This window comes from Aureimonas phyllosphaerae (assembly GCF_900113065.1).
Lineage (GTDB): Bacteria > Pseudomonadota > Alphaproteobacteria > Rhizobiales > Rhizobiaceae > Aureimonas > Aureimonas phyllosphaerae.
Map to the genome: position 1 here is coordinate 1 of NZ_FOOA01000022.1, position 54,841 is coordinate 54,841.

The window sequence follows — 54,841 nt, forward strand, 5'->3', positions numbered from 1 at the left end:
GCCGGCCGGGCGGCGTGACCGATGCGGCCGTGCACGAGGTCGTGGATGAAGCCGAGCTTGCCGATGACGGTCGGCGACAGGACGAACGGGTAGAGGTCCTGCAGGCCCATCGCACGGTTCATCGAGTTCAGCGCCTGGCTGACGGCGAGCCAGCCGTCATTGATCTGCTCGATCGTGGTCGCCTCGTCGTAGACCTTGAAGTCGAGGTCGGTCGTGAGGATGCCGTCGCGGTCGAGCCGCGGATGGATCGTCATGCCCCAGGACCCCGCAACCTCCAGCGAATCCACGATGTGGAGATAGTGCGCCCAGGTCTCGGCGAAGTCCTCCCACGGATGCACCGCGGCGTAGGACGATACGTATTCCTCCTGCCAGTTCGGCTTCGGCCCGTTGGCATAGTGCGTCTTCAACGCCTCGCCGTAGTCCTGGCGGTCGTCGCCGAAGATCGCTCGGCATTCGTCGAGCGCGCCGCCGTCGCGCACCAGGATGTCCCAGTACCAGTGGCCGACCTCGTGTCGGAAATGGCCGAGCAGCGTGCGGTAGGGCTCGCCCATCGCGGTGCGGCGCTTCTCGCGCTCGGCGTCGTCGGCCTCGGCGAGCGCCACGGTGATCACGCCGTCCGCATGCCCCGTCATCACCTTCTCGCCGCTCGCCGGATCGTCGGCCAGGAACTTGAACCCGAGGCCTTCGGGATGTTCGGCCTGCGTGTAGAGCGGCAGGCGCAGGCGCAGGAGCGTGTAGAACAGGCGGTGCTTGGCCGCTTCCATCTTCGCCCAGAGCACCTGGTTGTCGGGATTCGAAAGATCCGGCACCATGAGGTTGTGCCGGTCGGCGAGGCAGTAGAGCTCGGAGCTGTCGGCCGGTACCAGCCAGTTGCAGACACCGTACTGGTAGTTGTCGCAGTAGCGCCAGTGCGACCCGTCGCTGCCGCGGCCGACCGACACGAAGTCGGTGCCGGCGGGCTCCAGCGCCAGGACGCGATTGGTGCGCGCCTCGTAGCCCAGGGCATGGCCGCAGCGCTCGCAGCGAACGTTGTTGAAGAAGACGACCTGATCGCAGGACGGGCATGAGAACAGCTTCATCGGGGATCCCTCGCGCCCCCGCCGGCCGGTCGGCGGGTGTGGCGCGGTAACACGGGCGTGCCCAAACGGTTCCCGTGACCGGAAGTGCCTCAAACCTATCGAGAATTACCGCCGCAGCACTGCGGCTTCGTAAGTCCGTGCACCCCCTTCAAGGCGTCCCTGACCTTACTGCCTGACGCGGCCGAACGATGACCGCCATACACAGGTCGCCCTCACCCTTCAACGGTATGGATCTGGAACGCTGTTCGGACCGCCCGCGAGACGGCAATTGGCAACATCGTCATGTGAGTTTCGCCCGGGTAAACCTCATAGGACACGCGAGCACGAGGGAGTGCGGAAAGGCGCTCCGCCATCTCCCGCGAGAGATCGAGCGTGCGGGCCGTCAGCGCATTGGCGAGACGCTTCTCGGTGTCCTCGCGTCCATACTGGAAAGGCGCCAGGGCTCCCCCCTCGTACTCGCCCGCAGAGAGATGAAGCACGAGATCGCGGTCTCGCGGCAAGGCCGTGAAGCGCCGCTCGCTGTCGAGGAGGCCCGCGTCTTCCCAGTAGATGGTGGGACTGGCTGCGACGAAGCGCGAGAACGCTTCCGATCCCGAAAACAGGGTGTGCAGGGCGAAGAGCCCTCCGAAGGAATGACCAAACAGAGTGCGTCGTGTCGGATCGATCGGCGCGACGCCGTCCAGGAAGGGAAGCGCCTCGCCCTCGAGGAACTGGAGAAACCGGTGCGCGCCTCCGGTGAGAACCTCCGCCCCGCCTTCGACGAACGGCGGGTAGGAGCGTCCCGGAGGCGGCGACAGGTCGAAGGAGCGGCGCAACGGGTCGTAGGCGTCCCCCGTCGGATAGCCGATCGCTGCGATAACGCCCGGTCCAACATTGGTGCTCGCGGGGTAGCTCGACTGGACGCGCAGCGCGTCGACCGCCGTTGCGATCATCGCGTTCCCGTCGGTGATGACGAGAAGTGGCCATCCGCCAGGCGGCGGTTCGTCGAGCGGGACGTAAATGAAGACGCGCCAAACCTCTCCATCCCGCTCGCTCTTCAGATCCACGAAACGGGTTTGGGCCAGTCCGGCTGGGTGAAGCATAGGTTGGAGGCCGTCCAAAACCCGTGTCCTTTCTGCTTCAGTCGCATGCCATGTGGTGGCACAAGCGGTTGGGAAGCCACTGAATCGTGGATCATGCAAGGGACTTTGTTGACTCCGTTTGTCAACATTACCTACCCCTGAACGGCGGTCGCCCTCCTGAACCGCCGGATCCTCGCTCATGTCCTCCAGCCCATTCGCTTCCGCTTGCCATCGTGGCCTACTCGGTGCTTCGCTTCTGTCGGTCGGCATTGGCATGCCGGCGCACGCTCAGGACACCATCACTCTGGATACCGTCGTTGTGGAAGGCTCGGGTGGAACGGGCGGCGAAACGGCCGGTTCGAGCGGTGAAGGGGGGCTTCGCACGGACGGCTATGTCGGCACCGAGGCCCGCGTGGGCACCAAGACCGACACGGATCTGCGCAAGGTGCCCCAAAGCGTCGCCGTCGTGTCCAAGAAGGAACTGGAGGATCGCAAGGCCCAGACGCTGGTCGAGGCCGCACGCTACACGGCGGGCGTCCGGGCTGGCGCGTTCGGCTACGACCCCGGTTTCGACACGTTGTACATCCGCGGTTTCAACGTCGCCGACACGGGCTACTACAGGGATGGCCTGCGCAGCCTCGGCGGCGTGTTCTCGGTGTACCGCAACGAGCCCTATGGCCTCGAAGGCGTAACGATCCTGAAAGGACCGAGTTCGGTGCTATACGGCTCGTCCGCGCCTGGCGGCCTCATCAACCTCGTTTCGAAGCGGCCGACCGATGCGCCGTTCCGCGAGATCGAGACGCAGATCGGCTCGCACAATCGGGCCCAGGTGGCCTTCGACGCATCCGGTCCGCTCGCAGGCAACGACAACGTCCTGTACCGCATCACCGGGCTCAAGCGCTCCGCCGACACCGAACTCGTCGGCTCGCGGGACGACCGCGACATGATCGCTCCGGCACTGACCCTTCGGTCCGACGACCGCAACACGCAGATCACGGTCCTTGGCGAGTTCGTCGACGTCACCACGGGCGGCGCCCGCGGCTATGTCTCGTTGACCGATCCCTTGACGGGCTTCGCCGTGCCGAGCGGCCTCCAGCAGGGCGACCCGAACCTGCGTCCCTTCGACAACCAGCAGGGTCGCATCGGCTACGAGGCCAGACACCGCTTCAACGAGACCGTCGAAATGCGCCAGAACCTGCGCTACCAGCGGGGCCAGGTGGACACGAGCTACGTCTCGACGGGTGGCCTTAGTCCCGACGGCCGTCAGGTCCTGCGATCCACGGGGCAGATCGTCGACGAGGGCGATGGCTTCGCGGTCGACAACCAGGTGCAGGTCAACCTGGACACCGGACCGCTGGCGCATACGATCCTGGGCGGCCTCGACTATGCCCAAGCCGACACGCGCCTTGCCTTTCGGTTCGGTACCGCGCCAAGCCTCGACGCCGCTAACGTGATCTACGGCTCGCTGCCCGTTCCCGGTCCGACCGGCCCCTTCTTCTCCGACACGGACTCGAGCCTGGAACAGACCGGGATCTATCTCCAGGACCAGATCGAGTACCAGAAGTTCGTACTGACGCTTGGCGGCCGTTATGATTGGCTCGACACCGACAGCCGGAGTAATCTCTCGCCCTTCACCGTGACCGAGCAGAGCGACGAGAACTTCTCGGGTCGGGTCGGGCTGTCCTACCTCTTCGATAACGGTCTGACGCCGTACGTCAGCTACTCGACGTCCTTCGCTCCGACCTCCGGGCTGTCGGCGGCAGGTTTGCCCTTCGATCCGACCGAAGGCGAACAGACCGAGGTCGGCTTGAAGTACGCGCCTGCGGGACTGCCTCTCACGGTCGACGCCGCGCTGTTCCGCATCCGGCAGTCTGGGCTACTTGGCCAGGACTCGAACAACATCAACTTCCAGGTTCAGTCCGGTGAGGTCGAGTCGGAAGGCTTCGAGGTGCAGGCGACGGCATCGATCGTGGACGGCCTCAACCTCGTCGCTTCCTACACCTATCTCGATCTGACGTTCCTTGAAGGAGACAACGAGGGCAACATCGTGACCGGCATTCCCCGTCACCAGTTCTCGCTCTGGGGGAACTACGAAGCGGTATCGGGTCCGCTTGACGGGCTGGGGCTTGGGCTGGGCGCGCGCTTTCTCGGCGTCACGGAGGGCAACGACGCCAACACGCAGCCGGAGAACAAGTCACGCATCCTGATCGACGCGTCGGCGTCCTACGACTTCGGAGCCGCGGACCAGCGGCTCGAAGGGGTGCGCGCCCAGGTCAACGTCAACAACCTGTTCGACAAGCGCGACGCCCTTTGCAACAACGGCTGCTTCTATCGGGAACAAGGCCGTCAGGTCATCGGCTCGCTACGCTACCGCTTCTGATCTTGAAAACTGGGTGGGCAAAGCGCCCACCCGCCCCAGGACGGTAGGCGCAACACCCGGTTTGCGGTCTGTCGCGCGGCATTCCCAATGCGACGCGACATGGCGAGATAACCGGGCCTCGAAGCGTATATGTCGGCGCCTACCGTGAACCGTTCCATAGGCAGCTTCCGATGCTTCCATGTAATGCCCGCCAAAATCACCGCGAATCGAAAGAAGACTTACCCAAGGCAGCTTTCCCATTCTAAATTAGGGCGGTAGACGGAGGCCAGCTATCTCCAACCATGGAACATGGCTGCATGTCGCCCAGCTTACCGCGTGAGCGCATCATCCTCTATGCCTCGCTTACGGCGCTCACCGCCATCAGCGTCGATGCGCTTCTGCCAGGCCTTCGTGATATCGCTGGGGAGCTTGCACCGGCTCCGCCCTTATCCACGCAACACATCGTCACGCTGTTTATCCTCGGGATGGTGTTCGGCGAATTGCTACTCGGCCCCATCTCGGATGCGATCGGGCGTAAGCGCGCATTGGTCGCCGGGCTCGGCGTCTACGCAATCGGGACGCTGGTAGCTCTGTTCGCGTCCTCGCTCGAAGGGGTGATCCTCGGGCGCATCTTGCAAGGCATCGGCGTGGCGGGTCCGAAGATCTCGACCCGTGCTATGATCCGCGACCAGTTCGAGGGCGAGGCTATGGCTCGCGTCATGTCCTTTCTGTTCTCGCTGTTCATCCTCGTACTCATGGTTGCGCCTGCCCTTGGCCAAGCCGTGATCGCGCTGGCGGGATGGCGAGGCATGTTCACGCTCTACCTTGGGCTGGCCCTGGTGCTGGGAGCCTGGCTCATCCTGCGCCAGCCGGAGACGCTCCCGCCCGAACGGCGCATCCCGTTCCGCCCCCCGTATCCTTCTCCGAAACGGCGCCCGCATCCTTGCCAACCGGCGGGTCGCGCTTCTGATCGTGGCGACCGGCTTCGTGTTCGGGGCGCAGCTCCTCTATCTCAGCATCGCCGCCGACCTCTTCGCCGACGCCTACGGGGTCCGCGAGACCTTCCCGTTCTACTTCGCCATGCTCGCCGTCGGGATCGGGCTCGCCTCTTACCTGAACGGTCGGCTTGTCGGGCGCTTCGGTATCGACGCCATGGCGCGGGGCGGCTTTATCGGCCTGACGCTGGCTGGCCTATTCATGCTGGCTACCTCGATCGCCTCCGACGGCCGACCGCCGCTCGCGCTCCTCTCCTGTCAGGCTTCGCCGCCTTCTTCGCGAGCGGCATCCTGTTCGGCAACCTCAACGCTATGGCGATGCGCTCGCTGGGACAACTCGCAGGCTTGGGCGCGTCCCTGATCGCGTCGGGATCGAGTTTGGTCGCGACGCTCTTCGCGATCGGACTCGGCACCCTCTACGACGGGACGGTGATGGTTCTAGCGGGAGGCATCTTGCTTGCGGGTGCGGCCTCGCTCCTGTTGGGGGAGTTGTCAGCGCGTGGAAGCGACAGACCTGTCATGGCTGTCCGGTAATCGTCCGGCCGTCATTCAACGGCATCTTCAGGGCTTCGCTCGCCCCAAAACGGACCGTCGCCTTTCCACCCAGGCGAGCCGATCGACGCTGAGAAAACGGTCGCTTGGAAGCGGTCCATCCGCTATCGAACCCCGATCGCCATTTGTTCGCAGTAACATCATCCCAGAGAGCAGACGTTCAGCTTGCTTCTTCAGATTGCAAAATGGGAACTCAGGCCTTCTGAAGGATCGGTCATGGGTGCGATGTGCGAACCCGAAAGGGCGAATGCGCGAAACTGGATCGTCCTGCGTCTGAACAGCCTTCACACGACGTGGCCGAGATAGAGGGCAAGACCGGCGAAGGCGAGCGTGCTGACGAGTAGAGCCGCGCCGGCGACGCTACGTGCCCTTGCCGGCAGACGTTTCAGCCTTGGGGCTAGCGGCTCGCCGCCAATGCGCCCCGTGAGCAACAAGATCGCCGCCAGGAGCATGACCGCACACGCGGTCCAGTAGGCGCGATAAAGGCTGACGCTCGGTTCACCGCTCACACCGGCTGACAAAGGCCATCCCGGATACCGCCCGTAGCGATAGAGGGGATCGGTGAGCCCCAGCCGATCCAGCGTCAGCGAAGCGATGAGGAACAGGACCAACCACCCCCATCCGGCGACCTTGCTCGGGGACAGGGCCTGAAGAAAGACTGCCAGAACGGCGACCAGCGACCATTCGAACGTCGAAGGCAGCATCCAGATCCAGAACAACGGCAGGACGTTTCGCGGAGCGCCACCATCGGCCAGCAGCGCGACGGCCCCCAACGCTCCGCCCGCAGCGGAGAGCGCCGCAAGAACCGCAAGAAGGGCCAGGAGCTTCGGCAGGACGATCGCCGCGGCCGGGATCGGTGCCGTGCCGATGAGGTCGTCGACGCCCTGCTCGCGCTCCCGCCACATGAGTTCTCCTGCAAAGAACAGGATGATCGTGGTCGGCAGGAGACGGAACGCCTGTAAGAGCGTCGCCGTCACCGTGGCCACGTCGAGCGGCTCGGGGGACTGAGAGCCGATCGCCAGAAGTGCCGCGCCGGCATTCACCCCGCCCAGCGTCAGAAGGATCGCCAGAACCGGGGAAAGAACAATCGCCTGGATCTCCCAGCGCGTTCGCGCCGCGAACTGCGCGGCCGCCGTTCGCCAACCGATCGGCGCGGGTCCTTGCTGAGGTATTGCGGCAGGCAGCTCCAGTCGATGCGTCGCCGTCGCAGCTCTGTTTGCGGCACGAGGATGGGGCGCGGGGTGGAAGCGCGAGGACAATCGCCGCCGGGTGACTGCAAGGCTGAGCACGAGGAGCCCGACGCCGACGCCGAGCCAGAGCAACCGGTTGTCGAGAAGCGCACCGTCGATGGCGGGGATGCCGCCGGGCGTATTGGCGACCGCTGCCGTCTGCGCATAGGCGAGGAAGCCGAACGGTTCCATCATCGGGCCGATGAGCTGCGTGCCACCGCTCACGCCCAGACCGTAGAGGACGAGCAGCGCCAAGGCTCCCATGAGCGCGCCCGTCATCGAGCGTGTGGCCGTCGTCAGGCCGAAGGACACCGCCGAGACGAGAAAGAGGTTCGGGACGGCCATCAAGAAGAAGGCGAACGCATAGGCGTCCGGACGCGGAGGGCCGAAGGTCGCTGGATCGAGGCCGGGGACGACGTTCGCCAGGAGAATGGCAGCCGGCACGCTCGCGAAGCAGACGAGGACCGACAGGAACGCCCCCGCAAACCGACCAATGAGATACGACGTGATCCCAATCGGGGCCGACCGGATGATGGGGGCGAAGCCTGTCTGCTCGTCACGCAGGACGGCGTCCGCGACGAAGGCGGCGGCCGTGAACATGTAGAAGAGCGTCCAGACGAGATGGGTCTGAACGATCACCGAGGCGCTGTTGCGCAGGATCTCGTCTCCCATGCCGACGCGCAGCTCGTCGACGATCATGGCACCAAAGACCATCACCGTGGAGATGGCGAAGACGACGCGGAAGACGTGGGAGCGGAACTGCTGGCGCAACTCGAAGCCGGCGACGACGAGGATGTCCGAGTTCATCGCGCCCATCAGGTCCGGCTCTGACTGGATGCGCCGGCCCCGGACTGCTTCAAGGTCGCAAAGAAGAAGTCTTCGAGATCGGGGGCGGCCGATCGGAAGCTTGGTCCGGGGCTTTTGGCACCATGGACGCGCACGATGATTTGCCCTGCCGAACGTCGCCTGGAGATGATGTTCAGGGAAGCGTATAGGCCCTCCAGGTCTTCCGGCTCGACACGGCTGGTCCAGATTTGTCCCTCGAGCCGCGAGATCAGATCGTCCGGCACGCCTTCGCTGACGACGCGGCCGCCGGCCAGGACCGCCATGCGGGGGCAGAGATCGGAGACGTCCGCCACGATGTGCGTCGACAGGATCACCACGGCTTCGTCGCCGATGCCGGCCAGAAGGTCCAGGCACCGGCTCCGCTCTTCCGGATCGAGACCGGCCGTCGGCTCGTCGACGATCACCAGACGCGGGCGACCGATCAACGCCTGAGCGATGCCGAACCTGCGGCGCATGCCCCCGGAAAGGGTCGACAGCGCTTTGCCGCGGGCGTCCCACAGGCGCACGGCCTCCAGAAGGTCCGAGACGAGTTCCCGTCTTTCGTTGCGGTGCCGGAAGCCTTTCAAGGCGGCGAGGTGGTCGAGCATGTCGAAAGTCGAGACCCCCGGATAAAAGCCGAGGTCCTGAGGCAGGTATCCGAGCAACCTTCGGATGCGATCGGGCTCGCGCACGACATCGATGCCGTCGAACCGGATGGTCCCTTCGTCGGGTGCCTGCAGCGTAGCGGCGACGCGCATCAGCGTCGACTTGCCGGCGCCATTCGGTCCAAGGAGACCGAAAAGCCCCTTCTCGATACGCAGCGTCACGCCCTCAAGGGCGCGCGTCCCATCGGCGTAGACATGGCCCAGGCCATCGATCTCTAGCATCGCACGAACTGCACCAGACGACCCTTCCCGCCATTTACCACATCGCGACAACGGCTAGAGCTACCGCCCAAACGAGAGAGAACCTTGCAGGTCGCGGCGCTCGAGCAAAGTTCGGTGGCTGAGCCGCCGACCTTCGTCTGAGCCGCCGACCTTCGTCTGAGCCGCCGACCTTCGTCTGAGCCGTTATATAGGCCAGCCCAAAGCGGGGTCACGTCTGGCTTCGAGCGTCTAAAAACAGTCCGTCCAATATGGGCCGATAGCGGTAAGTCTGCTTTTGGGCCAAGAGGCCTCCAGTCAGACATCGACTGAAGTGAGAAGCCCCCGACATCGGTTGATGACGGGGTCAATGCCCTCCTTACTAATTGCGCTTCTCGGCAATGGCGGACTGTGCACGGTCGATGACGTCTTGGCCGATTTCGGCGGCGTGACGCTCGTAAACGGGGCGCACCATCTCGCGCATGCGCTCCTGCTCGGCGGGGTCGAGGACGGTCAGTTCCATGCCCTCCTCCTTCAGCTTCTCAACCGACGCTGCCGACTGCTCGCGCGAAACCGAACGCTGGACGTCGCGGCCCACCTTGGCGCAGTCGGTGAGCGCGGCCTGTTCTTCCGCCGAGAGCTGGTCGAAGAGCTGCTTGGAGTAGAGCACTAGGAATGGCGTGTAGGCGTGCTTCGTCTCGGTGATGTACTCCTGCACCTCGTACATGCGGGACGTCTCGATGTTGACGTAGGGGTTCTCGTGACCGTCGATCGCGCGCGTCTCCAGCGCGGTGAAGACCTCGGGACCGGGCATCGGCACGGCATTGGCGCCGATGGTCTTGAAAGTGTCGAGGAAGATGTTGTTCTGCATCACGCGGATTTTCATGCCGCTCAGATCTTCGAGCTTGGCGACCGGCTTGCGCGAATTTGTGAGGTGGCGGAAGCCGTTCTCCCAATAGGCCAGATTGACGATGCCGGCCGCCGGCAACAGCGACGAGAGATAGTTCCCGAACTCGCCGTCGAGGACAGCATCGGCTTCGGCCTCGTCGTTGAAGAGGAAGGGCAGGTCGAGGACGCCGAGCGCCGGCACGATCCCGACCAGGGGCGAGCTGGAAGTGATGACCATTTCCAGCGTGCCCGAGCGCACAGCTTGCGTCGCCTGCAGGTCGCCGCCCAGCGTGCCGCCCCAGAAGGCCTGCAGCTTCATCGCACCGCCTGACTTTTCCGCAGCGCAGGCTGCCATCGCCTTCACGCCGGCCGAGGCTGGGTGCTCCTCCTGCACGCCGTTCGAGACGCGGATGGTGCGATCCTGGAACTGGGCGAGGGCCGGCCCGGCGGCCAGAAGCGCGGCAGCCGATGCGAGAAGTGCGGTCTTGAACATGGTTTCCTCCCGTGGGTCCTTGAAGAAGAGGCCGGTGGACCGTCCGGCCGTATGTCTCGTCGAAGCGCCCGTCAGAAGAGCGGGAACATGGCCTGGATCATCTCGCCGAAGCTCGAGCGCCCGCGCAGCCACTGGAGGGGCGCGATCACCCATTGCGGCAGGAGGACGAGCAGAAAGAGCACCGCCGTCTGGGCGACGAAGAACGGCGCGACGCCGCGGATCACCCGCCCCATGGACACACGGGCAACGCCCGACACCACGTTGAGCACGATGCCCACCGGCGGCGTGATGAGGCCGATCGCGTTGTTCATGATGAAGAGGACGCCGAAATAGACCTCGTTGATGCCGGCCGCCCGCACGAGCGGCATCAGGATCGGCGTCAGGATGAGGACGGTCGGCGCGAAGTCGAGCGCCGTTCCGACCAGCACCACCAGCGCCATCATGATGACGAGGAGGAGCGTCGGGTTGTCCTTCAGCCCTTCGAGAAGGGTGCCCATCTCGGCGGGGATGTTGGCCTGCGTGATCAGCCATGCCGAAATCAGGGCGGCCGCGACGAGGAACATCACGACGGCTGTGGTCTTGGCCGCCATCAGGAAGACGCCGTAGAGCTGCGAGGGCTTCAGCTCGCGGTAGATCACCATGCCGCAGAAGAGCGCGTAGGCCGCGGCGAAGACGGCCGCTTCCGTCGGCGTCGCCCAGCCGAACTTGATGCAGCCGAGGATGATGGCGGGCATGACGAGGGCGAAGAAGCCGTCGCGGAACGCCTTGACGCGCTCGACGCCCGTGGCGCGCGGCATCGTCGCCACCTTGTCGTGACGGGCGACGATCGCCCAAGCGATCACAAGCGACAGTCCCATCAGGATGCCGGGGAATATGCCGGCGAGGAAGAGCTGCGTGATCGACACGTTGGCCGCGACGCCGAAGATGATGTAGCCGCCCGACGGGGGAATGACCGGGGCGATGATGCCGCCCGAGGCGATCAGACCGGCCGAGCGCGGCATGTCGTAGTTCGCCTTGCGCATCATCGGGATGAGGATGGAGGCAAGGGCCGCCGTGTCGGCGGCTGCCGAGCCGGAGATCGAGGCGAGGATCAGCGCCGCCAGGATCACGACATAGCCGAGGCCGCCGGGGAAGTGCCCGACCAGCGAGATGGCGAAGTTGATGATGCGCCGCGACAGGCCGCCCGCGTTCATCAGCTCGCCCGCCAGGAGGAAGAAGGGCAGCGCCAGGAGCTGGTAGTTGTCGGCGCCCTCGATCAGCTTGAGGGCGACGATCTGGGAATCGAAGATGCCCATGTAGAGCATCAGGGCGAGGCCGCAGAGAACCAGCGAGAACGCAACCGGCACGCCGATCGCCATGGCGCCGCAGAGCGACAGGAGGAAGACCGCGACGGTCATTCGGCGCGTCCCTTCGGCGTTTCGGCGAGGTCGTCCTCGAACTCGCCGGCGAACTTTCGGACTTCCGCCTCGGATATGCGTCCGGTGGCGATCCGCAGCGCCTGCGCGGCGGCGACAAGGCCCATGCCGACGCTCGCCACGAACCCGACGCCGTAGACCCAGATCATCGAGATGCCGGTGATCGGCGCGTAGTTGCCACTGTGGATGGGCGTCTGCCGCCAGGTGCCCCAGAAGAAGACGGCGCAGCAGACGACGATCAGGACGTTGGTCGCCAGCATCAGGATCTTGCGGCCGCCCGGACCGAAGCGCGCGACGAAGGTTTCGACGCCCATATGCGCGCCATCCCTTGCGACGACCACCGCACCCACGAAGGTCAGCCACACGAAGAAGATGCGCGACACCTCCTCCGACACGGTGATGCCGCCGCCGAACAGGACCACGCCGTAGTCGGACAGCTTCCGCAGCACGGCGTTGCCGAAGACCATGACCACCATGCCGGCCAGGCAGGCGACCATCAGCCCCTCGAACAGCTTGAACAAAACGTCGATGGCTTTGTGCAACCGCGCCTCCCCGGTCTGCCGTGCCGCGAAATCAGACGCATTTCCGACACGACTCTCCCAAACCGTCCACAATCGAAATCATATAGCACACAATCCGTCAAACATTATGTGCGTTCTTGATCCGTGGTCGGGACCGTGCCAAAACCTCTGGGGTGGTTGGGAGAGCGGCGGTGGATACGATCGGGCGGAGCGGGCGGGACGGCGCAGGGGACGGCGAGGGGCAGACCTCGTCGGAACGGCTGCACGACCTGATCCGCGAGGACATCGTCGAGGGCCGCCTGGAGCCGGGATCCCGCCTGAAGACGGCCGAGCTCGCCGCGCGCTACGGCACCAGCGTCAATCCGGTCCGGGAGGCGCTCCACCACCTCCAGGGCGAGGGCATCGTCGTGATCGAGCCGAACCGGGGCGCCCGCGTGCGCACGATCGGCGCGGACTACGCGCGCAACGTCTACGACATCCGCGCCCTTCTGGAACCCTATCTCACGCGCTGGTTCGTCTCCACCGCGACCGCCGAGCAGATCGCGACGCTGGAGGAGCTCCAGACGCGGATGGAGAATCCGGACAATTCCTACGAGGAGCACCGGGCGCTCAACGACCGCTTCCACTCCACGATGTTCCGCGGCCATTACAATCACGAGGCCGTGACCCTCGAAGTGCGCCAGCGCAAGGTTCTCGACCTGATGAACCGGCGCTTCGACATCGCGCCCGCACGGCGGCGTAAGGTCCATGTGGAGCACCGCGCGATCATCGAGGCAGTTCGCGGTGGAGACGCCGAGGAAGCGGCCCGGGTCGCCGAGGAGCATGTCCGCGGCGCCTCGCAGTATCTTGTGGACCGGTTGCGCTCGGCCGGCATGACGAGCTGACATGGCCCACCGACCGTACGCCGCGCCACCCTTCCCTGCATAGGATCGTCCCGCGTGAAGATCACCGACATTCGCTGCTATCCCGTCTGGGTTGGGCTCCGGAACCAGCTTCTGGTCAAGGTCGAGACCGACGCAGGGATCGATGGCTGGGGAGAATCCGGCCTGTCCTCGCGCGAGCGCGCCGTTATGGGCGCTATCGATCATTTCCGCGAGTTTCTGATCGGACGCGATCCGTCGCGGATCGGCGCCCTCTGGCAGGAGATGTACCGCTCGCAGTATTTCGAGGGGGGACGGGTGCTGACGGCCGCCCTTTCGGCGCTGGACATCGCCTTCCACGACATCGCCGGCAAGGCGCTCGGCGTTCCCGTCCACGAGCTTCTGGGCGGACGCCAGCGCGACGTCGTGCCGGCCTTCGCGACGGTTCCTTCCGAGCCCGGCCCCCGCATGATCGAAGACGCGCTGCGCCTCCAGTCGCTCGGCTGGGACTGCATCCGCTTCGTGCCCGCCGGACAGCATGCCGACGACCGGATGGATCCGCGCGCCTCGATCGGCCCGACCGCCGAGTGGCTGGTGGAGGCGCGCGAGGCGCTGGGGTCGGCCGCGGTGCTCGGGATCGACTACCACCACCGCCTCAGCGTCGCGGAGGCCGCCACGTTCTGCCAGCGACTTCCCAGCGGCACGCTCGACTTCATCGAGGAACCGATAAGGGCCGAGACACCGGACGCCTATGCGACCCTGCGCACGATGACGGAGATCCCCTTCGCGATCGGCGAGGAATTCTCGTCGAAGTGGCAGTTCCTGCCCTATGTCGAAGGCGATCTCGCGCAGTTCAACCGGCTCGACATCTGCAATGTCGGCGGCTTCACCGAGGCGATGAAGATCGCCGGCTGGAGCGAGGCGCATTACGTGGACCTGATGCCGCACAACCCGCTCGGGCCGATCTGCACGGCGGCGAGCGTGCATCTGGCGGCCGCGGTTCCGAACTTCTCCTGGCTCGAATGCCGGTCCTCCCCCGTGGAGCAGCTCGGCTTCGACGCGCGCGAGATCTTCCCTGTCCAGGTCGAGCTCGCCGGCGCGGCCTACCCCGTGCCGGACAGGCCGGGCCTCGGCGTCGAGGTGAACGAGGATCTCCTGCGCGACCAGGCCTTCCGCTTTAGCGAGCCCCCGCATCTGCGCCGTTCCGACGGCGGTTTCACGAACTGGTAGTCGGCACCGCCTGAAAGGAAGAGCGATGAAGATCACGGCTGTCCGGACGTTTCCGGTCTGGATCGGCGACCGCAACCAGCTTCTGGTGAAGGTCGAGACCGACGCGGGGATCAGCGGCTGGGGCGAATCCGGCCTGTCGTCGCGCGAGCTCGCCGTCGCGGCGGCGATCCGGCACTACGCCGAGTTCCTAGTCGGCCAGGACGCGCGCCGCATCGGACGCCTCTGGCAGGAGATGTACCGCTCCCAGTATTTCGAGGGCGGCCGGGTCCTGACCGCCGCGATCTCCGCGATCGACATCGCGCTCCATGACATCAAAGGCAAGGCGCTGGGCGTTCCCGTCCACAAGCTGCTGGGCGGGCGACAGCGCGACCTCGTCCCCACCTTCGGCTGCGTGCGGGCCGACGACCCCGATGCGCTGATCGCCGCCTCGCGCCGGGCGATCGATGCGGGCTGGGAAGCGCTGCGCCTCGGTTGGCGATCGGACGAACGCTCGCCCTACGAGCCGCGCGAGCACATCGCCGAGATCGCCGACTGGCTAATCTCGGCACGTTGGGAGCTCGGTGACCGGGTCGTGCTCGGCGTCGACTACCATCACCGGCTGAGCGTCGCGGAAGCCGCGTCCTTCTGCCAGCGGCTGCCGGACGGAACGCTGGACTTCCTGGAGGAGCCGATACGGGACGAGACGCCCCAGGCCTACGCCGCCCTGCGGCGCATGACGCGCGTTCCCTTCGCGATCGGCGAGGAGTTCTCGTCGAAGTGGCAATTCATGCCCTATGTCGAGGGCGGTTTCATGCAGTATGCGCGCCTCGACATCTGCAATGTCGGCGGCTTCACCGAGGCGATGAAGGTCGCCGGCTGGTGCGAGGCGCACTACATCGACGTCATGCCGCACAACCCGCTCGGACCGATCTGCACGGCCGCGACGGTGCATCTGTGCGCCGCCATACCCAACATGTCCTATCTGGAGTGCTGGGAGACACCGGGCGAGGACAACAGTGCACGCCAGGACTCACCGGTGTTCAGATCCCGCCTCCGCCTGCAAGGTGCGAGTTTCCCGGTTCCGGACGCACCGGGGCTCGGTATCGAGATCGACGAAGAAGCACTGGCCGATGCAGAGCCGTTCCGGTTTTCCGAAATGCCACATCTCGTCAGAAAGGATGGCTCGGTCACAAACTGGTAGATCAGGGCCGAAAGCGGACCGGCAGCTTTGCGATTGGTTTTTCAGAAAGCCGACATTGGGCAAAAGCTGCCAATCGGCTGTTCTAACCCCGTCTTGTGGCCAACGAAGCGACTCCACGGGTGATCGGCAATGCCATTTCGCTGAAATTGCCGTATGATCAGCGGATGTCGAGCGCTTTAAGAATTGCTCAGGGGAAATTCGGCCGCGTCGCCCTGTTGGACATGGATCGTCCGCTTGTGCGGCATGCTCATCCTCATTGCCATGTTCTTTTGAAGGTGGAGGGTGCGGATACGCAGTTCTCGGTGCGCGACGACCTCGTTCCTCTCACCTACGACAGCGCCGTCCTCGTCAATGCATGGGAACCACATGCCTATGCGCACGACGCTCGTCGCCCGCCGACGATTATCCTCGCGCTTTATATCGAGCCCCGGTGGCTCGCCGAATTTAGACCCAACTGGACCGCAAGCGGACGCCCCGGCTTCTTCGCGCAGGCCGCAGGCGCCATCACCCCGCGCATCCGCGTTCTCGCCGACGATATGGCGCGCGCGATGGTCGCGGAGCCGGGAAACCGAAGCCTGCACGAGACGTTGCTGTCGGCGCTGATGGTTTCCGTGATCGAGCGCTTCACGCCCTGGCGCGAGACGGCCGTATCGCTGCGGGATCTGGCGAGGGGGCCGAGCATCGACCGGCGGATCCGGACGGTCGCGGCCCAGATCAAGTCAGACCCGGGCGCGGTCCGGCAGATCGACGATCTGATCTCCGGCTCGGGCGTGTCGCGGGCGCAGTTCTTTCGGCTGTTCGAGACATCCTTCGGTGTTTCACCCCGCGTCTATCTGAACGCCGCCCGATTGGAGCGAGCCGTGCAGGCCGTTTCCGACAGCGAGGCGAACCTCTCCGCGATTTCCGAGAGTCTCGGCTTTTCCGTTCCTGCGCATTTCTCCCGCTTCTTCCATGACCATGCTGGTTCGTCACCTTCGGGTTTTCGCGCCGTGACGCGAATGCCCGTCTGATTTTGAGACTCCTCGGTAAGCCGTGAGACCGGACGGGATCGTGCGTCCGGAAGGCTCTCCCTAACCTTCTGTCCATGGCGCTCCCGACGGGTCGGCGCCTTGGGAGGATTCACATATGACCGCCATTCCGCCAACGGGCGGCTGGACGGGGCGTTCTGTGCCGCGCGTCGAGGACGCGGCGCTGTTGACGGGCCGCGGCCGCTACATGGACGATCTGCCGATCACGCCGGGAACGCTGCACGCCGCGATCCTTCGTTCGCCTCATGCCCATGCCAAGATCCTGAGCATCGATGCCTCCAAGGCGCTTGCTCTGCCCGGCGTTGCCGTTGTCCTGACGTCCGACGAAGTGCGACGCCTGTCGCGCGCGATGACCGTTGGCGTGAAGGCCGATGTCGAGGCCTGGCCGATTGCCGTGGACCGGGTACGCTACGTCGGCGAGCCGGTCGCCGTGATCGTCGCCGCTGATCGCTACATCGCCGAAGACGCCGCCGATCTCGTGGAGGTCGAGTACGAGGTCCTGGCCGCGGTCGTCGATCCCGGTGCGGCGGCCGAGCTGGACGCGCCAAGGCTGCATCCCTCCTTGAGCGGCAACGTCATCAACGAGCGCCGGTTTTCCTACGGCGAGCCGGACGAGGCCTTCGAAGGCGCCGCCCACCGCGTGGCGGTCACCGTCCGCTATCCCCGCAATTCGGGCACGCCGATCGAGACCTATGGCGTCGTCGCGTCCTACGATCCGGGCGAGGACGCCTACGACGTTACGGCCAACTTCCAAGGTCCCTTCTCCATCCACGCCGTGATCGCGCGCGCCCTGAACGTGCCGGGCAACCGAATGCGCCTGCGCACGCCGCAAGACTCAGGCGGTTCGTTCGGCATCAAGCAGGGGGTGTTCCCCTATGTGATCCTCATTGCGCTCGCCGCTCGTTTGGCCGACCGGCCGGTGAAGTGGATCGAGGATCGGCTCGAACACCTCTCGGCTTCCGTGTCCGCGACGAACCGGGTGACGACCCTGGAGGCCGCGGTCGAGGCGGACGGGCGGGTCGCGGCGCTGCGCTGGGACCAGCTTGAGGATTGCGGCGCCCACCTCAGGGCGCCCGAACCCGCCACCCTCTATCGCATGCACGGCAACATGACGGGCGCATACGCCATTCGCCATGTCGCCATCCGCAACCGGATCGTGCTCACCAACAAAACCCCGACGGGCCTCAACCGGGGCTTCGGCGGCCCGCAAATGTACTTCGCGCTCGAGCGCCTGATGCAGCGTATCGCTGTTGAGCTAGGGCTCGATCCACTCGACGTCATTAGGCGCAATCTCGTGCCTGCTGGCTCCTTTCCCTACCGAACGGCGACCGGCGCCCTCTTGGACAGCGGCGACTATCAGGCGGCCATGACCCGCGCTGTCGATGAAGGCGGGCTGGCGGACCTCATCGAGACCCGCCGGGCGGCGCGCGCCGAAGGCCGGCTTTATGGGATCGGCTATACGGCCGCCGTCGAGCCCAGCGTCTCCAACATGGGCTACATCACCGCCGTGCTGTCGCCGGCTACACGGCGCAAGGCCGGTCCGAAGAACGGCGCGCAGGCGACCGCCACGATCGCGATCGACCCGCTCGGCGCGGTGTCCGTCAAGGTCGCCTCCGTGCCACAGGGACAGGGGCACCGCACGGTGCTCGCGCAGGTCGTCGCCGATGTCCTGGGACTGGAGCCCGGTGCCATCCGCGTTCTTGCCGATGTGGATACGGCGCGCGACGCCTGGTCCATCGCCTCGGGCAACTATTCTAGTCGCTTCGCCCCCGCCGTCGCCGGCGCGACCAAGCTCGCGGCTGACCGGATCGCGGAGAAGCTGAAGCGCGTCGCCGCCGGGCAGCTCAACGTCGCGGCCGACGAGGTGGACCTTGAGAACGGGCGCGCCCAAGCGCGCGGCAACCCCGAGAACGCCGTATCCTTCGCGCGCGTCGCGGCCGCCGCGCACTGGGCGCCGGGGACGCTGCCTGACGACGTCGATCAGACGATCCGTGAGACGGTGTTCTGGACACCAGAGCAACTGATCGCGCCGGACGACGAGGACGCGGTGAACTCCTCGCTCTGTCACGGCTTCATCTTCGACTTCTGCGGCGTCGAGGTCGACCGGCTCACCGGCGCGGTGCGCATCGACAAGTACGTGACGATGCACGACTGCGGCCGGATCCTGCATCCCGGCATGGTGGCAGGGCAGGTGACCGGCGGTTTCGCCCACGCGGTCGGCGCAGCGCTCCTGGAGGAATACGCCTATGGCCCGGACGGCAGTTTCCTGTCCGGCACGCTGGCGGACTACCTCATTCCCACGGTGATGGAAGTGCCTGAGCCGGTCATCCTCCATTACGAGAGCCCGTCGCCCTTCACCCCGTTGGGGGCCAAGGGCGTCGGCGAGGGGAACTGCATGTCCACCCCCGTCTGCCTCGCCAACGCGGTGGCGGATGCCTGCGACTTCGACGATGTGACGCTTCCGCTCGTTCCCGCGCGCCTTGCGGACCGTCTTGCCGCCGAGGAGAAGCCCTCTCGCGAGGCCCCGACAAGAGCGGCCGCGGCCGCCAAGCCCGGCGAGCGCAAGCTGACGGGCGAAGGCTCGGCACTGGTCGCGGCACCACGGCAGGCCGTCTGGGACATGCTACTCGATCCCAAGACGCTGGAGGCGGTGATCCCTGGCGCGCACGGGGTTCGCAAGGTTTCGTCCACCCGCTTCCTGGCCGACGTCACGCTCGGCGTCGGCCCGGTCAAGGGACGCTACCGCGCCGAGATCGAGCTTTCGGATCTGGACGAGCCGGGTGCGGTCACCTTGTCGGGGGGCACGGACGGGGCGCTCGGTTTCGGCCGCGGCTCCGGCCGGATCACGCTGGCCGAGACCGCGCCGGACCGGACCACGGTCCACTATGCCTACGAGGCCGTGATCGGTGGCAAGGTCGCCTCCGTCGGCGGCCGTCTTCTCGACGGCGCGGCGCGCGTGGTGATCGGTCAGTTCTTCAAGTCGCTCGCCGCCCACGCGGGAGGCGGAAAAGGCACCGGCTCCGGTTTGCTGGCAAGGCTCCGCCGCCTGTTGGGGAGGGGCGCATGAAACCGGCGCCCTTCGACTTCATCCGCGCCGCCACCTTGGCCGAGGCACTCGATGCCTTGGCGCAGGCGGGCGAGGACGGGCGGGTTCTCGCCGGCGGCCAGAGTTTCGTTCCCATGCTGAACATGCGTCTGGCGCGGCCCAGCGTGCTCATCGACATCATGGGCGTTGCGGACTTGCGCGGTCTCGAGGTTGCGAAAGGCGCGCTACGCATCGGTGCCGGCGTCAGGCAGGTCGAACTGGCGCGCTGGGCCGATCTAACGGCCCGGCTCCCGCTGCTGGCCGCCGCCGTTCCTTACATCGGGCATGTCCAGACCCGGTCGCGCGGAACGGTGTGCGGATCGCTCGCCCATGCCGATCCGAGTGCCGAGCTTCCCCTCGCGTTGATCGCGCTGGAGGGGGAGATCCACCTGCGCACGAAGAAGGCGCACAGGACCGTCGCCGCGCGGGAGTTCTTTCTGGGAATGATGGCGACTGCCCTTCGGCCCGGCGAGATGATCGAGGCGGTGTCGTTTCCGCTACGGCGCGCGGGCCAGGGATTCGGCTTCCGGGAAGTGGCCCGGCGGCACGGCGACTACGCCGTGGTCGCCTGCGCGGCGGTGGCCGGACCGCAAGGCATTCGGCTGGCTGTGGGCGGGGTCGGCGACGTGCCGACGCTGCGGGAGCTTCCCGATCCGGCGAGCGGCGATCTCGACGAGGCCCTCAACGACTTCGCCTGGTCGCTCGACGCGCGCGAGGACCTCCACGCCACTCCGAGATACCGGCGCCAACTCGTGCGCCGCCTCGGCCGCGATGCCATCGAGGAGGCGCTGAGATGCCGAAGCTGACGAAAGCCGAACGCCATCCCGTCCGCTTCACCCTCAACGGACGCCCCGTCGAGACCTGGGCGGAGCCCCGCACCCTCCTGACAGACGTTCTACGCCACGGGCTTGGATCCACCGGCACCCATGTCGGCTGCGAGCACGGCGTCTGCGGTGCCTGCACGGTCGAGATCGATGGCGAGCCGGCCCGCGCGTGCCTGGTTCTGGCGGGTCAGGTCGACGGTCAGGCGGTCCGCACAGTCGAAGGGCTGGAGCCTGAGGCCGGGCGCCTGTCGGTGCTCCAGGAGGCGTTTCGTCGGCATCACGGGCTGCAATGCGGGTTCTGCACGCCCGGCATTCTCATGACCCTCGATGGCCTCTTCCGCGCTCGACCGGACGCGGACGAGGCGGAAATCCGCGATCACCTGTCCGGGCATCTGTGCCGCTGCACCGGCTACGCGCCCATCATGCGCGCGGCGCTGGATGCCCGAGACAGGCTCAACCAGGCACGACGGGAGGAAACGCATGCTTGATCTCGGGACCAGCTTTCTCGCGAGCGTCGAGCGCGATCCGGGCGCGCTGGCGATCGTCGACGGCACGATGCGACTGACCTATGCCGAGTGGCTGCCTCGCATCGTCGCGCTGGCGAAGGGCCTCACGGACTTGGGTCTCCGGCCGGGCGACCGCGTCCTGACCCTCCTGCAGAACCGCTGGGAGAACGCCACCCTGCACTGGGCCTGCCAGTTCGCGGGGTTGGTCGTCACGCCGCTCAACTGGCGCGCGAAGGGCGACGAGATCGACTACGCGCTGGAGGATTCCGAGGCGCGCATTCTTGTCTACGAACCCGTGTCCTCCGATGCCGTCAGCGCCAGCCCGCGGGCACAGGAGGCGATCCGGCTGCCGGTCGAGGACGGGAACGGCGGCACGAGCCTGGCCGGACTGATGACGGGCGACGGAGCGGCCTTCGAACCCCGCGCGTCGGCGCAGGACTGGTCGCTGATGCTCTATACGTCGGGCACCACGTCGCGGCCGAAGGGCGTGCCGCGCCGCCACCACGCCGAGCGCGCCGGCGCGCTCGCCCATGTCGCGCAGAACCTCTACCGGCACGGCGAGCGCACCCTCGGCGTCATGCCGCTCTACCACACGATGGGCGTGCGCTCGCTGCTTGCCACCTCGCTGATCGGCGGCACCTTCGTCTGCCTCCCGCGCTTCGACGTGGAAGGGGCGCTGCGCGCCATCGAGGAGAACGGGATCACCAATCTCTATCTGGTCCCCACCCTCTACCACGACATCGTCCACCATCCGTCCTTCTCGCCCGGCCGCGTGCGCAGCGTCACCAAGCTCGGCTTCGCCGGCGCCTCCATGACCGACGGCCTCATGCGGCGCCTTGGCGAAAGCTTCCAGCCCGAACTCTTCGTCAACCACTACGGCTCGTCCGAGGTCTACACGTTCACGATCGATCAGAAGGCGCCGGAAAAGCCCGGTTCGGCAGGCCGCGCGGGCATCAACCAGATGGTCCGTGTGGTGAAGCTCGGCGAGCGTGACGCCTCCCGACGCGCAGCCCCGCGCGAGGAGGGCGAGATCGCCGTGCTCCTGAAAGGGGACGAGAGCTTCGAAGGCTATTGGAAGCGCCCCGAGGCCGACGCCAAGGCGATCCGCGACGGCTGGTACTTCACGGGTGACACCGGCTTCCTCGACGAGGACGGCGACCTCTTCGTAACCGGGCGCACGGACGACATGATCATCACCGGTGGCGAGAATGTCTCGCCAGTCGAGATTGAAAGCTGCCTGTCGCTCCACCCCTGCGTCGATGAGGTGGCGGTGGTCGGTCTTCCCGACGAGCGCTGGGGCAAGGTCGTCACCGCCTTCGTCAAGCGTTCGGGCATGGTCGACGAGGCCGAACTCGACGAGCACTGCAAGCGCTCGGGCCTCGCCAACTTCCGGCGGCCCCGCGCCTACATCTTCGTGAACGCCATCCCCAAGAGCCCCGTCGGCAAGCTGCTGCGTCGCCTCCTGGTGGCCGGGGAGTATGAGCCCGAAACCCCGGCCGCGACGCGCGCCGCCTCCTGACATTCCATCCGAAGGATCATTCCCATGAGCGAACCCTATCGCTTCGACCATCCCGAACTCCGATCTCTCGACGGCTTCGCGGTCACGATCGACCCGGCCCACGAGCGGGCCGACATCGTGCTCGATCGTCCCCCCTACAACGTCGTGTCGATGGCCGCGCGCGACCAGCTTCGTCTCGCCTTCGAGGCGCTCGACGCCGATCCGCGCGTGCGGGTGATCGTCCTGTCGGGTGCCGGCGAGCATTTCTCCTCCGGCGGCGACATCAAGGGCTTTCTGGAAGCGAGCCCCGAGCATGTCTCCAAGCTCGCCTGGAACGTGGCGGCGCCGGCGCGCTGCGAGAAGCCCGTGATCGCGATGAACCGCGGCTACTGCTTCGGCGTCGGCTTCGAGCTGTCGCTCGCCTGCGACTTCCGTCTGGCGTCCGAAACGACGCTCTACGCCCTGCCCGAGCAGAAACTCGGCCAGATCCCGGGCTCGGGCGGATCGGCGCGCCTTCAGAAAATCGTCGGCGTCACGCGCACCAAGGACATCGTGATGCGCTCCAAACGCATTTCGGGGTCCCAGGCGCTCGACTGGGGCATCGCCACCGAATGCCACCCGGATGATGCGCTGGAGGCCGCCGTCGCGGCGCTGGTTGATGAATTGCGCACCTTCTCGCCGCTCGCCCAGCGCACCGCCAAGAAGCTCTTGAACGACAGCGACGACGCGCTCTTGACCACCGCGATCGAGCTGGAAGGGCTGAACTACTCGCGCCTGCGGATGTCGGAGGACTTCCGCGAGGGTGTCGAGGCCTTCCACGCCAAGCGTAGGCCTGTCTTCAAAGGGGCCTGACGCACCCTGGCCGCTCGAGCTTTCGGCCGGCTTATCACCATCGAAAACAATGGCTTGGCCCCCGGCGTCCCGCCGGGGTCGGAAGAGACATGCGCAAGCCACCGACGCCGGCACGCAAGACCGGCCCTTAAGCGGAGGAAACCATCATGACAGCGCTTGAACAGGCGGACCCATCCGCCATCCCGCCCCCCACGCGCCGGCAGACCGTCACGGCCGCCGCCGCGTCCCTGTTCGGATGGGGGCTCGACCTCTTCGACCTCTTCATCCTGCTCTACGTGGCCCCGGTGGTCGGGCGTTTGTTCTTCCCGTCCGAGCAGCCGATGCTGTCGCTGGCGGGCGCCTACGCGTCTTTCGCCGTTACGCTTCTTGTGCGCCCGCTCGGCTCGGCGATCTTCGGCTCCTATGCCGATCGCTTCGGCCGCAAGCGGGCCTTGATGGTGGCGGTCACGGGCGTCGGCCTCTCGACGGCGATCTTCGGGCTGCTGCCGACGGTGGGACAGATCGGCTGGCTCGCCACGGCGCTGTTCCTGTTCTTCCGCCTCGTGCAAGGCATCTTCGTCGGCGGCGTCGTGGCGTCCTCACACACGATCGGCACGGAAACCGTCCCTGAGCGCTGGCGCGGCTTCATGTCCGGGGCGATCGGCGGCGGCGGCTCGGCCATCGGCGGCCTCCTCGCCTCGCTGGTCTTCTTCGTGGTCTCGCTCCTCTTTCCCGGCGACGCCTTCGCCGAGACCGGCTGGCGCGTGATGTTCTTCTCCGGCCTCCTGACCTCGGTGATCGGCCTCTTCATCTTCCGCAATCTCGAGGAGTCGCCGCTTTTCAAGCAGCTTCAAGCGAAGAAGGCGCTGAAGAGCGCGACCCCACCTAAGGATGCCTCGCCGGTCAGAACACTGTTCTCCCGTCCGCAGCTCAACGGCTTCCTTCTGACCCTGCTTCTGTCCTTCGGCGGCGGATCGGCCTATTACCTGACGTCGGGCTACCTTCCGACCTTCTACAACGTCGTGAACGGTGTCCCCGGATCGTCGGCCTCGATCATGCTGATCCTCGCCAATGTCGGCGCGGCGCTTGGCGCCTGTGGTGGCGGCGAACTCAGCCAGCGTATCGGCCGCCGCCCGGCCTTCATCTGGATGGGCGTGGCGAGGCTCGTCGCCTTCCCGCTTCTGTTCCTTCTCATGGGCAGCACCACCGGCCTGTGGACCATCGCGTTGTGCGGCTTCGCTCTCTCGTTCTTGGCCAACGCCAGCTACGGCCCGCTTCTGATTTACCTCAACGAGCGCTTCCCGACCGCCATACGCGCGACCGGAACGGGTCTCTCCTGGAACATCGGCTTCGCGTTGGGCGGCATCCTACCGACCTTCGTATCCCTGACCGCGGGCGGCCCGTCGGGTATTCCGACGACGCTCGCCATCTTCACGGTCGCCGTCACCCTAGTCTATCTCCTCGGTGCCCTGCTCACGTCTGAGACGCGCGGTAACCTGGAGCGCCTGTAGTCGATCACCCATCCCGGAGCCATGGACGCCCTCGACGGACGATTCATGGCTTCGACTGTCTCACCGACATAGATCGAGCGACTTGGCCCCAAACACCGCGAGGCGACCAAAGGCGCTAGCGCGATCATGCCCTCATGCCAAACCCACGAGTTCGCCTCTAAGGCCCTTATACAAGCGTTTTCGGGCCGAAAGCGGAACGTCGGCTCTCTGGCAAATGGCGCGGAGAGCTGCCTTTCCGCTTTCGACTTAAGAAGGACGCCCAACGCACGATCCACGACGCCCGAAAGCAGACACAGATCCGCTCCGGGCTATCTCGATTTGGTCTGTCCAGAACGGAGACGCGTGCCCGCGAGCGCCGCCGTGATCCCGACAACCATGACCGGCAAAACGATGGTCACGACGGCTGAAGCCAAGCCGTCACCGGCTGCACTGCCTCGGTCGCTCGCCAGACCAATCAGCAGCGGTCCGAAGCCGAGGCCGCACAGGATCGTTGCGGCGAGCATGAGCCCGGAAACCGTCCCCTTGGCAGGTATAGTGGTCACGCCTTGGAGTAGCGTCAGGCCTGTCGGAGTGGCCATGCCCATGGCGAAGGCGAAGAGCACCAGCCCGGCCAGTGACACGCCGATGTCGGCAGCTTGCGTGAACAGGAGAACGCCGGGGCATGCCAGGGCGAGCGCGGCAGCGGAGTTGATGAACGCGCCGCGCAGTCCCATGGCGCGGATCGCAGCATCTACCGCAAAGCCTCCAACAGCGTGTCCGGCGACCCCAGCGAGAACCGTGATGCAGCCCGCCCAAAGTGAGGCTGTGGCGGGATCGAGCGCGAAGCGGCGATGAAGAAGCGTCGGCGTCCAGGCTGCGACACCTTGGATCGTCAGGATCGTTGCCGACAGGAGAACAAGGAGGATCACATAGGCAGAGCGGTTCGCAGCTATCCAGCAGAGCGCGTCGCGCAGCGTTGGCGATGGGGTCGGGGTCGGGGTCGTCCGGCTTGCGACCAGCACCGGATCGGTTGCGCGCCCCGTCACAAGGGCCAGAAATGCCATGAGGTTGACCGCAAGCGAGGTCAGGATGACAGCTCGCCAGGGCGTCATGGGCAAGCCCGCAGTTCCCCCCAGCGCCCCGAGCAACCAACCGCCGCCGATTAGGGCGACGGCCCGTCCGGCAACACCCGCTGAGGTCAGAACCGAGTTTGCCCGAGCCCGGTGGGGTGTCACGACGCGTTCCGCGATCAAGGACAAGGAACACGGCAGCACCACCGCTTGGCCGAGCCCCACGAGAAGCGAGGCCGCGAACAGCCATTCAAAGCCCGGCGCCAGTACGTAGCCGAGAACACCAAGGCTCCAAACAGACAGCCCAAGAAGGAGAAGGCGCTGCCGCGTAATCCGATCAGCCAACGAGCCAGCCGGTACGATGGCCAGCGCATAGAGAACTGCAAAGCCCGTTCCCTGGAGAAGGCCGATCTGCGCGTCCGTCAGACCGAGGCTCGCCTTGATCGGCGTCACCAGCGCCGCGAGGAGACTGCGGTCCATGAGGGCTGTGAACTGGCACAGCGCCAATGTCAGGACGAGGCGGGTGGCCGAAGGGCTGCCGCGGCGAGGCATGTCGGTATCGGGCATCAAAGGGCTCAGTTTAGGGCTCGGAGCCAGTCGTCGAAGCGGGGGCGCAGGACTGTGTCGTCCCGCGGCTCAGGGCCGCCGCCAGCCTCACGGTAGCGGCCTGGCGTCATGCCATAGACGTCGGCGAACGATCGGCTGGCGTGGCTCTCCGAGGCGAACCCTGCCTCGCGCATGAGCTCTCCGATACCCGTGTTCCGACGATCGGGTCGCTGGAGGAGCGATCGCAGGCGCACCGCGCGCCGCGCGACGATATAGCGGGAGATACCACCGAGGGGCTTGAAGAGGTCGTAGAGGACGGTCCGCGAAACGCCAGCAAGATGGGCGACCATCGCCGGGTCAAGTTCACGCTTGGTGAGGTTCGCTTCCACCACGAAGCGGATGCGTTCGTGCGCAGCGGCTTCATTGCGATCGCGAAGGACCGCCGCGTCCTCGACACGCAAGGCCAGAGCGAGCGCCGCCTCGAAGATCGCGACCACGGGCTCGGGATCGCCGCTCACCGCACTGAGCTGCCGCGTGACCATCGAGGTCATGACATCTCCGAGAAGTCCGGACTGAGCGCTACCGAGAATGCGACCGTGCAATCCCTCCACGTGAAGGCTCGATCGCTTGACGATCTCGTGCGGGACCGAGAACGTCAGGAGGTGAACATCGATGGCGGTGGTGCGCTGGGGACGGGTGAGGTCGAAGAGGATGATTTCCCCCGGCCGCACGTCCTGAACCTCTCCGCCTTGTTCGGCCAGCATCTGCCCGGACACGACGAGCTGAAGCGTGAAGTGGGAGAAGCCGTCGCCAGACACCCGGGCTGCCGTACGCTCGTGCGCGACATCGTTGAGATGGCGGTCGAAGAGGACGAGCGAGCCGAGCCGGTGGGCCTCGAACCGGGCACGGAAGTCCGGCCCCATTCGGTGAACGTCGGAGCCGCCGGCATAAAGGTCGTGGTAGCGCCCGAAGGCCTCGTCACCATCGAACATCGTGCTGTCGAACTCGAAACGCGTCGACGGGGATTTGGCCATGCCGATCGGGTGTCCCTGACGCACGGGAACGGCCGAGATGCCGACCAACCGACGCGAGCGATTCTTTAGCCGTCTGAAGTATGGCGCGCGAGTCACACTGTCAGTCCCACTCGACAGAAATCGGCGCTCCGGACGCTCAGGCATCAAAATACGGACGCTCAGGCAGCGACGGAAATACCCAGGTAAATCTCCCGTCGGCTACGAAGGTTACCAGCGGGGGCGGCATCGAGCCTGACTGCTGTAGCAGACGCAACGCAGGGGCGCACGCATGGCCTTCGAGACCAAGACTGACTACTCCACCGGAGGATCGCCCTACGACGTAAAGCTGGTCGACGTGAATGGCGATAACCGGCTCGACATCGTATCAGCCAACATTGGTAGCCAAACGGTTGCAATTCAGTTTGGTCAAGCAGATGGGAGTTTGGCTAACCCGGTCAGCTACGAAGTCGGAACGTCCCCCTTCTCCGTAGCGGTGCAGGACGTCAACGGCGACAATCGGCTCGACCTCGTGACAGCCAACCTTGATGGCAACAGCGTCTCGGTTCTTTTCGGTCAGACGGGTGGTACATTTGGCGGGCGCGGAGACTACGACGTTGGCCCGTCGCCCTACGCAGTCGCCGCGGCCGACGTCAACGGCGACAACCTGATCGATATCGTCGCGGCGAACAGCCAAAGCAACACCGTCTCGATTTTGTTCGGACAAGGAGCCGAGGCATTCCGGGGCCGCGAAAACTTCATCGTCGGCGAAGGTCCCACAGGCCTTGCGTTGATGGACGTGGACGGCGATGACCTCATCGATATTATAACTGCTAACGGTTCCGATAGCACTGTTTCTGTCCGGCTAGGGCAGGTAGGCGGGACCTTTTCAAACAAAGTCGATTACGCGGTTGGAGCCAATCCCAATTCCATAGCGGTCGCCGATGTGGATGGTGATGGGCAGCTCGACATCGTCACGCCCAACATTAATGGCGGTAACGTCACGGTTCTGCTCGGGCAAGGTGATGGGACCTTTGCGGACCGCGCGGAGTATGCGACCGGCGGTGTCGGCTCACCCAGTTCTGTTGCGTTAGGCGATGTGAACGGTGACAATATCATCGATATTGTCACCGCCAATAGCAATTTTGACGGTAGCGTTTCAGTGTTACTTGGGCAGGGGGACGGCACTTTTACCCTCAGCGAGACTCTTGCGGTTGGAGCCGGGCCCAACGCTGTGGCGCTGGGCGACGTGAATGGTGACAGCCGGACAGACATTGTCACCGGCGGAGCCTTTGGAATCTCGGTCGTCTTGGCGGAGACCACGACCTACGCGGTGACTGCGTCGCCCGCTTCAGCCACCGAAGGCGATACGGGTTCCGGCAACGCGCTGACCTACACGGTCACGCGCACCGGCGACACGAGCCAAGCTGGCTCGGTTGCCGTCAACTTCAGCGGTTCGGCAACGTTCGGAACCGACTACACCTCGACGGTCGGGAACGGCGACATCGTCAGCTTTCTGGCAAACGAGACCACCAGGACGTTCACCGTGACGACCTCGCCCGATGCCACGCTCGAGCCCGACGAAACGGTGATTGCGACGATCTCGAATGTCGATGGCGGCGGTTTGATCGGAGCCGATGCCAGTGCGACCGGCACGATCGCCAATGACGAGCCGTTGCCGTTATATGCGATTGCCGTCTCGCCGGGTTCAGTGATGGAAGGTAATACGGGCTCGGGCAACGAGCTGACCTATACGGTCACGCGCAGCGGCGACACCAGCCAAGCGGGCTCGGTGGCCGTCAACTTCAGCGGGACGGCGACGTTTGGAACCGACTACACCTCAACGGTCGGGAACGGCGACACGATCAGCTTCCTCGCCGGTGAGACTTCTAAAACGTTCACCGTAACGACCTCGCCTGATATCAGGTTCGAGGGCGACGAAGAGGTGATCGTAGAGATCTCGAATGGTCAAGGCATAGCGCTGATCGGCGCCAACGCCGTTGCGACCGGCACGATCATCGAAGATGATCAGCCCCCATTATACACGATTGCCGTCTCGCCGTCCTCTGCTGTTGAGGGCGACGCGGGTCCCGGCAACGCGCTGACCTACACGGTTACGCGCACCGGCGACACCAGCCAGGCCGGCTCGGTCGCCGTCGACTTCACCGGGACGGCGACGTTCGGAACCGACTACACCTCGACGGTCGAGAACGGCGACCGCATCAGCTTCTTAGCCAACGAGACCTCCAAGACGTTCACCGTAACAACCGCGCCCGATACGACGACCGAGCGCGATGAATCGGTGATTGCGGAGATCTATAGCGTCCAGGGCGGTGGAGTGATCGGAGCCGATTCCACTGCGACCGGCTCAATCGCCAATGACGATCCGGGGTCGCTCTATGAGCTTACCGTCTCGCCCGGCGAGGTCTTTGAAGGCGATACGGGCCCGGGCAACACAATGACCTATACCGTCACGCGCAGCGGTGATGTCAGCCAAGCCGGCTCGGTCACCGTCAATTTCAGCGGCAGAGCGACGTTCGGATCCGACTACACCTCGACGGTTGCGAACGGCGAAACAATCAGCTTTCTGGCCAACGAAACCTCTAAGTCGTTCACCGTGACAACCACGCCGGATCTGGAGATCGAGCGAACCGAAGCGGTGCGTGCGACAATCTCGAACGTCCAAGGGGGTGGCAGTATTATCCAGGCCTTAGCAACGGGCTTTATTGCCAATGACGACCAGCTGACTCGATTTGCGATCGCCGTCTCGCCGGCTTCTACCGCAGAAGGCAATACGGGTTCGGGCAACACGCTGATCTATACGGTGACACGCAGCGGCGACACCAGCGAAGAAGGTTATGCCTTCGTCTCATTCTCCGGCACAGCGACGTATGGAACCGACTACACAGTTGCGAACTTAGGCGAATTCGGCGAAATCATCTTCCAGCCTGGCGAGACTACCAAGACGCTCGTGATCACCACGACTCCAGATACTATCATCGAACCCAGCGAGACAGTGATCGCGACCATCATCAATTATAACCCCGATGAAACGAGCTCCTCGTCATCGGCAACCGGCACCATCACGAACGACGACGGGTTGGCTCCTCCTTCAGGCGGCGGTGGTGGAATGCCTGCACCGAACCCCGAACCGATCGTCGGCACGGACGGTCCAGACACCCTGACGGGCGGAGTTAGCGCCGACATCTTGCAGGGCGGCCTTGGGAACGACACGGTGACTGGCCTCCAGGGCTCTGACGTGCTCTCCGGCAATCAGGGATCGGACACCCTTTTTGGTAACGAGGGTAACGACACGCTCTATGGCGGTAAGGACGACGACTCCGTCTACGGCGGCAAGGACGATGACACGCTCGAGGGTAATCTCGGCAACGACGTCGTGTTCGGCGGCATGGGGAAGGATGCGGTCAACGGCAACCAAGGCAATGACCTGGTGCTGGGCAACCAGGGCAGCGACACGGTCCACGGGGGCCAGGGCGATGATCTGGCTCATGGCGGCCAGGGCGACGACTTCGTATTCGGCGATCTCGGCAACGACGAAATCTGGGGCGACAGGGGCAACGATACGCTGACGGGCGGCGCGGGCGCAGATACGTTCCGCTTTGCGGCCAACTCCGGCACCGACATCATTGCTGATTTCAATGAGGCCGAAGGCGACCGACTAGACTTCCAGGGCCAAAGCTTCACGTTGAGGGACGTCAACGGGTCAGCAGTGTTCGAGCTGTCAGGCGGCGGCACGATCGTCCTGCAAGGCGTCGATCCGACCAGCCTCGGCGATTTTCTGATCGCGTAATTTGCATCATACAAGAAACGGCATAGAGCCCGCCCCAGGAGCCGGGCGGGCTCTATCGTTCTCGACGCCATTCTTTCGTTTCACGACCGTTAAATATCTGCTTCGCGCTAGAGCCCACCGCTTCTAGATCGCGTTGCCGGCCTGGACCGGAAGCGACTGCTTCCTGCCGAAGCCTTCCGCATAGCGGAAGGGCCGGTTTCCACCCAGCGGAGCCGATCTCCGCTGCAAAAGCGGACGCTCGGAAGCCGTCCATCCGCTAGCGAGCCTCCTGCGACGTTCAGAACGCTGATCAGTCCCTCCCTTGGCGGTCATTCGGCCAGCGGGACACACCGGAGAGCCAAGAAATGTCGACAGGGCGGGGTTGAAACTATACAAACTAGTTAGTAAAGTTTGGGTGTATCCACGATCCTAAACGGCATGACCATGACCTCCCCCCATGCAAACCGGTGGCTGCTGCTCCTCACTGTCGGAGCCGGCCTCCTCCTCATCACCCTCGACAACTCGGTGCTCTACACCGCCCTGCCGACGCTGACGCGCGAGCTACATGCCAGCGCGACCCAAGGGCTTTGGATCATCAACGCATATCCGCTCGTGATGGCGGGGCTCCTCCTCGGCGCCGGGACGCTCGGCGACCGCATCGGCCATCGGCGCATGTTCCTGGTTGGCCTCGTGCTGTTCGGTGTGGCCTCGCTCTGTGCCGCCTTCGCCCCGTCGGCCGGGTTCCTGATCGCCGCACGCGCCTTCCTCGCCGTCGGCGCGGCGGCGATGATGCCGGCGACCCTGGCGCTGATCCGCGTGACCTTCGAGGACGAGCGCGAGCGCAACATCGCGATCGCCATCTGGGGCTCGCTCTCCGTCGTCGGCGCCGCGCTCGGCCCGATCGTCGGCGGCTTCCTGCTCGGCCACTTCTGGTGGGGGTCGGTGTTCCTGATTAACGTGCCGGTCGTCGTCGTCGCGTTCCTTGCCACCCTCGTGGTCGCCCCAAAGATCGACGGCGACCCGAGCAAGCCCTGGGACGTCGTGTCCTCGCTCCAGGCCCTGGTCGCGCTCTCGGCCCTCGTCATCGCGATCAAGGAGATGGCGCATGCGGGCAGTTCCTGGACGACGCCGGTCGCGGCTCTCGCGGTTGCGGTCGTCGCGGCGACGGTATTCGTCCGCCGCCAGCTCTGCATGACGTTTCCGCTCCTCGACTTCTCGATCTTCCGCAACAACGCGTTCCTGTCCGGCACCTTCGCAGCCGCCTTCTCGCTCTTCGCGATCGGCGGCGTCCAGCTCGCCACCACGCAGCGCTTCCAGCTCGTCGAGGGCTGGACGCCACTAGAGGCTGGCCTCCTTGTCTCCATCGCTGCCCTGGGGTCACTTCCGACCGCCATCCTCGGTGGCGCGTTCCTCCACGTGATCGGGCTGCGCTTCCTGATCGCAGGCGGAATGGCCGTCGGCTCGCTGTCGATCCTGCTTGCGACCTACGGCATCGGCCATGGCCTCGGCTGGCTGATCGCCGGCCTGTTTCTGATGGGTGCGGGCGTCGGCGCGTGCATGTCCGTGGCGTCGACCGCCATCATGGGCAACGCCCCGGTCCACCGTGCGGGAATGGCCTCGTCGGTCGAGGAGGTCTCCTACGAGTTCGGGAGCCTCTTCGCGGTCACCATCCTCGGCAGCCTCCTGGCCTACCTCTACACAGTGAACGTCATCCTGCCCGAGGGCTCGCCCACTATTGCCCGCGACAGCATGGCGGCGGCGATGGAAGCGGCGAACGCTTTGGCTGCCGGGGGCGACAGCCTGCGCTCGGCCGCGAGTACGGCCTTCGACGGCGCCTACACGGCTGTCCTCTACACGGCGGCAGCGGTGCTGGCGGCGGGATCACTTGTGACGGCCGTCCTGCTGCGCGACTACGGTCCGGGGTCGGAGTCCTCCGCCTACCAGACTGGCCACTGAGGAGCACGGGATGGCGAGAGCCAGCAAACGGGACGGCCTCCTTGAGGCCATCGTCTCCATCATCGAGCGCGACGGGCTGACGCCCCTCACGCTTGATGCGGTGGCGACCGAAACGGGTATGACGCGGGCGGGTCTCCTCTACCACTTCCCATCACGGGAAGCTCTGATTCGGGCCACCCACGAGCATCTGACGGGACAGTGGGAGCGCGACCTCGTCGCCAGCGCGGGCAAGTCTGCGGACGAGGCGAGCGCGGCGGAACGCCATGCGGCCTACGTCAACGTCTGTGTCAAGGCCGCACGCCGGGTCGAGCTCCTGCTCATGCTGGAGAACACCGAAAGCGGGGGCTTGGGCGAGCTATGGCAGGAGGTCATCGACCGTTGGGCTCCGCCAGTGCCCGATCCCGGCGACGCGGCCGGGGTCGACAGGTTCATCGCCCGTCTCGCGGCGGACGGGCTCTGGATGCACGAGGCCCTTTCGTCGCGACCTCTGCCGGCCGCGCTTCGCAAGCGTATCGTTGAGCGCTTGGCGAAACTGCTTGAAGGTAAAGACTAAGGGCGACGGACAGCCGCAGAATCCGGATCGCCGAGTACATCCGACCGCTGCTGCAACGGCAGCTTTGTCAGCGAGTCGACTTATAAGCGGACCGGAAGCTTTCCACCCAGTCTAGCTGTTGGAACAGCCGCCGTCGTGCTCTGAAAGCGGCCGTTCCACACCAACTCTAGGCGGCGCAGTCGAGGGTTACACCTCGGTCCCTTCAGCCAACGTCAGCGCGTCCTCAACATCGACACCGAGGTAGCGCACCGTGCTCTCGATCTTCGTGTGCCCGAGCAGGATCTGGACGGCTCGCAGGTTGCCGGTCGCCTTGTAGATGATCGACGCCTTCGTTCGTCGCAGCGAATGCGTGCCGTAGTCTTCCTTGCGCAGACCGATCGCGGCGCCCCACTCGTCGACCAGTCGAGCGTACTGTCGGGTGCTGATATGGGTCGTGTGATCGACGCGGCTCGGGAAGGCATAGTCGTCGACTGTGCCGCCCCGACGCTCCAGCCATGCTTGGAGGCTCGCCCGTGCAGCGTCCAACAGTTCGAACTGAACGGGGCGCTTCGTTTTGCGCTGGACCACGATTGCGCGTGCCCGGATGCGTCCGCTCGACACAAGGTCGCCGATCTTGACCTTGACGATGTCGCAGCCGCGTAGCTTGCTGCCGATAGCGAGATCAAACAGCGCTCGGTCCCGCAGCCGTCCTTCGTGGTCGAGCCAGAAGCGGATCGCCCAAACCTGTGGCGGCTTCAGCGCCCGTTTGGCGCCAACCGTGCGTCCGGCGTTCCACGCCTTGCGCGAACCGATAACCGGATCGAATGTTGTATGCCCCATTACCGTTCTCCCGTGGCCAAAACGGCCGAAGGGAATGTGACAATGGGGACGCGTTCCATGATGCTCCCTATCCAGGATCTTGGGCAGAAAGCAGACGGGCAGCTTTCAGCTCAATCGTGCAGGAAGCTGCCATCCCGCAAACGACGACAACTGAGTCCGATCACCTCGCATGAGATCGCCAACCACCAATACTCGATCGGCGCGGTTGTTAGTCCCCTGCATCCCCCTCGGTCTGTAGTATATGTTTGCTACGCTCGCCATATTTCATATCGGCAACGGCGATCTAAACATTGCTGTATCCCCGCTGGGCAACGATCCGATCGGCGACGCGCCAAGCATTGGCCATGATGGTAAGTGTTGGGTTGGCGCCGGTACCCGTAGGGAAGGGCGAGCCGTCGACCGCGTAGAGATTTTCCACTTCGTGCGCCCGGCACCAGCGGTCGAGAACGGACGTGTCCGGGTCGTCGCCCATGCGCGCCGTGCCATGCTGATGCGAGCAGTTGCCGGTGACACGGTCGGCATAGACCTTCGTGACGGAGGTCGCTCCGCTCGCCTCCAGGATGTCCGCCCCCCGGTCGATGAGATAGCGCCCCTGCTTGAGGTCGTTCTCGTGGGCCTTCAGGGTGACGCGCGCCACCGGCAGACCCCAGGCGTCCGTGACCTCTTCGTCGAGATCGATGCGGTTGTCGTGCTGGGGCATGTCGTGCAGAACCATGGCCACAGCGAGCGAATGGCTGAACTGCTCGCGGTCGATGCGCTTCGCCTCGGCACCCCAAGCGGGGGCGCCCGGCAGGCGCCAGTTGATCGGCAGCGGAATGCCGACGCCGGCGACTGCGATGTGCCCTCCCGAGATGAAGCCACGCGTTTCATCATGCTCGTAGTGCTCGAACGTGGAAGCGCTGACGTAGCCTCCACCCGCCCAGGCATAGACGGGATCGGTATAGGTGCCGACCGCGGCGGAATACTCATGGAAGGTCACGTTGCGACCGACGAGATCGGACCCGTTGGCAAGTCCGTTCGGGAAGCGGCCCGATCGGGAAAGCAGCATCAAGCGTGCCGTCTCCACCGCGCCGCAGGCGAGAATGAAGAGATTTGCTTCCTGCTCGAAGACCGCTCCGTCCGCATCCTCATAGACGGCGGACCGGATCTTGCCCGTTCCGTCGAGCACCAGCTCGCGAACATAGGAGTCGGGTCGAAGCTCGTAGTTGCCCGTCGCCACCGCATCCGGGACGAAGACGTTTAGAGCCGAGGAGCGGGTACCGGTCGGGTCCCCATGCTGCTGGGCGAAGGCACTAACGACAGTTGCCTTGCGGCCGGCGAAGGGGCGCGACAACGCGGCTTGAGGCGTCGGAAAGGCGTTCCACCCGAGCGCCGCACAGCCTTCGTGGAACTTCTGTGCATAGCGGGACATGGGCATGGGCGGGCAAGGATACCCCCCCGAGCGCGGTCCCTCGAAGCGGTTGGCGCCGGCCTCGCCGGATACGCCGAAGGCCCACTCGACCTTCTGGTAGTAGGGCTCGAGCTCGTCGTAGGTGATCGGCCAGTCAGCGAGCGAGGCGCCGGGCAGCTCGCCGGCGACCGTGCGCATGCGGAAATCGTTGGGCGTGAAGCGCGGCAGCCAGCCCTGCCAGTGGACGGTACCGCCACCCACCATCTGCGGCACGGGGCAGAAGAGGTCGATGCGCGCCTTATCGGCGGCGCTCTCGCGCCAGGTGCGCGGATTGAGAAGCGGGTCGGGCCAGAGATTGTAGCGGTTGATATTGGCGAGCTCGTCGCCGCCGAAGCTTTCCTTGCGTCGCCAAGGCCCCCTCTCGAGCGCGACGACCTTGACGCCCGCCTCGCATAGAACCTTAGCGGCGGCCGCGCCCGAAGCGCCCGCGCCGATGATCACGGCGTCGGTGCGCGCCGGCTTGCCCTTAGAGACCATCGTGGAACTCCTTGACCTTCTCGGCCTCGCCCTCGGCGAACCATTGCAGCGTCGTGTAGCGGCCCTCGTGCACCTCTTTGAGCGAGGCGGGGCCGGGAAAGCCGATCACCTGCCAGCCGACCTGGTCCCGGTTCCCACCGTAGATCGGATCGGCGTAGAAGCCTTGGCGCGTATGGGCGACGAGGAGCGGGAAAAAGTCGAGGTCGGTCTCGGTCGAAGTCTGTTGCAGAGCCGGCTCTCCAAGGGGGCCGGCAAGACCGTCCGACACGGTCAGCGTCGTCAGATCATGCGCCGCCCTGGCCTCGAGCGCGCGCAGGATATCGTCCTGGTCCGCGGGAGAAAGATCCTTGAAGGTCGCGGCGAAGCGTACGCTCGCGCGCGCGTCGAGCTCACGGATGCCATCAGCATACTTGCCGCGCATGATCTCGATGCGCTGCCTCCAGGCGTCCGCCGATCGCCCTTGCAGAATCTCGAAGCCCGAACCGTCGGGCTTTGCGAAGATGTAGTCGAGACCGGAAAGGTAGCGCTCGACGAAGTCGATGCAGCCGGCCTCGAGCGCACCGGGCAACCCGTCGTCAGAGGGGATGATGCGGGCCATCGCGGCCTCGATCGTCGCGCGGTCGTGTGCGTCGAAGAACGTGTTGGTCATCGGGTCCATCCTTCGGATCAGCGTCGCCGCGCCTGGCTGATCGCGACGGCGAGGATGATGATCGCGCCGCGGGCGATGAGCTGCTGGGAGAATTCGAGCCCCATGAGCACGAGGCCGTTGTTGATGAGGCCGATCATCAGGGCCCCCATGATCGAGCCGACCACCGTACCGGCCCCGCCGAAGAGGCTGGTGCCGCCCAGAACCGCTGCGGCGATCACCGAGAGTTCGTCGCCCTCGCCGAACTGGAACCGGCCGGAGCGCAGGCGTCCGGCATAGAGCATGCCGGCCAGCGCCGCCGCGAGCGAGGAGAAGAGCAGGACCTTGAACTTGATTGAGGCCGTATCGACGCCCGAATAGCGCGCCGAGGTCTCGTTGCCGCCGGTCGCCAGCACCCGCCGCCCGAAGGTCGTGCGCCTGAGGACGACGTGGCCGAGAAGGCCGATTGCGGCGACCCACATGAGGAGGCTCGGCACCGGTCCGAGATTGCCGGCACCGAAGACGGACACGTAGGTCTTCGACAGGATCGGGATCGCCGCCGTGCCGGAAATCCACATGGCGACGCCGCGGGCGATGCCCATCATGGCCAGCGTCGTGAGAAACGAGGGGATGCCGATCACCGTCGTCAGCCAGCCGTTCGCCGCGCCGCACACGATGCCCGTGCCGAGGCCGAAGAGGATACCGCCGGGAATGCCGAACTGGTCGATGCCTATGGCGGTCGTGACCGAGGCCAGTCCCGCGACCGCGCCGACCGACAGGTCGATTTCGGCAGCGCCCAGTACGAAGGTCATGGCCACGGCGACGATCGCGATGATCGCCGTCTGGCGGACGATGTTGAGGAGGTTGTTCGGGTCGAGGAAACCCCGGTCTCCGAGCGTCACGGCAAAGACGAGGAAGATCGCGACAAAGCCGATATAGATGATGTAGTCGCGCCAGTTCGACAGCGCGGACGAGGTCTTGCGCGGCGCAGATGTCGTCGGGTTGCTCATCGGGCCGTCCCTGTGCGTGCCTCGGATCGGGCTTGCTGCATGAAGGTGTTCAGGGTCTGCTCGGCCTGACCGAGCGCGTCGGCCTCGCTGCCGCCGGGACCTGGATCCAGCGCCTGGCGGTCGATCTCGCGGGCGATGCGCCCGTCCGACATCACGAGGATGCGGTCGCAGGCGGCCAGCAGCTCCTGCAATTCGGAGGACAGGACGAGGATCGCCTTGCCGGCCTTGGCGAGGCCGCGGATCAGCGTCACGATTTCGGACTTCGAGCCGATGTCGATGCCTGCGGTCGGCTCGTCCAGGATGAGGATGTCGGGCTCGGTCGCGAGCCACTTGGCGATCACGACCTTCTGCGCGTTGCCGCCGGACAAGGAGCGCACTGGTGCCCGGCAGCCGTCCGTCTTGATGCGCAGGCGTGCGATCGACTCGTCCGCCAGCCGTGCCGACTTCGACCCGTCCACGAAGCCGCCATTGGAGAGGCGCGAGAGGTTCGGAAGGGCGATGTTGCTTTCGACGCTGTGGAAGGCGACGAAGCCTTGGCGCGAACGGTCCTCGGGCACGAGCGCAATGCCGGCGGCGATGGCATCGGCAGGCTTGTTTATCGCGACGGCCCGCCCCTGCACGCGGATCTCGCCACCCCGCAGCGGCGCGACGCCGGCAAGAACGCGCGCGAGCGAGGAGCGGCCGCTACCGAGAAGGCCGGCGATGCCGACGACCTCGCCGCGGCGCAGCGTCAGGTCGACCCCTGCGGGCTTGTGCTCCCCGACGAGGCCCTGCGCCTCCAGAATGGTCTCGCCGACTGTCGCCGTCTCGCGCACGACATCGGAGAAGCCGCGAGAGCGGCGACCGATGATGTGGGCGATGAGGCTGTCGAGGGTGAAGTCGGCCATCGGCCCGGTGACGACGTGGCGCCCGTCGCGCAGGACGCTCGCACGGTCCGCGATGCGGAAGATCTCGTCCATGCGGTGCGAGACGTAGACCACGGCGACGCCTTCCGCCTTCAGCTGGCGGACGTAGTCGAAGAGGCGCTCCACCTCGTTGCCGGAGAGCGCGGTCGTGGGCTCGTCGAGGACGAGAACCTTGCAGGGCTGCGACGTCGCCTTGACGATCTCGGTGAGCTGGCGGTGGCCGGCCGGGATGTCGGCGACCTTGGCGAGCGGATCGACCGCGACGCCCATGCGGGCGAAGAGACGGCGCGCTTCCTCGATCGCAGCGCGGTCGTCGATCAAGGCGCCGACCTTGATCTCGCGGTTCAGGAAGACGTTCTGCGCGACGGTGAGAGTGGGAACGAGGCTCATCTCCTGAAAGGCCATGGAGACGCCGAGACGGCGGGCGACCTCGGGCGTGAAGCCCTTCATCGCCGTGCCGCCGATCTCGACGGTGCCGGCGCTCGGCGGCTGCACGCCGCGCAGGATCTTGAGGATCGTGGACTTGCCGGCTCCGTTCTCGCCGAGGAGCGCGTGCACCTCGCCCGGCCGGATGTCGAGATCGACGGCCTCCAGCGCGCGCACGCCGCCGAAATGCTTGGAGACGCCGCGCATGCGCACGGCCTCGGGCAAGGCATGGCTCATGGTGAAACCTCGAGGGGAACAGGCGCGACGGTATGCGCCGCCCTTCACCCGGAACCGGGCGAAGGGCGACGGCGACCGGCGCTACTCCATGCTCTGCTTGATCTTGTCGGTGACGGGCTTGTGGTAGACCTGGTCCCAGGCCTCGGCGAGGTTCGCCTTGGTGACGGGAAGCGCCGGCAGGGCGACATAGGCGGGCGCCGGCTTGTTCAGGAGACCGTAGCCAGCCAGCATCGCCTCGGTCACGCCCTGGTCGTAGGGGCGCTGCGCGGAGAGGCCCTTGATGTTGCCCTCGCTCGCCATGTTGATCGCGACGTTCTCGCCAAGGTCGCAGTTGACGATCACGAGATCGTCGCGGCCGTTGTTCAGAGCGGCGTTGACGACGCCCTCGGCCGGTACGTCCCAGACCGCCCAGATGCCCTTGATGGTCGGGTTGGAGACGAGCATGGCGCCCGCCGCCTTTTCCGCATCGCCGGCAAAGTCCGGTCCGCCGATGCCCTGCTCGGCGACGACCTTGATGTCGGGATAGTTCTCGGCGAGCGTCTTCTTCACGGCATCGTAGCGCTGCTTGGTCACGAAGAAGTCGGCGGCATGAAAGACGAGCCCGACGTCGCCCTTGCCGCCCAGCGCCTGGGCCAGCAGGTGGGCGGTCGCCACCCCGTTGCCGTAGTTGTCGGCCGAGACGGAGGCGATGTAGTCGCTGCCCGCCTTGAAGCCGGCCGGCACGTTGTCCATGAAGACGAGCTTCACGCCCGCATCCGCCGCCGCCTTGTAGGCCGCGGCCGTCGCGGTCGGGTCGGTCGGGATCGAGACGATGACGTTCGGCTTCTGCGCCATCACGGTCTCGAGGTCGGCGACCTGCTTGTCGGGCTTGAAGCCTGCGTCGGTGGTCGCCACCACGGCGATGCCCATCTTGTCGAACTGCGCCTTCAGACCCTCGATCTGAGCTTGGCTCCAGTCGTTGCCGGCATAGTGCATGACGATCGCGGCCTTGGCGTTCATAGCCTTGATCCGGGTAAGCTCCTCCTCGCTCAGCGAGACGGCGGAGGCAGGCTCCGGCTTCTCGCCGTTCGGCCCGAGGCTCATGACGGACCGGCCGATCTTGGCGAGCGCCTGCGCGGGATCCGCCGCAAGAACTGCCGGCGCGGCGGACAGAAGAAGCGCGGCGGCGAGCGCGGCCGGGCGCAGAACGGTCGTGATGCGCATGGTGTTGGGTCTCCTCCCAGAGTGTTCGGCGCGCCTTGGGGCATCGCCGCATGTCTTCAGGCCTTGGCGGCCTCGGCCTCGACGAAGCGCAGGCTGTCCCGCGCTCCCGCGGCGGGATCAGGCCAAGCGTCGAGTTCGTTGCAGATCCAGCCGTCGTAACCGATCGCCTTCAGCGCCCTGATCACCGCGCCGTTGTCGCAGTCGCCCTCGCCGACCGGAACGAAGGTGAAGGGATCGCGCCGCCAGCCCTTGAGGTGGACGTAGGTGATGCGCGCGGCGTGCCCTGTCACCAGCGCCGCCGGATCGCCGCCGGCGGCGGCCAGATGCGCCGTATCGGGACAGAAGCCGATCGCGGTCTTTTCGAAGATCCGCGCGACTTCCGCGGGCGTTTCCACGATGGTCGAGAGATGGGGATGGTACTGGGCCTTGAGGCCGCGCGCCTCGGCGATCGCGACCACCTTGTCGAGCGCTGCGGCGAGGGCGTCGTAGTCGCCGCTCCGTGCGCCCGATAAACGGCGCGCGCCGCCGCCGACGACGAGATGCTCCGCCCCAAGCGCCTGCGCGGCGTCCGCCGCCTTCCCGATCCGCGCAAGCTCCTCCTCCAGCACGTCGGCGAAGATGAAGTTGCCGCCACTATAGACAGCGACGAGCGCGAGGCCGGTCTCGGCCAGCGTGCGACGGAGCGAGGCGAAGTCGTCCGCCTCCCCGTCAAGCACGTTGCCGTCGAAGAACTCAATGCCCTTGTAACCGGCTGCAGCGATCTCCCGTGCCGCGAGGTTCATATCGCCGAACGTGCGGTAGGCGAGCCGTCCGATCGACGTCACGCCCACGGCGTCCCCGCCGAGCGGACCCCAGCAATTGGCGTGATACGCCATCTTCCAACCGGCCAATCCGCCCTCCCCGACGTTTGCCGACACTTTCGATGTCAGAAACACAACTAATGCTGATAAAAAGCAGAAGTCAATGGCGATCTGCCGAATGCCACTGAAACACAGTTGCGGCCCTATCGTCGGTTCGGGCATGGTCGCACGCAAAGGAGACACAATTGGCCAGCCGACGCGCCAGCGATGAAGGGGCATCTGTGAGCCGCGGCGAGCCGGTCTCGCTTGGCGCCGAACGCGTGCGCGCGCTCGAGGCCGAACGGCAGAGCCTCGTGTCGATCCTGGGCACATTGAGGAACGCTGGCCCGGCGACACGGCTTGACCTCGAGCGCGAGACCCATCTCGGGCGCGCGGTCATCGTGGACCGCCTGGCGACCTTATCCGCCTTCGGCCTCGTCGAGGAAAACGGCGTCGGCCGCTCCATCGGCGGACGGGCGCCGAAGCTTCTGCGGTTCAGGGCAGAAGCTGGGCGGCTCCTGGTTGCCAACATGGATGGCAGCACGGTCGGCATCGGTCTCGCCGACCTTTCGGGACGGCTCCTCCTCGAGCACTACGAGGATGTGGCGCCGGACCTGCCGAGCCCATCGCTGCTCGAACGCCTGGAAACGCTTTTCGCCTGGGCCCTCGGCGAGGGGGGAGCACCGCTTTGGGGGATCGGACTGGGGGCGCCGGGAACGGTCGACTTCGAACAGGAGGTGCAGCTTGCCGTGCCGCGCTTCGCGACATCACCGGACTGGAACGAGTCGCGCCTCGTCGAACGGCTCGCCGTCCGCTTCGGTGCACCGGTTTTCGCACGAAGCGCCGTCCAGACGGCAACGATGGGAGAGATCACGGCCCTCCCGCCCGAGCGCGCCTTCGATCTGATTTTCGTCGACCTTGGCCCGTCGATCTCGACCGGCCTTGTGTCCGGCGGCCAGCTTCTGCGCGGGGCGCAGGGGATCGCCGGCCAGATGGGCCACATCTACATGGGCGAAGGCAGCATGCTCGTCTGCGGCTGCGGCAACGTCGGCTGCCTGCAGACCGTCGCCGGTTGCGAGGCGATCGCGCGCGAGGGCGAGCGGGCGGCAAGCGAGGGACAAAGCCCCGCCCTTGCAGCCATCCTGGCGCGCTCGGGCGCCGTGACGGTCGACGACATCGGTACCGCTTCGCGGCTCGGCGATCCGTTCTCGGCCGACATTCTGGCGCAGGCCGGGCGCCTCGTTGGCACGACGCTTGCAGGCTTGGTCAACATCTTCAACCCCGCGACCCTCGTGATCGGGGGCGACCTTGCCCAGACCGGCGATATCTGCCTCGCGGCGATCCGCGAGGCGGTTTATCGCCATGCACAACCGCTCGCGAGCCGCGACCTGTCCATCCTGCGCTCGCGCATGGGCCGTTCGGCAGGCCTCGTCGGCGCAGCGACGGTTGTTGCAGAGGAGCTCTTCGCCTCGCACTTCCTGGAGGCTTGGATCACGAGCGGGACTCCCCTTGCCCATCCCAAGGTCCTCACCTTCCTGCAAGCCGCTGCAGGTGCAGCGTGAACCCGACGTTCCCAAGCCGCAAACGCTCCTCTAGTCTCGAGCTGGACAAGATCCGTGGGGCGGGAGAGGCTTGATGACACGGGCGGACGCGGCAACATCATCGTCGGCCGCTGGCCTCGGCCCTCACGGCGAGCGCGCCGCCGGACCGGAGCTTGCCGCGCTGACGCAGAGCGTGCGCGAGGAGGCGCGGTCGCACGCCTTTGAGCTGGCGCTTCTTCTGCACACACGAGCGTCCGACTGGTCGCGACGCCAGATCGCCGGTATCGAGGCCACTCTTGCGGAAGCCGGGGCGAAGATTTCAGACATCATCGACTGCGAATTCAGCCCGTCCGCTCAGGTCGCGGCGATCGACCGTTTGATCGCGGCGCGGCCGGATGCGGTAATCGCGATCCCGGTCGGCGGCACGGTGGTGACAGATGCGTTCCGCCGCTTGGCAACCTCGGGCGTCCGTCTGATCCTTCTGGACAACGTTCCCTCCGGACTTCTGCCGGAGAGCGATTACGCAAGTGCCGTTTCCTGCGACAACTTCCGGCTCGGCCAGATTGCAGCGGAGCTTCTGTCGCCGCATGTGCCTCCGGGAGGCCGTGTATGCGTTGCCGCCTACAGCGTCGACTTCTTCGCGACGGCTCAACGTGAGATCGGGTTCGACAAGTGGATGCGATGCGAACGCCCCGATATCCGCCTCGCACACTTGAAGTTCGAGACGCCGGCCCGGGCGGTCGAGGTGATCGCGACTTACCTCGAGAAGGAGCCGGAGCCGGATGGCGTCTTTATCGTCTGGGACGAGCCGGCGGTCGCAGCTCTGTCCGTTCTCTCCGCCTGCAAAAGGCCGCCAGCCATGACGACCGTCGATCTCGGCGCAGCCGCAGCTGCGGCCCTCGGTGAGGGACGGATTCTGTGCGGTGTTGCCGCGCAGAATCCATTCCGGCAGGGTGCCGTCGCGGCGGCGGCGGCTATTCTGGTTCTGACCGGACGCTCGGTTCCATCATGGATCGTCGTTCCGGCTTTGACCGCGACCCCACGAAATGCGTCCGCGGTCTATCGAGAAGTCAGCGGAGCGGAGACCTTATTCACATCAAGTCCTGTTGCTTGACCCGCACCTTTGCTACGGCCGCCACATGGTAAACATGCCGTTCGTGGAACAAGCGCGCACGTCGCAACGGCGTATTCCAAGTTGGTATGCGTGTTGGAAAATGCGCCAATTCATGCTTTGCCGACCAAGTAACGATAGGATGGGGATCTGGGAATTCGGGCCGAAAGCTGACGGGCGCCTTCCGAGAGGGCCGAGCCGAAAAGCGGCCATTTTCCTTCGCGCGATGCGGTCACTTACATTGACGAGTTAATCTGATCAGGTTGGTTTCCCATTATCGCTGAAGCTGCCGACAAAAAGTAGCTATAGGCGGGAATGTCTATGCTTTGGGTCAGCGTTGGCTTGTGCCCCATCGCATGGTCGGTAAATTTCAGATCGATAACAGTGCCGCTTCAGCTGAACCGTATGGCAAGGGGGATGAATGGACGAAGAGGATTTCCGCGCACTGATCGAACTGGTCGCCGAAGAGCTCACGCTTTCGGGCGCAGCCGACCTCGCCGATGAGCGACATTATACCGTCACTGACCTCGAGACCGGCGAAACAAAGCTCTCCGATCCGCCGAAGCGTCTGGTTGAGATGCTGAGCGCCTTTGAGCGCTATATCGCGATCCAGGATCGCACCGTCGCCGAGGCGTCGCTCGCCAGAATCCTGGGTGCGGTCCGCAATGAGGGTCCGACCCGTGTGGTAGTCGAACTCGCCGACGATCGCGGTCCCCGCGAAATCAATCTGGCCGAAGCGCCTGACCTCGCCGAGGTGCGCCACGACATCAACCACATCATTAACCGCCTGATGGAAGACGGCTTCGGCTACGGGGATGACACCTAATGGATATGAAAGCGAGGGCGCGCGCGACCAAGAAAATCCAGCGCGTTTTCAACGCCTACCGCGCAAAGCAACCCGGCGACCGGAAGTTGTTGGCCGCGTTGAAGGAAGGCAAACTCTATGAGCTATTTGTTCTGTCGAAAGTGGTGACAGATCTTACCAGCCGAGGCTTCAGCCTCACATTCGTTCCCTCAACGGCCGCACCAGGTACGCTGAAGTTCAAGGCGTCGCCCGGCATGATCAAGACGAGTGACGCGCATTTCGAACTAAGGTCGCCGTATTTGAGCGGCGCTGACTATCGGCTGTTTCTCAACATTGAGTTTGACACGCTTGGACATCATCATACGACGTTCGGTTGGGACAATAGCCGCCGTCACGAGCTCGACATCGTTGTGACGACCGCAAGCAAAGGCTATCCGGGGCATAACGAGATTGCGCTTGGCGTCGAGTGCAAGGCCGTTGCGAAGTTCACTAAAGATTTGCTGAAAGAAGTGCTAGGGGTGCGCCGCGAGATGGCGTTGTTCACTGGGCAACAACAGCCCTCTGCACTGACTATGATAGGCGCTCGATTACCGAAGGGCGTCGCTGCCGATCCGCCATCGGAGTTCATTGTAGCCTATATCGACCCCAAAGGCTCCAGCTATCGACTGAGCCCAGAGGTGTTCGGAATCGAGTTCGAACATTGGGAGCCCTGAGCGCTGATTTAATCCACTTCGCTCGCGATGATTGAGAGAGCTTCGAGTATACTACGAACCCAACGTTCCTCTGCTCACCCCACTCGTCCCGGCCGAAAGGAGACCGACCGTTTCCGCGCAAACAAGGCAGGTAGCTGCCGTTCAACAAGCGCTTCCGCGGCCGCGTCGGCGCCAAAGCCATAGCGGGTGGCAGACCAAACCCTGTTCGATCGGACGTCGCAGAAACCGACCTCGGTGCCCAACCCCTCTACCTTGCCTAGTACAGCCACAGCTGCGATTCCGCCCCCAATATGCATCGCCGCCGCATCGCCGCCTTCCAGCGCTGCTCCAAGCCGACTAGAATTACCCACAGACCTAGTTCACCCGCCTGGAAAAATATTCTCTAAGCCTAGCTTTATTCACCGTCGCGCGGCACCCAGCGCCAAGCTGCCCCCTTTAGCGCAGCAGGCAGTTCCGATGCAGTAATACTCTTCTTCCTGACTTCCTGAAGAGCAACGAGTTGGCGGTGGAACAACTCAATATCCAAATCCACGACGAGCCAGTCGACCAGCGCCGGACAGGGGAGTGTCTCTGGCAGTAACCTCAGGTTCTTTGCCATCGCGGCGGCACGCCGTCCCATCGCGGGCGATCGATCGAACGCCGCTGTCAGCGATAGTGCTGCGGCGACGGCGGCATCGGCTTGCTTGGCGGTCATGTTCAATGAGCTTCCTGCTCCGGCGACCACTTTTTCCATAGCTGCGAAAAATGCGTCCAGACTAACCCGCTCTCCTATTGCGGCCTTGTGGAGCGCAATTTTATAGAGCTTCGGATCGTGCAGAAGCTCGGCGTTGTCGGCTGCCACCCAGGGGACTTGGCGCTTATGGCACCAAGTCTTGTCCCAACGCCCTTCGACCTCCTTGCAGTCCATGTCCTCCAGGATCGGAACGTGTGCCACGAGTCGCATCGGCGCGCCCAGGGTCTGAGACCGCGGCTTATCGTCGACTGTTTTCTCAAGGCGGATATCAGCGATGATTAGCGCGTTTCCCGTTGGCGCCAGCGCGCCGCGGTCCGCTCCATTCGACAGGAAGCCCGGAGTTACCCCGTGGTAGGGGTTCGGTGCCACGACGCCGTCACCGCGCGTTTCCCAGCCGCCAGCACCGATAAAGCAGCTGCCGCCGAATCCTGGTGCCGACCAGTTGCAGAAAGCGGTCACGATACCCGAGGCCAAATAGGCACTCTGCGCGAAATAGTGGTAGTCTGCGTCGCGGCTGGTTGCACAGGTCACGAACAGCAGGCTTCGGCGCGGCTTGTGTCCTTCTGCCCCACTGAATACGTGGGCTGCGTTCTTCGCATCGTCGACCAAGACGTCGAGCCAGTCCTTCTCAAGCGCGGCAACCTTGTACTTGGCCGCGCTGGTCGCGAGGTGGTCGGCCACATTGCGCCAGTTCAGCGGCCCGTTGAAGACGAACAGTTCGCTGCAGACCAATTCGTTGATGAAGGACTCGACGCGGGTGAGCGAGCGGCTGGCTACCATCAAGGGTGCAAGCGCTCCGGCGCTGGGCTTGAACTCCTCGAACATCCCAATAGACGGATACTTCTTGGGCCTGTGGCGCACCTTTTCCGGAAGCTTTTGCTGGAAGATCGGCCCTTCGTCCTTGACCTCACCGGTTGAAAGCACCGTCAGGAGATTGCCCGGTTGGGTCTCGGAGAAGACAACGCTGAGGTGGGCCTCCATGGGGCTTATTTGGGGACTCTGATCCAGTCCAACTGGCGCGTATACGCCATCACGCACAACTAGGCCAAAGCCGTTCTGTTGGCGGAATGTCCCGGCCCAGATGGAGATCTTGTAGCTGCGCTCACGGCAATGAGTAGCCATCCAGGTGATGGTCTCAGGCCAGGCCGAGTACTCCGGCATGACGAGCGCCTCGACGCCGAAGGTGTTGCACGTCTCCAGTACGGCCGCCAGCACTTGGCGGCGGCGGTGCTCGGCGAAGCTGAGCTTCCAATCGACGACACCCGCTTCGATTCTTGGATGCTTCCCCGTCTTTCCGTTGATTCCGTAGTTGGGAAATTTCTCAGGGTCGTAGCTGAGCAGGAAATCGTACTGCAGGATCGCTACTCGGCCATATCCAGTCCTGGCAAGACCTGCTTCGGCGCCGCGCGCGCGCCAAGCCCGGTCGCGACGAATCCGCCAGGCCGCCTGGCCGTCGGTAGCACCAGTTGCGGCCTTTCCAGCAAAAGGCGCTGAGCCCGCACCATCAGGCGCGGTCATTGGATGAGGCCCACTTCCGGCGTCTTGTTCAGACGGCTGAGACGGCAGCTTGTGCGCCGCCTCGAATGCTCCCGCCACCTTCGGAACTTCCATGGGCAGCGGATCGAGTCCGCCTACGGGCGCCGCGCTGTTCAAATCAGCGAGTTCGATGTCATTATTGGTCGACGCAACCGGTTTCGGCTCCGACCGCTCTTCCCGCTCTGGCCTCTGGATGGCGGAATTCGTTGCCTGTGACACCACGCCTTCGCTCTCGACCGCGGCGTCCTCCAGCCCGGTGATCTTTCCCAGGCTTTCGGAAATCAACTGCACGACTAGGATGCTGTCGCTGCTTTCCAGCATCGAGCAGGGGTGGACAAGACGATCGCCTTCCGGGATCGTTTCCACACGGTCGATGCGCTCACCGGCGGTTGAGATCAGGTTGCAACGCCACCATGGCAGGCGATAGCGGCGACCAACCGCAGTAACGAACTCCACATGTTGATCGGAAAGGACCAGACTGCTAAGCGGCGTCGGGTTCTCGGCCAGCACTACACCAGCGGCCTTTTGGACCGCCTGCAGGGCTCCGCGGGCCAGCCCAATGGCCTCTCGAAGGCCAACCAGATCGAGCGCGCTGGCCACCTCCTATGGCCAACGATCGGGATCGTCATCCTGCCGCGACGAGACCACCCCGAGCAACTCGGTCGCGAGTGCACGCAACGGCGTCGCCAGCGCTGGATCCGGTAGTGACAGAAGCCTCGGCCTGAGGGGGGAGTCGGTCTCCGCTGGCAACGGCCCCATCTCGAACGGGATGATCCCGGCCATCACGCTTATGATCGTGAGCCAGCCCGCCGTCGAGATTCGCTCAAGGCTCGCTCGCCCAGGTAAGGCTCGCTGGCCGAGCGCTTCCACCATAGTGGCGAAGAGATCCTTGCCCTGCCATTCGGCGTCGTATCCCCAAGATCTCGTCTCGCCCCCGGGCAAGGCCGCAGGCCTGCTCTCACCCTGGCCAAAACGCGGCTCGCACAAGAGGAGCTCGCCGAAGGCGCCGAGTGCCGCGACATCAAGACGAACCTGAGCCAGGCGCTCCAGGTCAGCCGGCGCGAACCGCGCAAGGGTGGCCAGCACCAAGTCCTTTACCTCGAGTCGGAATGCCGCCAACTCGAAGCCCAGGGCGGTCGCGCTCAGGACGACCCTGCAACGGGCGTCTGTGGTCTGGTCCGACCAGGTGGAAATGGCGTCTGCAGTCCGGACGAGCGCTCGACCAGGACGCGGCAGGCCAGATCGCACTGGCGCATGCGCGAAGAGCCCCGCGTCGTCGGCTGCGCGCAAAGATCTGCCACCAACCATCTCGAGAAAACGAGCCCACCCGCCGGGCGTATCCACAGCGAGGCCTAAGTCCATCCTGGCGCGCATGGCTCGCCCCGACAGCAGAAACTCCAAGACGAGCGGACCGACGCTGTCGTCTTCACCGATCGCTTCCCGAAGGACGTTGACGATGCGATCAAGGCTCATCGGAACGCTACGCGTGGCAAGCGCAGCTGAGACCTGAGCGGGATTGATCCAGCGCCCCCTTAGCCGCGAAAACGCTATGCGACGAAGCCGCGCCTGCAGCAGCCGCCGATCGCGCTTCAAGCCCGCCTGATGGTCCTCGATGGCACCATCGCTGGGGATCGCAAAGAGATCGGCCACCGATTGACCGATCCGCCAGATCTCTGCGCCAGCGTGCGGCGATCGCTGGACGGCTAGACCATCACCGCGCTGCTCGAAAATCAGCTGTTCGGCCTGCTCGCGCCGGACGCGCCAAGCGAGCGCGAAGTAGGGGCTAGCTCCCTCAACTGCATCGGCCGACTCGGCGTCGTCCAATCTTTTGTGCGGACCGATCAGCGCGAAAACATGGACCAGCGTCGTCTCCGGGCCCAGGTTCACTCCGTAGCGGGTCACAAGGCCGACGAAGACGTCGGCGATCACCGCAAGATCGTCATCGACACGCCGCCGACCCGTGCGTGGATCCATCAGCAGGTCGCGATCACCAAGATCGGCGCTCCAGCGCTGGAGATTGGCGACGGCGTCGCCCTGACGCCATTCGAGGTCCGCCGGCAAGATTGCCAGGGCGTCCGAAACAGGCTTTACGAGGACGGCGTGGACCTGGCGGCTCCCCTCGGCGTCCGAGTAGCAAAACACGCCCGGCTGGTCGGCGATCGGCGGCAAGGGCAGGATCACCGCTCCGGGAACGATGGTTCCGATCAATCCAGGACGGAGAGCCAAGGCTTCACTCTGCTGTGGTCCCGCAGATAAGGCCAAGAAAGCCGACAGGGTGCGCATACGCCAGTCGGGCGGCGGGATCTCAGTTCCCCCAGCCAGCGCCCTGAATGCGGTCGCTATTGGATTGAGGCCCGCACTGCCGGCCGTAGCCGGCAGGAGTGTCAGGACCTTATCGGCGGACCAAGCCATCGCCTCGGACCGAGCCAAGGGCGTCAAGATCTCCCCCCCAGTAGGCGCTGGGCCGCCGGCGACTTGCGCTTCAGCCGCAATCGCATGGAGCAGTCGGGTGACCGCACCGCTGTGCTTTTCGTACAGCAAATCAGGCGCGAAGGTGCGCATCCATCCGATAGCCACAAGGGCCGAGCCGTTGTCCGTCGGTGCCTCCATCAAAGGACGCCGAGCGATTGCAAAGCCAGACTCGGGCCGCAAGCGGATCGCCCTTGCCGCACGCTCCTCCAATATCGCGCGCTGCAAAATCAGCTGCGCGCCGAGGTGATCGCGCACCAACTGCTGCGACCCAGGCGTAATCAGGCGCTGGAACAGGTGACCAAGAAGGCCTTCATTGAGGATCCAGCAAAGCAGCTTAACTTTTGCGCGGTCGATCGCGGTCTGCACCGGACGCGAAAACGTCGGGTTGCTCTCCGGACTTCCAAGGATGAGTCGCTCCAGCCCGGTGAGGAGGGCGAAATAGTCTCGAGCCGCGACCAACGCCTCGGCAAGCGCCACCTCGCTCGGGCGCACCCGGAGCTTCGGCGGCGTTTTCTCGTGCAGGGGCCGCAGGAGGAGGCCAAAAAACTCGATAAAGCGCGCACAGGTCGATGCCTCGCCGTCTGCCGTGGCACCCAAGGCCGCCCTCAAGATGATGCGACGGAGGATGTGGCCACGGTCGGTCGCACGCAGATCGTCGGCCTGCGCCACTTTGGTCAGCATCAGCTCGAACTCTTCCCAAGGCGTCTGCTCGGGGTCGTCCAGCGCGCTCCAGTGCAAGACGCTGAGGGCGGTGCGTCGGTCCAGAGTCGGAATATCGGCCCAGCTGCTGCGAACGTCCGGCGCCGGGCTAGGTTGATCATCCGCTTCGCCATAGGCGAAAAAGCCTGCCCCACGACGTTCGACGACCCAATTGCGCGCGTCTTCCGCGCTCATCGGGGCGAGGTGCTCGGATTTTTCGTTCAGCTCCAGGCCAAGGCCTTCCAGCTTGCTTTCGATCGCCGACCGTAGATTTCGAAGATCATCGGGTGACCGCGCGGCAATGACGATGTCGTCTACGTAGCGGGCGTAGAGGCCCCCAAAGGCATGACGGCCATCTTCCGCCAAGGCGTCACCGTCCAAGGCCCTCACCCTCGCTTCCAACTCAGCGTCGAGCTCGAAGAGAACAATGTTGGCTAAGTAGGAACTTAGGGCTGGTCCTTGCGGCAGGCCTTTGACGCCGCTTCCGCTGTTCTTGGACTCGCCGTCGGCGGGCGCGGCGAAACTGTAGCCATGCTCGATCGAGCCGAAGCTATGATCGAGGATCCAGCGCATGAGGCTGTCGCGCCGAACGCCGCTATCCAGGTCCGCGCCAAAAAGCGGCGTGATGTCAAACAGCACCATCGCGTCGGCGGTGGGCAAGGCTTGGTCGAGCGCCCGCTCTACCGCGTATCTGGGCACGTGATCGTAGAACGACTTGATGTCTAAGCGCGCGATATAGATCAGGTCGGACCGCATTCGCTCGATGCGACGGCCGATGTGCAAAATAAAGCTGTTCCAGCAGTCTAGGAACGGCCGAAACATGTCGCGGCGACGGTTTCGATCAGGTCGCTCCTCGAGCGCGCGCATATCGATCTGGTAGGCAAAACTTACCGCGCTTTGGGGCCGCTGCGCACCGGTGACGACGAGCGCGAGCCGGTCGGACCAATAGCGTACCGCCGGAATGCGCTCGGCGATCTCCCGTTGTTCGCCGCGCACGCGCAGTAGCTCAGTTAGCACGTATTGCTGCTGGATAGCGTCTTCGGGACACGGTCCACATTTTAGACGCGGCGCCCCGGAGTCCTTGGCCTCGTTGTGGGCGAGATAGGGCCTTTGCGGCCCTTGTGGCCGCGCCAGGGATTGCTCGATCCAAGGCAAGAAGATCGATGCACCTTCCTCGATGCGGTCCCAGCTGGCGACGTCGACGGGATACTCCCGACTATCGTTCGACTCTCGGGCCAAGATCATCGCGTGCAACAGCGCCGCGTCCGCCGATCGTTCCTCGGCACCGAAAGGCTCCGGCAAACTTTGCTCTACGTCGTCGGCCGAGGCGCGCTCTAGCTTTTGAGAAAGGCGACCAAAGGCTCGACTGAGAAGGCCGCCCTCCGACTGCGTGCCTAGGGTGGTCTCATCGGGCGCAAGGTTTTGCCAGATCGCAGGCTAGTCAAGTTTCTGCAGACGCCGCGCAAGGCGGTTTTGCAGAATGATCGAGCCGCCCGCATCGAGCGCTTCCACCGCACCGGCCACGCCGGCGAATGAATGGTCGAGACTGACCGCGGCCAGCGCATCCAGAGCGGGTACCAAAGCTTCGAGAAGCGTCAGTCGGGCTTGGTGAGGATCGAGGCCGGCGAGGAGTTCAGCGGGATCGATCTTGGTTTGACCGTCAGACTCCTCGATGTCCACGCCCACGACATCAACTAGGAACGACGCTTGCAGACCTTTGTGGAGCAGACGGACCAAGGCATCAGCCATACCTCGGCGCCCGGCCTTATCGGCATCGAAGAAGAGGTGAACCCTGAGGGCCCGTCCCGCTGATAGCGCCAATTCGGCGAGCTCGCCGATCGCCTCGACCTGCTTGTCGCTGATCGATGCACCAAACAGAGCTACCGCCGGCAGGCCGAGACTTTCTAGCCGCAGGGCGTCGAACACTCCTTCGACCAAGAACAGATCGAACCGGTCGGCGGCGGCATCGAGGGCGGCAGGCTCCTGAGCAGAGTCGATGCGGCGACGGACTTTGTCGCCCCTATACAGATGGTCCGACTTCTTGAAGCCTTTAGTGAAGAGGTACTTCGGACCATCGCCAACAACCCGTCGCGCCATGAACCCGACGGTCCTGGCACGAAGATTCTTGATCGGGATGAGCACCGACGCGCCGCGCACGAAAGGGGTCAAAGAGACCGACCTCAAGGACAGCGAAAGCCCAGTATCCCCGACATAGCCAAATCCCGCGGCAACGGCTTCGTCTAGCGCGGCTCGATCTTGTCCAAGATTGGCAAGGAAGGCCTCCATAGACCCTATCACGATGCCTGCAGAATCCAGGGTCTCCAGATCAAGCTTTCGCACCTGCGCAAAAAGTTTGAGCTGTGAGAGGTAATTCTTCTCACGCCAAAAGGCTTGAGCCCGCTGTCGGATGTCCTGGCGCGGTTCCTTGTTTAGCCACCCGCGCTGGCGGAGGTTCAAGCCATAGGCGCTCGCCAGCCAGTCAAGAGCGCCAGCAAAGTCGACGTTCTGGCGCTGCTTCACGAGCTCGATCGTGTCGCCGTGCGCGTGGCACGTGAAACAGTGATAGTGAGGATCTTTTCCCCGGTATAAATTCAGGGAAGGCTGAGTGTCGTTGTGAAATGGGCAAATTGCTAGGCGAGGGGAACGCCGCCCCGGCGCCAACTGTATTCCCAGTTTCTGCGCGACATCCACAATGTCAAGCTGCTAAATTTCGCCTTTCCAGTCAGCCATTGTTTTTCAACCTCATCCTCTACTGAGGCGAACTACGCCAATGGGAGCTGATGCTAATTACCTATAGTGCGGTCCGATGCCAAGGCACTAGTCTCGCGTGTGTTGGGGAAAGTGCGAGTAATGGGAATCACATTTGCCACCCCCTCGCTGGAGCCATTTCGCTATCAGCTTCAGCGCTTGAAGGTCTGAATTCCGGTGCGGGGGCATCCGCAGCAACTGGCGCAAGGTGCCATCGCCCCCTCCCGCGAATGTCCGCTTTCAGACTACAGCCGTTAGCAGACCAATGGCTGAAATGGGCGCAGAGCGGAAGCTGAACGGGCGGGGCGACCGGACAGGCCATCGCCCCGCGAAATGTTTCTACTGCAGCATCTCAGCAGGCAGGGCGGAGCCGTGAAAGCGCTGGTAGATCTCGTTGAGCTTGCCGTTCTTGAGGTTGGCTGCGACCCATTCGTCGAGCTTGGCCTTCAGTTCGGGCTCGTTCTTGCGAAGTCCGATGGCGAGATCGAAGGTGCGGATCACGAACTTCGGCTCGTAGGCGAGGTCCGGGTTGCGCTGGCCGATCTGGTTCACAAGCGTCGCGGAGGTCGCCACCATCTTGGCTTGGCCGCTGACGGCCGCCGTCACCATCGTGGCGTCGTCGTCGTAGCGGGTGACGGTGAAACCCTTCTCCGAGGCGAGGCCCGTCAGTTCGGTGTCCTGCGTCGTGCCGCGGGTCACCGTGATCGCCTGGCCGCGAACGTCGTCCCAGCCGGCGATGGTCGACGCCTTCGGCG

At 64.9% G+C, this 54,841-nt stretch carries 39 protein-coding genes; 19 read left to right on the forward strand and 20 right to left on the reverse strand.

Annotated features, from left to right (window positions below; all coding sequences use genetic code 11):
- Both BM175_RS18945 and BM175_RS18950 read right to left on the reverse strand, forming a co-directional pair.
- The coding region (locus tag BM175_RS18945; protein WP_139224704.1) for a zinc-binding metallopeptidase family protein at positions 1 to 1,079 on the reverse strand (1,079 nt) is incomplete at its 3' end.
- Positions 1,080 to 1,291: 212 nt separating this feature from the next.
- Positions 1,292 to 2,161 carry an alpha/beta hydrolase gene (locus BM175_RS18950; RefSeq protein WP_425285294.1) on the reverse strand — a complete coding sequence of 290 codons (870 nt, stop codon included), beginning with the start codon at positions 2,159 to 2,161 and terminating at the stop codon, positions 1,292 to 1,294.
- Positions 2,162 to 2,414: 253 nt separating this feature from the next.
- Between BM175_RS18950 and BM175_RS18955 the strand changes: the two genes are divergently transcribed.
- On the forward strand, positions 2,415 to 4,520 hold the full coding sequence (locus tag BM175_RS18955) for a TonB-dependent siderophore receptor (RefSeq protein WP_244546081.1): 2,106 nt from the start codon (positions 2,415 to 2,417) through the stop codon (positions 4,518 to 4,520).
- A gap of 296 nt (positions 4,521 to 4,816) precedes the next feature.
- Entirely contained in the window at positions 4,817 to 6,028 is a 1,212-nt protein-coding gene (locus BM175_RS18960) for an MFS transporter (protein WP_244546082.1), read from the forward strand.
- A gap of 302 nt (positions 6,029 to 6,330) precedes the next feature.
- Here the strand turns inward: BM175_RS18960 and BM175_RS18965 are convergent, their stop codons facing one another.
- The 5 genes from BM175_RS18965 to BM175_RS18985 all read right to left on the reverse strand — a co-directional run bounded on the left by BM175_RS18965 (position 6,331) and on the right by BM175_RS18985 (position 12,301).
- Positions 6,331 to 8,091, reverse strand: a complete 1,761-nt coding sequence (locus BM175_RS18965; RefSeq protein ID WP_090965869.1) for an ABC transporter permease — start codon at positions 8,089 to 8,091, stop codon at positions 6,331 to 6,333.
- On the reverse strand, positions 8,091 to 8,987 hold the full coding sequence (locus BM175_RS18970) for an ABC transporter ATP-binding protein (protein ID WP_090965871.1): 897 nt from the start codon (positions 8,985 to 8,987) through the stop codon (positions 8,091 to 8,093). The genes BM175_RS18965 and BM175_RS18970 overlap by 1 nt, the downstream gene beginning before the upstream one ends.
- A gap of 358 nt (positions 8,988 to 9,345) precedes the next feature.
- Entirely contained in the window at positions 9,346 to 10,344 is a 999-nt protein-coding gene (locus BM175_RS18975; RefSeq protein WP_090965874.1) for a TRAP transporter substrate-binding protein, read from the reverse strand.
- 71 nt (positions 10,345 to 10,415) lie between these two features.
- Positions 10,416 to 11,741, reverse strand: coding sequence for a TRAP transporter large permease subunit (locus BM175_RS18980; protein ID WP_090965876.1), 1,326 nt, complete (start codon positions 11,739 to 11,741; stop codon positions 10,416 to 10,418).
- The gene (locus BM175_RS18985; RefSeq protein WP_090965878.1) at positions 11,738 to 12,301 is read right to left on the reverse strand and encodes a TRAP transporter small permease; all 564 of its coding nucleotides are present in this window, start codon (positions 12,299 to 12,301) and stop codon (positions 11,738 to 11,740) included. Before BM175_RS18985 ends, BM175_RS18980 begins: the two co-directional genes overlap by 4 nt.
- A gap of 170 nt (positions 12,302 to 12,471) precedes the next feature.
- Here BM175_RS18985 and BM175_RS18990 point away from each other — a divergent pair, with 170 nt between their 5' ends.
- The 10 genes from BM175_RS18990 to BM175_RS19035 all read left to right on the forward strand — a co-directional run bounded on the left by BM175_RS18990 (position 12,472) and on the right by BM175_RS19035 (position 24,833).
- Positions 12,472 to 13,164 (forward strand): GntR family transcriptional regulator, encoded by a 693-nt coding sequence (locus BM175_RS18990; RefSeq protein WP_139224705.1) that lies wholly within the window; start codon positions 12,472 to 12,474, stop codon positions 13,162 to 13,164.
- 54 nt (positions 13,165 to 13,218) lie between these two features.
- Entirely contained in the window at positions 13,219 to 14,370 is a 1,152-nt protein-coding gene (locus BM175_RS18995; RefSeq protein WP_090965881.1) for a mandelate racemase/muconate lactonizing enzyme family protein, read from the forward strand.
- A 25-nt stretch (positions 14,371 to 14,395) separates the two neighbouring features.
- A complete protein-coding gene (locus BM175_RS19000) occupies positions 14,396 to 15,550 on the forward strand; it encodes a mandelate racemase/muconate lactonizing enzyme family protein (protein ID WP_090965883.1) in 1,155 nt (384 codons plus the stop codon).
- Between the two features lie 164 nt (positions 15,551 to 15,714).
- Entirely contained in the window at positions 15,715 to 16,560 is an 846-nt protein-coding gene (locus tag BM175_RS19005) for a helix-turn-helix transcriptional regulator (protein ID WP_090965931.1), read from the forward strand.
- Positions 16,561 to 16,675: 115 nt separating this feature from the next.
- Entirely contained in the window at positions 16,676 to 19,645 is a 2,970-nt protein-coding gene (locus tag BM175_RS19010; protein WP_090965885.1) for a xanthine dehydrogenase family protein molybdopterin-binding subunit, read from the forward strand.
- Positions 19,642 to 20,469 carry an FAD binding domain-containing protein gene (locus BM175_RS19015; protein ID WP_090965887.1) on the forward strand — a complete coding sequence of 276 codons (828 nt, stop codon included), beginning with the start codon at positions 19,642 to 19,644 and terminating at the stop codon, positions 20,467 to 20,469. The genes BM175_RS19010 and BM175_RS19015 overlap by 4 nt, the downstream gene beginning before the upstream one ends.
- On the forward strand, positions 20,457 to 20,975 hold the full coding sequence (locus BM175_RS19020; protein ID WP_090965889.1) for a (2Fe-2S)-binding protein: 519 nt from the start codon (positions 20,457 to 20,459) through the stop codon (positions 20,973 to 20,975). Before BM175_RS19015 ends, BM175_RS19020 begins: the two co-directional genes overlap by 13 nt.
- A complete protein-coding gene (locus BM175_RS19025) occupies positions 20,968 to 22,512 on the forward strand; it encodes an AMP-binding protein (protein WP_090965891.1) in 1,545 nt (514 codons plus the stop codon). The genes BM175_RS19020 and BM175_RS19025 overlap by 8 nt, the downstream gene beginning before the upstream one ends.
- A 24-nt stretch (positions 22,513 to 22,536) precedes the next feature.
- Entirely contained in the window at positions 22,537 to 23,343 is an 807-nt protein-coding gene (locus tag BM175_RS19030; protein WP_090965893.1) for an enoyl-CoA hydratase/isomerase family protein, read from the forward strand.
- A gap of 146 nt (positions 23,344 to 23,489) precedes the next feature.
- On the forward strand, positions 23,490 to 24,833 hold the full coding sequence (locus BM175_RS19035) for an MFS transporter (RefSeq protein ID WP_090965895.1): 1,344 nt from the start codon (positions 23,490 to 23,492) through the stop codon (positions 24,831 to 24,833).
- A 308-nt stretch (positions 24,834 to 25,141) separates the two neighbouring features.
- On the opposite strand, the gene BM175_RS19040 is transcribed toward BM175_RS19035, so the two are convergent.
- Together BM175_RS19040 and BM175_RS19045 are read right to left on the reverse strand one after the other, a co-directional pair.
- Entirely contained in the window at positions 25,142 to 26,449 is a 1,308-nt protein-coding gene (locus BM175_RS19040) for an MFS transporter (protein ID WP_090965897.1), read from the reverse strand.
- An 8-nt stretch (positions 26,450 to 26,457) separates the two neighbouring features.
- On the reverse strand, positions 26,458 to 27,462 hold the full coding sequence (locus BM175_RS19045) for a helix-turn-helix domain-containing protein (protein ID WP_175526920.1): 1,005 nt from the start codon (positions 27,460 to 27,462) through the stop codon (positions 26,458 to 26,460).
- A 268-nt stretch (positions 27,463 to 27,730) separates the two neighbouring features.
- On the opposite strand from BM175_RS19045, the gene BM175_RS19050 reads away from it, so the two are divergent.
- The 3 genes from BM175_RS19050 to BM175_RS19060 all read left to right on the forward strand — a co-directional run bounded on the left by BM175_RS19050 (position 27,731) and on the right by BM175_RS19060 (position 33,737).
- Positions 27,731 to 31,249, forward strand: a complete 3,519-nt coding sequence (locus BM175_RS19050; protein WP_090965901.1) for an FG-GAP-like repeat-containing protein — start codon at positions 27,731 to 27,733, stop codon at positions 31,247 to 31,249.
- A 417-nt stretch (positions 31,250 to 31,666) separates the two neighbouring features.
- Positions 31,667 to 33,184 carry an MFS transporter gene (locus tag BM175_RS19055; protein ID WP_244546083.1) on the forward strand — a complete coding sequence of 506 codons (1,518 nt, stop codon included), beginning with the start codon at positions 31,667 to 31,669 and terminating at the stop codon, positions 33,182 to 33,184.
- Between the two features lie 10 nt (positions 33,185 to 33,194).
- Entirely contained in the window at positions 33,195 to 33,737 is a 543-nt protein-coding gene (locus BM175_RS19060; RefSeq protein ID WP_090965903.1) for a TetR/AcrR family transcriptional regulator, read from the forward strand.
- A 186-nt stretch (positions 33,738 to 33,923) separates the two neighbouring features.
- Here the strand turns inward: BM175_RS19060 and BM175_RS19065 are convergent, their stop codons facing one another.
- From BM175_RS19065 to BM175_RS19095, 7 genes are all read right to left on the reverse strand, one after another.
- Positions 33,924 to 34,556: a tyrosine-type recombinase/integrase gene (locus BM175_RS19065; RefSeq protein WP_090965904.1), complete on the reverse strand. Its 633-nt coding sequence runs from the start codon at positions 34,554 to 34,556 to the stop codon at positions 33,924 to 33,926.
- Positions 34,557 to 34,839: 283 nt separating this feature from the next.
- The gene (locus BM175_RS19070) at positions 34,840 to 36,483 is read right to left on the reverse strand and encodes a GMC family oxidoreductase (RefSeq protein ID WP_090965905.1); all 1,644 of its coding nucleotides are present in this window, start codon (positions 36,481 to 36,483) and stop codon (positions 34,840 to 34,842) included.
- The gene (locus tag BM175_RS19075; RefSeq protein ID WP_175526921.1) at positions 36,473 to 37,132 is read right to left on the reverse strand and encodes a gluconate 2-dehydrogenase subunit 3 family protein; all 660 of its coding nucleotides are present in this window, start codon (positions 37,130 to 37,132) and stop codon (positions 36,473 to 36,475) included. Before BM175_RS19075 ends, BM175_RS19070 begins: the two co-directional genes overlap by 11 nt.
- A 17-nt stretch (positions 37,133 to 37,149) precedes the next feature.
- Positions 37,150 to 38,118 (reverse strand): ABC transporter permease, encoded by a 969-nt coding sequence (locus BM175_RS19080; RefSeq protein ID WP_090965910.1) that lies wholly within the window; start codon positions 38,116 to 38,118, stop codon positions 37,150 to 37,152.
- Positions 38,115 to 39,686 carry a sugar ABC transporter ATP-binding protein gene (locus tag BM175_RS19085; RefSeq protein ID WP_090965912.1) on the reverse strand — a complete coding sequence of 524 codons (1,572 nt, stop codon included), beginning with the start codon at positions 39,684 to 39,686 and terminating at the stop codon, positions 38,115 to 38,117. Before BM175_RS19085 ends, BM175_RS19080 begins: the two co-directional genes overlap by 4 nt.
- An 81-nt stretch (positions 39,687 to 39,767) precedes the next feature.
- Positions 39,768 to 40,889 carry a substrate-binding domain-containing protein gene (locus BM175_RS19090; protein ID WP_090965914.1) on the reverse strand — a complete coding sequence of 374 codons (1,122 nt, stop codon included), beginning with the start codon at positions 40,887 to 40,889 and terminating at the stop codon, positions 39,768 to 39,770.
- Positions 40,890 to 40,945: 56 nt separating this feature from the next.
- Entirely contained in the window at positions 40,946 to 41,779 is an 834-nt protein-coding gene (locus tag BM175_RS19095; protein ID WP_090965916.1) for a sugar phosphate isomerase/epimerase family protein, read from the reverse strand.
- Between the two features lie 155 nt (positions 41,780 to 41,934).
- Here BM175_RS19095 and BM175_RS19100 point away from each other — a divergent pair, with 155 nt between their 5' ends.
- The 4 genes from BM175_RS19100 to BM175_RS19115 all read left to right on the forward strand — a co-directional run bounded on the left by BM175_RS19100 (position 41,935) and on the right by BM175_RS19115 (position 45,898).
- Complete coding sequence (locus BM175_RS19100) at positions 41,935 to 43,290, forward strand: ROK family protein (RefSeq protein WP_175526922.1); 1,356 nt, start codon at positions 41,935 to 41,937, stop codon at positions 43,288 to 43,290.
- A gap of 73 nt (positions 43,291 to 43,363) precedes the next feature.
- The gene (locus BM175_RS19105) at positions 43,364 to 44,383 is read left to right on the forward strand and encodes a substrate-binding domain-containing protein (protein ID WP_090965920.1); all 1,020 of its coding nucleotides are present in this window, start codon (positions 43,364 to 43,366) and stop codon (positions 44,381 to 44,383) included.
- Between the two features lie 418 nt (positions 44,384 to 44,801).
- Positions 44,802 to 45,206, forward strand: a complete 405-nt coding sequence (locus BM175_RS19110) for a hypothetical protein (RefSeq protein WP_090965921.1) — start codon at positions 44,802 to 44,804, stop codon at positions 45,204 to 45,206.
- Complete coding sequence (locus tag BM175_RS19115; protein ID WP_090965923.1) at positions 45,206 to 45,898, forward strand: hypothetical protein; 693 nt, start codon at positions 45,206 to 45,208, stop codon at positions 45,896 to 45,898. The genes BM175_RS19110 and BM175_RS19115 overlap by 1 nt, the downstream gene beginning before the upstream one ends.
- A 394-nt stretch (positions 45,899 to 46,292) precedes the next feature.
- On the opposite strand, the gene BM175_RS19120 is transcribed toward BM175_RS19115, so the two are convergent.
- From BM175_RS19120 to BM175_RS19135, 4 genes are all read right to left on the reverse strand, one after another.
- The gene (locus BM175_RS19120; RefSeq protein WP_139224706.1) at positions 46,293 to 48,767 is read right to left on the reverse strand and encodes a hypothetical protein; all 2,475 of its coding nucleotides are present in this window, start codon (positions 48,765 to 48,767) and stop codon (positions 46,293 to 46,295) included.
- A gap of 3 nt (positions 48,768 to 48,770) precedes the next feature.
- Positions 48,771 to 52,640: an RNA-directed DNA polymerase gene (locus BM175_RS19125; protein WP_090965927.1), complete on the reverse strand. Its 3,870-nt coding sequence runs from the start codon at positions 52,638 to 52,640 to the stop codon at positions 48,771 to 48,773.
- A gap of 135 nt (positions 52,641 to 52,775) precedes the next feature.
- The gene (locus tag BM175_RS19130; protein WP_090965929.1) at positions 52,776 to 54,029 is read right to left on the reverse strand and encodes a CHC2 zinc finger domain-containing protein; all 1,254 of its coding nucleotides are present in this window, start codon (positions 54,027 to 54,029) and stop codon (positions 52,776 to 52,778) included.
- A 396-nt stretch (positions 54,030 to 54,425) separates the two neighbouring features.
- Positions 54,426 to 54,841 (reverse strand): type 2 periplasmic-binding domain-containing protein (locus BM175_RS19135; RefSeq protein WP_139224654.1); only part of this gene is annotated, 416 nt, incomplete at its 5' end.

Coding starts and splice junctions, on each gene's coding strand:
- BM175_RS18950 (WP_425285294.1), bottom strand. CDS start 2,161: ATGCTTCACCCAGCCGGACTGGCCCAAACCCGTTTCGTGGATCTGAAG.
- BM175_RS18955 (WP_244546081.1), top strand. CDS start 2,415: ATGCCGGCGCACGCTCAGGACACCATCACTCTGGATACCGTCGTTGTG.
- BM175_RS18960 (WP_244546082.1), top strand. CDS start 4,817: ATGTCGCCCAGCTTACCGCGTGAGCGCATCATCCTCTATGCCTCGCTT.
- BM175_RS18965 (WP_090965869.1), bottom strand. CDS start 8,091: ATGGGCGCGATGAACTCGGACATCCTCGTCGTCGCCGGCTTCGAGTTG.
- BM175_RS18970 (WP_090965871.1), bottom strand. CDS start 8,987: ATGCTAGAGATCGATGGCCTGGGCCATGTCTACGCCGATGGGACGCGC.
- BM175_RS18975 (WP_090965874.1), bottom strand. CDS start 10,344: ATGTTCAAGACCGCACTTCTCGCATCGGCTGCCGCGCTTCTGGCCGCC.
- BM175_RS18980 (WP_090965876.1), bottom strand. CDS start 11,741: ATGACCGTCGCGGTCTTCCTCCTGTCGCTCTGCGGCGCCATGGCGATC.
- BM175_RS19000 (WP_090965883.1), top strand. CDS start 14,396: ATGAAGATCACGGCTGTCCGGACGTTTCCGGTCTGGATCGGCGACCGC.
- BM175_RS19005 (WP_090965931.1), top strand. CDS start 15,715: ATGTCGAGCGCTTTAAGAATTGCTCAGGGGAAATTCGGCCGCGTCGCC.
- BM175_RS19010 (WP_090965885.1), top strand. CDS start 16,676: ATGACCGCCATTCCGCCAACGGGCGGCTGGACGGGGCGTTCTGTGCCG.
- BM175_RS19015 (WP_090965887.1), top strand. CDS start 19,642: ATGAAACCGGCGCCCTTCGACTTCATCCGCGCCGCCACCTTGGCCGAG.
- BM175_RS19020 (WP_090965889.1), top strand. CDS start 20,457: ATGCCGAAGCTGACGAAAGCCGAACGCCATCCCGTCCGCTTCACCCTC.
- BM175_RS19025 (WP_090965891.1), top strand. CDS start 20,968: ATGCTTGATCTCGGGACCAGCTTTCTCGCGAGCGTCGAGCGCGATCCG.
- BM175_RS19030 (WP_090965893.1), top strand. CDS start 22,537: ATGAGCGAACCCTATCGCTTCGACCATCCCGAACTCCGATCTCTCGAC.
- BM175_RS19035 (WP_090965895.1), top strand. CDS start 23,490: ATGACAGCGCTTGAACAGGCGGACCCATCCGCCATCCCGCCCCCCACG.
- BM175_RS19040 (WP_090965897.1), bottom strand. CDS start 26,449: ATGCCCGATACCGACATGCCTCGCCGCGGCAGCCCTTCGGCCACCCGC.
- BM175_RS19045 (WP_175526920.1), bottom strand. CDS start 27,462: ATGGCCAAATCCCCGTCGACGCGTTTCGAGTTCGACAGCACGATGTTC.
- BM175_RS19050 (WP_090965901.1), top strand. CDS start 27,731: ATGGCCTTCGAGACCAAGACTGACTACTCCACCGGAGGATCGCCCTAC.
- BM175_RS19055 (WP_244546083.1), top strand. CDS start 31,667: ATGACCATGACCTCCCCCCATGCAAACCGGTGGCTGCTGCTCCTCACT.
- BM175_RS19060 (WP_090965903.1), top strand. CDS start 33,195: ATGGCGAGAGCCAGCAAACGGGACGGCCTCCTTGAGGCCATCGTCTCC.
- BM175_RS19065 (WP_090965904.1), bottom strand. CDS start 34,556: ATGGGGCATACAACATTCGATCCGGTTATCGGTTCGCGCAAGGCGTGG.
- BM175_RS19070 (WP_090965905.1), bottom strand. CDS start 36,483: ATGGTCTCTAAGGGCAAGCCGGCGCGCACCGACGCCGTGATCATCGGC.
- BM175_RS19075 (WP_175526921.1), bottom strand. CDS start 37,132: ATGACCAACACGTTCTTCGACGCACACGACCGCGCGACGATCGAGGCC.
- BM175_RS19080 (WP_090965910.1), bottom strand. CDS start 38,118: ATGAGCAACCCGACGACATCTGCGCCGCGCAAGACCTCGTCCGCGCTG.
- BM175_RS19085 (WP_090965912.1), bottom strand. CDS start 39,686: ATGAGCCATGCCTTGCCCGAGGCCGTGCGCATGCGCGGCGTCTCCAAG.
- BM175_RS19090 (WP_090965914.1), bottom strand. CDS start 40,889: ATGCGCATCACGACCGTTCTGCGCCCGGCCGCGCTCGCCGCCGCGCTT.
- BM175_RS19105 (WP_090965920.1), top strand. CDS start 43,364: ATGACACGGGCGGACGCGGCAACATCATCGTCGGCCGCTGGCCTCGGC.
- BM175_RS19110 (WP_090965921.1), top strand. CDS start 44,802: ATGGACGAAGAGGATTTCCGCGCACTGATCGAACTGGTCGCCGAAGAG.
- BM175_RS19115 (WP_090965923.1), top strand. CDS start 45,206: ATGGATATGAAAGCGAGGGCGCGCGCGACCAAGAAAATCCAGCGCGTT.